Genomic DNA, 57671 nt, shown 5'->3' on the forward strand with positions numbered 1-57671 from the left:
GTAGCCGTACTGCATCGTGCTTTGCTGGGAGACGAACCGGGCCAGGACTTCGTCGTGGAAGACGAGATAGTAGGTGGCTCCGCCCGCCCACACCGTCGAGAGAGCCAGGACCGGTCCGAGCACCCGGACGTCGCAGACAGCCTTGACCAATCGCGTCCGGGTGAGCGCGCCACGGGCCTGGGAGGCAGCCTTTTCGCGTACCTGACGAGCGGTGAAGAGCATCGACGCAAACCTGATCCAATGCCGATCATCTGGCCCGATCAAGGTTAACGAAGCTTCACTGTGGCGGGGAATGCTTGTCCCCACCCCACGACGTGCGGATCAGGTCTGGGCCCGTGCCGCCGCCAGCACGTCCTCGGCGTGGCCCGGCACCTTCACCTTGGGCCAGATCCGGACGATCCGTCCGGTACGGTCGAGGAGCATCGTCGTGCGCTCGACGCCCATGTATTTGCGCCCGTACATGCTCTTCTCGACCCAGACCCCATAGGCCTCGAGCATCGTCTTGCTCTCATCCGACGCGAGGGGGAACGTCAGTTCGTATTTCGCCCTGAACTTGTCGTGGCTCTTCACGGAGTCAGGTGAGACCCCGATCACGATCGTGTCGGCGGCGGAAAAAGCCTCGGTCAGGGCGTTGAACCCCTGCGCTTCGAGGGTACATCCACTGGTGTCGTCCTTCGGGTAGAAATACAAAACGACCTTGCTGCCCACGAGATCCCCGAGGCGGACGGCGTCGCCGCCCGCGCCCGGCAGGTCAAAGTCGGGTGCCTGATCTCCGGTAACGAGGGGCATGATGCCTTCCTTTCGGCCGATTGATGGTGTGCCTGGAACCAACCCCAGGGTCCGGGTCGGATGCCCGCGAAGCCTTTCCTTCACGGACCGCCGCTCGATAGCCCGAGGGTGCGTTCCGATCCAGCGGCTCAAGGATTGATGGTTCAGCACACGGTCACGGATGCGCGGCCGGCCCGCGCGGTCGGACGGCGGCGGCGCTGGCTGATCTGGCCGGCGGCGATCCTCCTGCTCGGGGTCGTGGCGGGCCTCGGCGGATTCGTCTGGCGCCTGTCGAATGGCCCCTTGCACATCGACGGCATGTCGGAACGGGTGGCCTCGGCCATCGCGGGCAGCATCGGGAAGGGCTGGCGCGTGTCCCTGCGCGACAGCGCCCTCGAACTCGACGCCGAACACTCCCTGGCCCTGCGCGTCGCCGGCCTCGACATCTACAATTCGGAAGGCGCCCTCGTGGTGCGGGCGCCGCATGCCGTGGTGAGCCTCGACACTTGGAATCTCGCGCGCCTCTCGGTGCAGCCCCGGGCCATCGAGTTCCGCGACCTGCAGATGACCGCCCTCGTCCACCGGGACGGCAGCATCGCCTTCGCGGCCTCGGACTCGCAGCAATCCGGAGCCGTCCAGCCCCATACCCTTCCGAGCGTCGACGCGGCCCTCGGCAAGGTCTCGCCGATCTCTGCCACGGTGGCGTCGATCTTCGGGGTGGTGCTCGATCCCGCCGGCATCGTCGGGGCCCTCGACCGGGCTCGGATCACCAACGGCCGCCTCACCCTCATCGATGACGACGCCCGCCAGCGCGCCGTGTTCGAGCACGTCAACGGCCTGTTCCGGCGCGATGCCACCCGCAACGCCCGGGTGTTCGAATTGCGCATCGACGGCCCGCACGGTGAATGGCGCTTCGGCGGCGACCTGCAGGAGGCCGGCGGCACCCGTCGCACGGGCATCATTACCCTCGACGACCTGCCGATCACCGACCTCCTGCTCCTGACGGGCCAATCGAAGCTGCCCGTGGAGACAGACCTCAAGCTCTCGGCCAAGGCCGACGTCGCCCTCGATGCCGGGCGCATCGAGGCGATGACCGCCACCATCCGCACGAGCGACGGAAATTTCCTCATTGAGGAGAAGGACTTCAACCCCGTCACCATCGAGAGCGTCGCGGCCCGGGTGAGCTGGGACGAGACGGCCCGCGCCATGAAGCTCGACGCCCTCGATTATCGCGGCGCCGGCAACGTGGCCCACCTGACCGGAGCGTGGATCGCGGGCGCGCCCGATTCCGACGTCAGTTGGACCATGAGTCTCGAAGGGCACGACGCCACCCTGCGGGGAGCGAACGCCCACGACAAGCCCGTGGCCATCGACGCCCTGTCCGCCCATCTCACCGGACGGGCCGGCGGCATCGCCATCGACGATTTCACCCTCCGGGCCGGCCCGGCGAGCGGACGGATCACCGGCACCCTCGGCACCACGGCCGACGATGACGGGCTGACCCTGCATATCACCGCCGCCAACACGGAAGGGCGCATGGCCCTGCGCCTCTGGCCCGAGCACGTGGCCCCGCCGGCCCGCAACTACCTCGTGGACAACCTGCGCGGCGGCCGGGTCGACACCGTCGATATCACCGTGGACATGAGCGGGAGCGAACTGGCCGCCGCGACGCGGGGCGAGCCCATGCCCGACAACGCCGTCCGCATCGCCTTCGCAGTCTCGGATGCGACGCTCGCCGTCTCCGACGATGCGCCGCCCCTGAGCCGTGGCCGTGTCAACGGCGTCATCACCGGCCAGACCACCAGCATCCGGAACGTTACCGCCGATCTGCGCATGGCGGACAACCGCGTTCTGTCGATCAGCGACGGATCGTTCGTAATCCCGAAGATCGCCCCGGACGCCGTGGTGGCGCAGATCGGCCTGCGCCTCGGCGGCGGCGCCGACGCCCTCGTCTCCCTGATGCAGACGAAGATGTTCAAGGGACTCACCGGGGTCGACGTCGATCCGGCGAGCGTCAAGGGGACGACCGACCTGCGGATCGATTTCCCGCTCAACCTCAAGCACATCCCCGATCTGGCCGACCTGCCGGTGACCATTGCGGGAACGCTGACCGACATCGCCGTCGACAAAGCCTTCGGTAAGGAGCGCCTCGAGGCCGGGCGCTTCACGGTGCAGTACGATCGCGGTGCCTTCGCCCTCAAGGGCGACGCCAAGGTGATGGGCTCGCCCCTCACCGTCGATCTGCGCCAGCCCAAGCCCGGCGCGCCCGGCGAGGTCACCGTCAACCTCAGCCTCGACGAAGCCCTGCGGGCCAGGAAGGGGATGCCCGTCGCGCCCCAGCTCAGCGGCTCGATTCCCGTGAAGATCGCCCTGCCCATCGGCCGACCGGGCGGGGGCAAGCCGCCGATCCGGATCGAGGCGGATCTCGCCCGGGCCGGGATCGACGGCCTCGTTCCGGGTTTCGCCAAGACACCCGGCAAACCCGGACGCCTCGCCTTCACCCTGACGGAGAGCGCGGCCGGCGGAGCTTACGACCTGCGCGACATCGCCCTCGATGCCGCCCCCGCCCTGGCGCGGGGCTCGGCGAGCCTCGGGTCCGACGGCCAGGTGGAACGCGTCGACCTATCGAGCCTCAAGCTCTCGCCCGGCGACGACATGCGCCTGCAGCTCGAGCGCGCCGGCAACGGCTACCGCGTCGCCGTCAAGGGCGCCGTGGCCGATGCCCGCCCGATCCTGCGCGGACTCACGGGCCCGGACGGCAAGGGCAAAGCCGAGTCCGCCCCGAAGGACATCGACGCCGACCTGTCGCTGGCCATCCTCACGGGCTTCAACGGCGAGGCCCTGACCAACGCCACCGTCAAGCTCGCCCTGAAGGGCAAGGACGTGCGCTCGGGTCGGATTCAGGGCCGCTTCGGCGGCGCCCCGTTCAACGCGCAGATCGCCCGCGCGGAGGGAGGGCCGACCCTGACGGTGGAGAGCCAGGATGCCGGCGCGACCCTGCGGTTCGCCGACATCTACAAGCGCATGTACGGCGGCAAGCTCATCATGAGCACCGGTCTCAACGACGGGCCGCAGCAGGGCGTCGTGCAGATCCGCAACTTCGTCCTGCGCAACGAGCCGGCCCTGTCGAGCATCATGGCGCAGGGACCGGCGAACACCGAGGTGGTGGATGCCCGTGGCCGCAAGCACATCGTGCAGAACACCGGCAACGACGTGACCTTCGACCGCCTGCGCGCCAATTTCGTCCGCACCGGCGCCCGCGTCGATTTCACCGACGCGGCGATCTCCAACGCCGCCATGGGCTTCACCCTGAACGGCTACCTCGACACGGCCAAGGAGCGGACCGACATCAACGGCACCTTCGTTCCGCTCTACGGCCTGAACAATGTCGTCTCGCAGCTGCCCCTCCTCGGGCAGCTCCTCGGCGGCGGCCACAACGAGGGGCTGTTCGCCCTCAACTTCCGCGTCGCCGGGCGCCTGTCGAAGCCCGATGTCAGCGTCAATCCGCTCTCGGCCCTCGCCCCCGGAATCCTGCGCAAGCTCTTCAGCGCGGGTGGGGGCAACGACGGCCTCGCGGGGGCCTCGCCCCTGGGCGAGACCGAGCGGTAGGGGCGGCCCCGGCGAACCGGTCTGCCTCAGCCGACCTTGAGCAGCACGTGCTTCTTGCGTCCGAACGAGAGCTTGATCACCCCGTCGGCCGTCATGTCGCTGCTACGCAGCACGGCGCGCTCGTCGGTGAGCGCCACGTCGTTGACCTTGAGGCCGCCGCCCTTGATCTGTCGGCGAGCCTCGCTCGTGGAGGGAACGAGCTTGGCGTATTCGGGGCCGAAGGCCGAGAGCACGCCCAACCCCGCATCGAGCAATGCGGCCGACACCAGGACGGTGGGCAGATCCTGCGCGACGCTGCCCTCGACGAAGGTCTTTCGCGCCGTCTCGGCGGCGTTGTCCGCCGCCTCGCGTCCATGCATCAGGGCCGTGGCCTCGTTGGCGAGCACCTTCTTGGCCTCATTGATTTCGGCGCCCTGGAGCGCCGACAGCCGGGCGATCTCGTCCATGGGCAGCAGGGTGAACAGCTTGAGGAAGCGGCCGATATCGGCGTCCTCCGTGTTGCGCCAGAACTGCCAGTAATCGTACGGCGACAGCATGCCGGCATCGAGCCAGACGGCGCCGGCCGCCGTCTTGCCCATCTTGGCGCCCGACGCCGTGGTCAAGAGCGGGCAGGTGAGGCCGTAGAGCTGGGGCGTACCCATGCGCCGGCCGAGATCGATGCCGTTGACGATGTTACCCCACTGATCCGAGCCGCCCATCTGCATGGTGCAGCCGTAGCGCCTGTTCAGCTCCACGAAGTCGTAGGATTGCAGGATCATGTAGTTGAATTCGAGGAACGACAGTTCCTGGTCGCGCTCCAACCGCATCCGGACACTGTCCATGGACATCATGCGGTTGACCGAAAAGTGCCGACCGATGTCGCGCAACATCTCGATGTAATTGAGCTTGGTGAGCCACTCGGCGTTGTCGACCATGGTGGCGGCGTTGCCGACACCCTCGAACTTGAGGAACCGCGCGAAGGTCTTCTGGATGCCGAGCTTGTTCTCCTCGATCTGCTCCAGGGTGAGGATCTTGCGGGATTCGTCGCGGCCCGAGGGGTCGCCGACACGGGTGGTGCCGCCGCCCATGAGGGTGATGGGCGTGCCCCCCGTGGCCTGGAGCCAGTGCAGCATCATGATCGACAAGAGGTGGCCGACATGCAGCGAGGCCGCCGTGCAATCGTAGCCGACATAGGTCGTGAGCCGCCCCTCCAGCGCCGCCGCATCGATGCCGGCGAGATCCGAGCCCTGGTGGATGAAGCCGCGCTCGGTCAGGACCCGGAGGAAATCGGATTTCGGGATGAAGGCGTCGGACGCGGTGGACATGGTCGGTTCCGGTATCAGAGGGGCGCGGAGGCGGGACACGGTGCGGAGTGGCGTGATAGCACCGCGCATCATTGCGCCGGCTCTTAGCAGGGCTGACCGAGGAAGGCACGACCATGACGATGATGCGGGCGATCGGGCTCATGAGCGGCACCTCCCTCGACGGCGTCGATGTCGCCCTCATCGAGACGGACGGGGAGGAGGTTCGGGTGGTGCGCAGCCCGAACGGCTATCTCGAACCCCTCGGGCCCACGGGCTATCGCGGCTATACCGACGAGGACCGCGATCTGCTCCGCCGGGCGCTGGTGGATTCCGAGGGCGTCACCGCACGCGAGGACAGGCCGGGCTGCCTGCCGGAGGCGGAAGCCTTCGTCACGGCGGCCCATGCCGAGGCGGTCGAAGGCTTCCTGTCCGACAACGGTCTCACGCCCGCCGACATCGACGTCATCGGCTTCCACGGCCAGACCGTGGTGCACCGGCCCGATCAGCGCATGAGCGTCCAGATCGGTGATGGCGCGGCCCTGAGCCGCCGCCTCGGGATTCCCGTGGTCTCGGATCTGCGCCACGCCGACGTCCTGGCGGGCGGGCAGGGCGCCCCCCTGGTGCCGGTCTTCCATCAGGCCCTGGCGCGCGCCTCGGGCTTCGAGGGGGCGCTGGGCATCCTCAACATCGGAGGGGTCGCCAACGCCACCCTCATCGCGGCGAACGGCGAGGTCATCGCCTTCGACACGGGACCGGGCAACGCCCTCATCGACGACTGGATGCGCGAGCGCACGGGCCGGCCCCTCGACGATGGCGGCCGCACCGCCGCGCGGGGACGCCCGGACGAACCCCTGCTCGCCTGGCTCCTCATCCACCCGTTCTTCGCGCGCCGGCCGCCGAAATCCCTCGACCGCAATTGGTTCTCGCATAAGCTCGCCGGCCAGCTCTCCACGGAGGACGGCGCGGCGACGCTCACGGCCTTCACGGCGCGGGCCGTGGCGCGGGCCCTCGACCACGCCCCCGAGATCCCGACCCGCTGGATCGTGGCGGGCGGCGGCGCGCGCAACGGCGAACTCGTGCGCCTGCTGAACTACCACCTGCGCGCCGAGATCACGACGGCCGACGCCATCGGGTGGTCTTCGGCCTACCTGGAAGCCCAGGCTTTCGCGCACCTCGCCGTGCGGTCCCTGAAGGGCCTGCCCATCACCTTCCCGTCGACCACGGGCGTGCGCGAGGCGATGACCGGCGGCGTGCTGGCCCGGCCGGACGATTGACCGGCCCCATCGGGCCATCGGCATTTGTGACTCGCGAAAACCCGCGCTAGAGCGAAGGCACCATGTCCCACAACACCTTCGGTCATCTCTTCCGCGTCACCACCTTCGGCGAAAGCCACGGGGTCGCCCTCGGCTGCGTCGTCGATGGCTGCCCTCCCGGCATTCCCGTCACGGCGGCCGACATCCAGGCGGAACTGGACAGAAGGAAGCCCGGCCAGTCGCGCTTCACCACCCAGCGGCGCGAACCGGATCAGGTCCGCATCCTTTCGGGCGTGTTCTCGGACGACCGCACGGGCGACCGCCAACTCACCACCGGCACGCCCATCGCCCTCGAGATCGAGAATACCGACCAGCGCTCGAAGGATTATTCGGAGATCCGCGACAGCTACCGTCCGGGCCATGCCGACTACGCCTACGACGCCAAATACGGCATCCGGGATTATCGCGGCGGCGGGCGCTCCTCGGCGCGCGAGACCGCCGCCCGAGTGGCGGCCGGCGCCATCGCCCGCCGGGTCCTGCCGGAGGGCGTGACCATCCGGGCCGCCCTGGTGCAGATGGGGCCGCATGCCGTCGATCGGTCGCGTTGGGATTGGGATGAGGTCGCCAACAATCCGTTCTTCTGCCCCGACGCCACGATGGCTGCGTTCTACGAGACCTATCTCGACGGGATCCGAAAGGACGGTTCGTCCATCGGCGCGGTGATTGAAGTGGTGGCGGACGGCGTGCCGCCAGGGCTCGGCGCCCCCATCTACGGCAAGCTCGACGCGGATCTCGCCGCCGCGATGATGTCCATCAATGCCGTGAAGGGCGTCGAGATCGGCGACGGCTTCGCGTCGGCGGCGCTCCGCGGCGAGGACAATGCCGACGAGATGCGCTCGGGCAATGCCGGCGCCCCGACCTTCCTCGCCAACCACGCGGGCGGGGTGCTGGGCGGCATCTCCACGGGCCAGCCCATCGTCTGTCGCTTCGCCGTGAAGCCGACCTCGTCGATCCTGACGCCGCGCATGAGCGTGACCCGCGACAACCGCGACGTCAATCTCGTCACACGAGGCCGCCACGACCCCTGCGTCGGCATCCGCGCCGTGCCCGTCGCCGAGGCCATGATGGCGTGCGTCCTCGCCGATCACTATCTGCGCCACCGGGGGCAGGTGGGCGAACGAGGCTGAAGCATCGTCCCGAAAGGCGGTTTCCGACTTTCGGGCAAAGAGGGTGCGAAACAACAGACCGCCGCGTCGCCCGCCATCCGCTCCGCAAGGCTTGAGAGAATGCCCGTGCCCCATACCCACGTCGTCCAGGCCATCGAAGCCTATGCCCGCGGCGAGATCGTCGTCGTCACCGACGACGACGATCGCGAGAACGAAGGCGATCTCGTCGTCGCGGCCTCCCTGTGCACGCCGGAGAAGATGGCGTTCATCATCCGCAACACCTGCGGCATCGTCTGCGCGCCCGTGACCCGCGCCGACGCCCGGCGCCTGCGCCTCGACCCCATGGTGGCCGCCAACGACGCGCCCCTGGGCACCGCCTTCACGGTGACGGTGGACGTGAAACACGGCCTCACCACCGGCATCTCGGCGGAGCAGCGCTGCAACACCGTGCGGGCGCTCGCCAACGGCAACATGGGCGAAACGGATTTCGTCCGTCCCGGCCACGTGTTTCCGCTCATCGCCAAGGATGGCGGCGTGCTGATGCGCTCGGGTCATACGGAGGCCGCCGTCGATCTGTGCAAGCTCGCCGGCCTGCCGCCGGTCGGCGTCATCTGCGAACTCGCCAATGACGACGGCACCGTGATGAAGGGGCCGCAGATCACGGCGTTCGCCGAGCAGCACAACCTCAAGCGCGTCTCGGTGGCCGACCTCATCGCCTTCCGCCAATCCCGCGAGAAGCTCGTCGAGCGGGTCGGAACCTTCCCGGTCCAGGCCGAGACGGGGGCGATGACCGGCTACGCCTACACCACCCCGTTCGAGACCGTGCAGCAATTCGCCTTCGTGTACGGCGATATCGGCGACGGACAGAACGTGCTGGTGCGCCTGCACCGCTCCAACGTCGTCGCCGACGTCATCGAGGGTGGCAAGCAGATCGAAACGGTGATGCGCCGCTTCGCCCAGGAGGGCCGGGGCATCCTCGTCTACCTGCGCGACGGGACCGCGGGCGTCCCTCTCCAGTCCTATGTCGAGGAGGGCGCGGAGGCCCAGCGCGTTCAGGCTTGGCGCGAAGTCGGCCTCGGCGCCCAGATCCTGCGCGACCTCGGCGTCGTGTCGATCCGCAACCTCGCGACCCAGTCGCGGGCCTATGTCGGCCTCTCGGGCTTCGGAATCGAGTTTCTGGGCGACGAGCGGCTCGAAGGCTGACGGGAATGGGGCCGTACGCGGCCCCGTCCCTCACCGAATTCGCGGACTCACCGCCCCATCAACCCGTCCATATGGGCGGCGACGGACAGCCCAAGTCCCTTGAGGCTGTAGCCGCCCTCCAGCACCGATACGACGCGCCCGCCCGCGTGCTTGTCGGCCACCTCCATCACCCGCCGCGTGGCCCAGCCGAAATCCGCCTCGTCGAGCTGGAGATGCGCCAGGGGATCGAGGCGGTGGGCATCGAAGCCGGCCGAGATCACGATGAGGTCGGGCGCGAAGGCGTCGAGCCGGCGCAGGATGCCGGCCTCGAACACCTCGCGGAACCGCTCGCCGCCGTCGCCGGCCCGCAAGGGGACGTTGACGATGGTGTCGTGGTTGCCGCGCTCCGACGCCGACCCGGTGCCGGGATAGAGCGGCATCTCGTGAGTCGAGGCGTAGAGCACGTTCGCATCGTCCCAGAAGATGTCCTGCGAGCCGTTGCCGTGATGGACGTCCCAATCGATCAGGGCGACGCGGGTGGCGCCGTGGGCTTGCCGGGCATGGCGGGCCGCGATGGCGGCGTGGTTGAACACACAGAACCCCATGGCCTGCATCCGCTCGGCGTGGTGACCCGGCGGCCGCATGGCCACGAAGGCGTTGCGGCACTCCCCCTTCATCACCGCATCGACGGCGTGGACGGCACCGCCGACGCCGCGCAGGGCCGCCTCGATGGTCCCGGGCGACAGGAGCGTGTCCCCATCGATCTGGACGAAGCCCTCGCGGGGCGCCGCCTCGATGAGGCCTTGCACGTAGGGCACGGGATGGACCAGGGTCGGAACCGTGGGGTCGGCGAGGGGCGCGAGCCCGCGCACGAGCCCGGCGAACCGCTCGTCCTCGAGAACCCGCTCGACGGCCCGGATGCGGTCCGGACATTCGGGGTGACCCGTCGGCATGGCGTGGTCGAGGGCGGACGAATGGCTCACGTACAGCGTCGTCATCGCAATCCTCCCAAATCGCTGCTCGCCGTGATCGTTGCGTCGAGGCAACAAGCGATGCAAATGCGCCACGCCACGGCGCGATACCCTACGCCGGGATGCGCGCTCGGGTTAGGTTACGCAAGACCTCGACGAACAACTTTGTATTCAGACCGCGCGTCGGCTTCGCTGCGGTGATCCCATAGGCCCATCCCATGCGTGTCCTGCTCGTCGTCGCCCTCGTGGCTGCGCTGCCCCTCGCTGCCTGCAACACGCAGACGGCCAGCGTCGCCCCCCCGGCGGTGACGCAGACGGCGCTCGCCGCCACGCCCGCCGCCCTCACGGGGGAGGCGCGCGACAAGGAATGGATGAAGCTCGCGCCGAATGCCGTCGTCGATCCGAAGATCGCCCGGACGATCATTGATTACCCGACCCGTGAAGCCCCCGGCACCGTCATCGTGGTGACCAAGGAACGGCGCCTCTACTTCGTGCTGCCGGACGGCAAGGCCATCCGCTATCCCGTCGCCGTCGGCCATGCGGGCATGGCCTGGGCCGGCACGGCGGAAGTGGATCGCAAGGGCGAATGGCCCGATTGGAATCCCCCGCCCGAGATGCTGGCACGGCGCCCCGACCTGCCCAAGCGACTCGAAGGCGGCCCGACGAGCCCCATCGGCGCGCGCGCCCTCTACCTCGCCGAGGGCAAGAAGGACACGCTATTCCGTATCCACGGCACCAACGAGCCGGAGAAGATCGGCCAGGCCGTGTCCTCGGGCTGCATCCGGATGCTCAACGCCGACGTGATCGATCTCTACGACCGCGTTCCCATCGGCTCCAAGGTCGTGGTGCGCTGACGGGCCGCGCGAACGCGGGATGCCTATCGGCGCTCGAACGGCGCGCTCATTCGGCGAAAGTCCAGATCAGGCGGCGAGCCGCAACCGTCCGCTCTCGATCAGCGGAACGATGGCCTCCGCCGGGAGGGGCGGATCGAACAGGAACCCCTGAACATCGGTACAGCCGGCCGTGCGCACGAAGGCGAGGTGCTCCTCGGTCTCGACGCCCTCCGCGATGACGCGGGCGCCGAAACTCGTACCGAGGGCCACGATGGCGCGGGTGATGGCCACGGTCTTCGGGTTTTCCGATCCGGCGACAAAGGAGCGGTCGATCTTGATGGTGTCGAAACTGAATTGGTGGAGATAGCTCAGGCTCGAATAGCCGGTTCCGAAATCGTCCAGGGCGATGCGGACGCCGAGGCTCCGCAGACGCTCCATGGTGCGGCACACCGTATCGGACTTCTGCATCAGCATCGTCTCGGTGATCTCGAGTTCGAGGCGATGCGGGGCCAATCCCGAGGTCGCCAAGGCGTGACGAACCGTTTCCTCCATGCTGATCTGTTGAAATTGGATCGCCGAGACGTTGACGGCGATCCTGAGAGGCTCGGGCCAGGCGGCGGCCTCGCGGCAGGCCTCCTTCAACACCCAGGCGCCCAGGGGAACGATAAGCCCGCTCTCCTCCGCCAGGGGGATGAATGCGCTCGGTGAGAGTTCCCCCTTGCACGGATGCCGCCACCGCACGAGGGCCTCGAACCCGGCGATGCCGCCCGTCGCCAGATCGATGATCGGCTGATAGTTGAGCAGAAAATCGCCCCGCTTCATCGCGCCCTTCATCTCCGCCACCAGGAGACCGCTCGACTCCGCCGCCGCGTCGGCCTCCGAATCGCCGAGCCGATAAGTGTTCCGCCCGGCGGCCTTGGCCCGGTAGAGGGCGGCATCGGACCGCTTGACGAGGGCGAGGGCATCCAGGGCACCGCCGCCCGCGATGGCGATGCCGATGCTCGCCCCGACCTTCATGGGATGCCCACCGAAGGCGATGGGCCGGTTGATCGCCTCGATCATCCGCCGGGCAAGGCAGGCGGCGTCCTCCGCGTTGTCGATGCGCCCGAGAATGACGGCGAATTCGTCGCCACCGAGGCGCGCCACCGTGTCGGTCTCGCGCACCACGGCGAGCAGGCGGGCCGCGACGACCTGGAGCAGGTGATCGCCCGCCGGGTGGCCGAGACTGTCGTTGATCTGTTTGAAGCGGTCGAGGTCGCAGGTGAGCACCGCGACGCCGGTGTCGGTCTCGCCCGCGACGCGGATTTCCGCCGCGAGGCGCTCCCAAAACAGCGTCCGGTTGGGCAGGTCGGTGAGGGGATCGTGGAGGGCGAGGTGCGCGATGCGACGCTCGTCGGCTTTGCGGGCGGTGATGTCCCGAAGCGACGTGACGTATCCGGCCGGCTCTCCCGTCGCCGGATCGCGCGCGAGGCTCTGGCACACGTCCATGAAGACCCAGCTTCCATCCTTGCGGCGGTAGCGCTGGCAGGTGGAAGCCTGTTCGATTCGCCCGTCCGTGAGATCGTCGAGGACGCGGGCGAACACCTCGACATCGTCGGGGTGCACGAAATCGAGGGGTTTGGTGCCGACGAGTTCGTCGGGCCCGAAGCCGAGCACGGTCTGGATGGATGGCGAGACGTACAGGCGGGTCGTATCCAGGCCGGACCAGATGATCACGTCGGTGGTGGTCTCGGCGAGGAGGCGGAAGCGCTGCTCGCTTTCCCGCAGCGCTTCTTCCGTCACCCGGCGCCGGGTCGCATCCGTCTCGATGGCGATCCGGGCCTCATGGAGGCGCAGATGGGCCTGGACGATGAGGCCGAGATCCCCGAGCTGTCGCCTTTGCGCGTCCGTGAAGTCGGGCCGGGGCGCCCGATCCATGATGCAGAAGGTGCCGAGGTTGAGGCCGGATTCGAGGGCGAGGGGAATGCCGGCGTAGAAGCGCGCATGCGGCGGGCCGAGGACCAGGGGGCTCGTCGCCGAACGCGGATCGACCGCGAGGTCGAGAATCACCAGAGGGGTGTCGACCGCGCCCTGGATCGTGAGATCGCAGAACGTGCCCTTCCGGTCGATGCCGACCTCCTCGACCCCGCAGCGAGCCTTGAACCAGACGCGGGCCTCGTCGACGAGGAGCACGAGGGCCATGGGGATTTCGAACAGGTCAGCGGCGAGCCGGCAGACGGCATCGAGATGCGGTTCGGGCGAGGATTCGAGGATGCACAGGCGCCGGAGGGCCGCCAGCCTGTCCTGTTCACGGGCGAGGGGGTCACCGATGGTCTGAACCATGGGAAGCAGGTCCTGTCCTGTCGAGCCCGCGGCGGATACACGGCCTGGATGCGAGCCAGCGTTACAAGTGAGTCCGTCAGAGAACCACTGATAAACCCGCAAGAATATACGTCTCAGAATTAATTTTTCGAGATTACTGCCCATCTATGACCGAATATCAGCCAATTTCAAACACGACAAAGATTGAACATACCTCGCGCGACAGACCATCACATGCTGCAATCAGCAGTCGAAAAAAGCACTCTCCGCCCGTCCAATCGGGGAAAAAGCGGCTCTCGAATACGAGTTTGATGCGTGATCGCCCGCGTTCCTGTAGGAATGGATTCGGCTTCGACGGATGTTCGGTGCGGGCGTGACATCCGGGCGTGCTCAGCGTTCACGCCAAGCCTTGGCGATCTGATCGGCGAGGGGTTTGACGAGGTACGAGAGCACCGAACGCTCACCCGTTTGAAGATAGGCTTCCACCGGCATGCCCGGCACCAGCCGCCCCCTGCCGGAGGGAGACTGCCCCTGCCCCCCCCGAGTCAGACGATCCCGCTGTTCCTCGGACACATGAATTCGCGCCACGTAATAGCTCAGGCCGGTCTTGACGTCCTGACTCACATCCGCCGCGATCCGCGTGACGCGGCCCTCGATCTCGGGGGTCGTCCGCTGGTTGAAGGCGGGGAATCGTAGCACCGCCTTCTGATCGATGTGAACGTTGTCGATCTCCTGCGGCTGGATCCGCACTTCGACCGCGAGGGTGTCGGCATCGGGCACGATGAGCATGGCGGGCTCGCTCGGAACCACGAGGCCGCCGATGGTGTGCACGGTCATCTGGTGCACCACGCCGTCCTGCGGCGCCCGCAGATCCGTGCGCTTGAGCTGGTCCAGGGCGGCGACGCGCTTCTCGCCAAGTTCCGACCAGCGACCCCGGATATCGGCGAGTTCCTTGCCGACCTCGCCGCGCATATCCTGATCGATCTGCAGGATCTGCAACTCCGTTTCGGTGATCTTGCCGCGCGCCTGAGCCTGCGCGGCGACGAGTTGCCCGCGCTCGCCCCGCAGCCGGGCGGCGTCGCGTTCGAGGGCCGTGACCCGCGAGACCGAGACGAGGTTCTTGGCCCATAGCTCGCGGACGCCCGTCAGTTCCTCGCCGATGAGGGCGATCTCCCGCGCCTTGGCCGCCGCCTGCTCCGTGAGCCCGGCGATCTCCTCGCGGATCTGCAGGATGCGCTGGGCGAGTTGCGCCTTCTGGCCCTCCCGCCCGGATCGGCGCGTCGCGAATAGGCGCGTCTCCCCGTCGAGGAGATGCGCGACCACGGGATCGGCCTTGGCCCGGCCGGCAAGCTCGGCGGGAAACGCGATGACGGCGGCGCCGTCGCGCTCGGATTCGTTCCGGGCGCGACGGGCGCTCAACTCGTCCATGGCCTTCAGGACGATGTCGAGGTTGGCGCGGATCTGGGTCTCGTCGAGGGTGATGAGGATGTCGCCGGCGGCGACGCGCGATCCCTCGCGGACCCGGATGGCGCCGACGACGCCGCCCGTGGGGTGCTGCACCTTCTTCACATCGCTCTCGACGACGAGTTGGCCCGACGCCATCACGGCCCCGTGGATCGGCGTGAAGGTGGCCCAGCCGCCGATGCCGAAAACGAGGACGGCGATGATGGCGGAGACCCCGAACAGGTGGACGCCGATGGAACGATCCGGATCGAACGGCCGGGCGGGGGCGGAGATGGGGACGGTGTTCATGCGCGAACCTTCAGGTTGGGGGTCTTCTGCTTCGGCTTCTGCGGGGTCCGTGCGTCCGCCACCTCGGCGCGCGGCGCCGGCACGGCGGTGGGGCGCATCATCTGCTTCATGATCTCGTCCTTCGGCCCGAAGGCCCGGGCCCGCCCCTCCTCGAGCACGAGGAGGAGATCGACGGCGGCCAGGGCGCTCGGGCGATGGGCGACGCAGACGACGATGCCGCCGCGCGCCCGGACGCTGAGCATGGCCCGGGTGAGGGCGAGTTCGCCCGGTTCGTCGAGATTCGCGTTGGGCTCGTCGAGGACGACGAGGAACGGATTGCCGTAGAGGGCCCGCGCCAGGCCGATGCGTTGGCGCTGCCCCGCCGACAGGCTGGCGCCCCCGGGTCCGATGAGGGTCTCGTACCCGTCCGGCATCCGCAGGATGAGGTCGTGCACGTCGGCCGTGCGGGCGGCGGCGATCACCGCCTCGGCGTCGGGGGCGGGGGACAGCCGGGCGATGTTCGACGCGATGGTGCCGGCGAACAGATCGGCCTCCTGGGGCAGATAGCCGATGTGCCGGCCGAGGGTCTCCGCCGACCATTGGTCGAGGGTGGCGCCGTCGAGGCGGACCGATCCACGCGCCGGGGCCCAGACGCCGACCAGGGCGCGGGCGAGGCTCGACTTGCCCGACGCGCTCGGCCCGATGATGCCGACGCCTTGTCCGGCCTTGAGCCCGAAGGTCATGTCGGACACCACCACCCGCTGGGTTCCGGGCGGCACCAGGCAGGCTTGCTCGACGGTGAGGGCCACGCGGGGCGGGGGCAACGCGAGGGTGTCCGTCTCGGCCGGAAAGCGCGCCAGGATCTCGTTGAGCCGAGCCCAGCCCTGCTGGGCCGCGACGAACCCTCGCCAATGGGCGATGGCGAGTTCGGCCGGGGCGAGGGCCCGCGAGACGAGGATCGACGAGGCGATGATGATGCCGCCCGTGGCCTGCCCCTGGATCACCAGATAAGCGCCCAGCGCCAGGACGCCCGATTGCAGGATCATGCGAAATACCTTCGAGACGGCGCCGAACCCTCCGGCGATGTCGGCGACCCGGCGCTGGCGCGCGAGGTAGGCTCGGCTCTCTTCGCCCCAGACGCGGGCGAGATTCGCCTGCATGCCCATGGCGTGCAGCACCTCGGCATTGTGGCGCCCGGCATCCGACAGCTCGTTGCGGCGCGCGCCGTGCCGCGTCGCCTCGCCCTGGGGCCGCCGGGTGAGGCGGTCCGTCAGGAGGGCCAGGACCGCGAGGACGATGGCGCCCAAGAGGGCCGAGACACCGATGAGCGGGTGGAACAGGAAGCAAACGCCCAAATAGACGGGTAGCCACGGCAAGTCGAAAAATGCCGTAGGTCCGAGACCGGAAAGGAAGTTTCGGATCTGATCGAGGTCCCGCAGGGGGAGAAGCCCGTCGCCCCCGGCCGGCGATTTCAGGGGGTAGCGTACGACGGCGTCGAAGACCCGCGGCGCGACTCGTTCGTCGAGGGAACAGCCGATGCGGGCGAGCACCCGCGACCGGATGATCTCGATGACGCCCTGGAAGAGGAAGAGCGCCAGGGCGAGGCCCCCGAGGCCGATGAGGGTCGGGATGGAGCGCGCCGGGATCACCCGGTCGTAGACTTCCAACATGAAGAACGAGCCCGTGAGGGTGAGGACGTTCACGACGCCGCTCATGACGGCGACCCCGAGGAACGCCCGTTGGCACCGCGCGAGGGCCGCCTTCAGTTCCGACTTCCGATCCACTCGCATAAAGACTCGCCTCCAGACGGGACAACCGAGACTCAAAGGCGATAATTTTCGCCTAAAGTTTGCGGCGTCGATGCGAATAATGTGCGATATTTTGCCCACCGCGATGTCCACCGAGACCATGACGCCGGATCGATCGTTAAAAAGACGCCAACATTTCGCTGAAACCAATCATAAATCTAGCCACCTCAGGTCATCGCTTGGCACAATTTACGATTTGCTTACGATACCTGCCGAAATCGGCCACAGAACGACCGGACATTCGGAAAAATAACGCCTGAGGCGTGGATCCGGCTTGAGGTCAGGCGGCTCTTCTGTAGGTTGATATATACAACTGGGATCAGAGCCGATCTGGCCCGACGACAGCCCTTCGAGTTCATCCTGGCAGGCCGACCGGCGCGCGCAGACACCGTCCGCGTCGAACGCGGAGGCTTGGCCGCAGAGACGGGAAACGCAGATGGCCGGTACCCTCGCTCCCCTCGTGCTCACGCTCTCGCCGTCGAGCGATACGGGCCTGCCCCTGGACGGGCTGACCCGGCGCAACGGCGTCGACATCGACATCGTCGGATTGAACGTCCTCGGCGGACCGGTGACGATCTTCGACGACCGGGACGGCAACGGTGTGCCGGGACCGGGTGAGATCCTCGCCACGGTTCCGAATTCCCTCCTCGGCTCGGTTCGCATCAACCTGCCGGACGGGACGCACAGCATTCGGGCAACGCAGACCACGCCCCTCCTCGGAACCGCCACCTCCCTGCCGCTCACCGTCCGGGTCGACAATACCGGCCCGACCATCGTGGCGGTGAACCAGCTCGACCTGCCCGGGCCCCTCGCGCTCCTCGATGTCCTCGGCGTTCTGCGCTACGAGGTCACGTTCTCGGAATCGGTGCTCGGCCTCACGGCCGACCTGTTCCAGGCCACCGGCACCCTGCCGGGCATCCACCTCGTCACCCTGCTGCCGTCCCTGACGAAGCCCAACACCTACATCGTCAGCATCGGGCTCGGCCTCGACGGCGTCAGCGTCGATCAGCGCGCCGGCACCCTCGGCCTCGCCCTCAATCCCGCCAACCTCTCGGGCGTCACCGATCTCGCGGGCAACGGCCTGCGCGGCGCCGATTTCGCCCAGCTCGCCCCCGTCAGCATCGGCCCGGCCCGCGAGACCGCCGCGGCCGACTTCAATGCCGACGGCCTCGGGGACGCCGCCTTCTTGGTGAACGACACCGTCGTGGTGACGCGCGGCACCGGCACCGGCACCCTCGGGGTGACCCAGACCGTGACTGTGGCCACCGGGCAGACCACCATCGCGACGGGCGACGTCACCGGCGACGGCCTCCTCGACATCGTCACCGCCGGCAACGGCCGGGTCCAGATCCTGAAGCAGGGGGCGGACGGCACGTTCTCGGTCACCACCCGCACCACCACGGGGGCGGACGGCGCCCTCGTGGCCGACGTGAACGGCGATGGCTATGCCGATATCGTCGTCAAGAACCTCACGGCCGGCACCGCCACCGTGCTCACCAACAACGGCAGCGGCACCTTCTCGGCCGGCAGCGCCCAGAGCTTCGGCGTGCGTCCCGACGCCTTCGTGTCCGGTGACTTCAACGGCGACGGCCGCATCGACCTCGCGGCGCTGGCCAATGGCGGCACGTCGCTCGCGGTCCTGACCCAGGCCGCCAACGGCACCTTCGTGCGCTCGGCACTCACGGTCGGCGCCAGCGCCGGCGGCCTCGCGGCGGGTGACCTCAACGGCGACGGCCGCGCCGAGATCGTCTCGTCCGGGACCGGCGGCACCCTGGAGATCCGGGGCACCACGGCCGGGGGCGCCGCCACGCAATCGACGCTTCAGGCGGGGGCCGCCGCCACGGATATCCGCATCGGCGACACCAACGGCGACGGCAACGCCGACATACTCTATGCCGGCACCGACGGCGCCGTGCGGGTGGTCTACGGCGACGGCGCCGGCGGCTTCTCGGCTCCCGTCATTCTCGAAACCCAGGCCGGGCTCGCGGCGCTGGCCCTCCTCGACGTCAACGGCGACGGGCGCCAGGACCTGGCGCTGGCCAGCGGGACCACCGGGACGCTTCAGGTCGGCACCGGCATTCCCGTGGCCGGGCTGCTGGGCACCGCCTACACCCTCGTGGCGCCCGGGCCGGTCCAGACGGTCACGTCCGTGCAGGTGGCGGGCGACAACGTCGTGAATGTCGCGGAGGCCGCCTTCGGCACCCTGCCGGTCACCGGCACCCTCGCGGGTCCCCTCGGCGCGGGCGAGACCCTCGCGATCCGGATCGGCGGCGTGGTCACGCCCCTCACCGGCGCGGCCGTCGTCACCGCCGACGGCGTCACCACCTTCTCGGGCACAATGCCGGTCCTCCAGGCGTCGGGCGACGTCGCGGTTCTGGTCCAGCGCACGGACGGCGCCACCTCGGCGGCGGTGACCCAGGCCGTCACCGTCGATCTCGTGGCGCCGACCCTTGTCGCCATCACCACCCCGGACGCGGCGGTAACCAAGGACACGGTCATCGACTTCACCCTGGCGTTCTCCGAACCGGTGTCCGGCCTGACGGCCGCGAACCTCACCCTCACGGGTACGGCTTCGGCCGGCCTCGTTCCCACCCTCGTGACCACGGATGGCGGGCGCACCTATGCGGTCACGGTGCCGGCCGGAACGGCCGAGGGCACCCTCGGCCTCACCCTCAACCCCGCCGGCATCACGGATGCAGCCGGCAACGCTCTCGCAAACCTCGGCGTCACCGTCGGCCCGACCCTGACCCTCGACCGCACGGCCCCGGTCCTCACCCTGCAGCCGCTTGCCGGGGACGGCGTGCTGTCACAGGCCGAACTCGTCGCCGGATTGGTGGTCACCGGCACCGCCACCGGCCTCGAACCCGGCGCCAGCGTCACCGTGATCGTCACGGACGCTTCGGGCACGCCGGTTCTCACGCAGGCGCCCCCCGTCACCAACGGCACCTTCGCCCTGCCGCTGGGGGGCGCGGCGCTGCCGGAGGGCACCTATGCCGTGACGGTGACCGCAGCGGATGCCGCCGGCAACGTCGCCACCCCGGCCGTCGCCGGCCTCACCGTCGACCTCACCGCCGATGCCGGTCTGCCCTTCACCCTCACGGCGGGCGGCGGCCAGCCCATCGGCCTTGCCGGCGTGGCGGCCGTCCCCCTGGTCGCCGCCGGCCTCGACGCCGGCACCACCGCCCTCGTCACCTTCACGGATGGCGGCGGCGCCACCGCCACCGCCACCATCGCGGCGAACGGCGCCACCACCCTCGACCTCAGCGGCCTCGACGGCGCGGTGACCTCGACGATCCAGCTCTCGGACGGGGCCGGAAACCTCCTGACCCGCCCCGGCCCGGCCCTGACCATCGACCTCGTCGCGCCCATCGGCCTCGTGACCCCCGTGGCCGCGCCGGCCCCTGCGACCCTCGCGTTCGACGTCGCCTTCCCGGAGGCCGTGACCGGCCTCGACCTCGGCGATTTCCGTGTCGTCGGTACCGGCTCGGCCGTCGGCACCGTCGTGTCGGCCACGGCGAACGCCAGCGGCGGCACCACCGTGGTGATCGGCAATCTGTCGGGCGCCGGCACCGTCGGCCTCGCGCTCGCGGCCACCTCCGACATCGCCGACGCCGCCGGAAACCTCGCGACCCTCGGTCCGGTCGCGCCCATCTCCCTCGATCTCGTCGCGCCGCTGCGGCCGGTCATCACCGGCCTCGTCAGCGATGCCGGCGTCCCGGGCGGCTTCCTCACGGACGACACCACCCCGACCCTCACGGGCACGACGGAGGTGGGCAGCACCGTCACGTTGACCTACCAGGGCCCAGGCGCCACGACCGGCACCCTCGCGGCCGTCGTGGATGCTTCCGGCACCTGGACCGCGACGGTGCCGGCGGCCCTGGCGAACGGCGCCTATAGCTTCACGGCGACGGCGGAGGATCTCGCCGGCAACGTCAGCCTGCCCGCCGCCCCGAAGGTGGTGACCATCGAGACCGCGACGGGACTTCCCTTCACCCTCACGGTCGATTTCGGCGACGGCCTCGTCAACCAAACGGAGGCGGGCGCCGTCACCTACGGCCTCACGGGCCTGCCGGCGGGCGCCATCCTGTCGGTGACCTTCACGGATGCCGACGGCACCACCGTCTCGGAGCTTCTCAGCGGGACCGGCGGAAGCCTCGACCTCTCGGCCCTCGACGGCGCCGTGACCTCTTCCCTCACCTACGTTCCGCCGGTCGGCGCGACGGTGACCCTCGGCGGGCCGGGGGCGACCTTCGATACCCTGCCCCCCGCCAATCCGGCGATCCTCGGCTTTGCCGGCTCCGGCGTGGTCCCGGTGACGACCACGAACGACACCACACCGGTTCTCGTCGGCACGGGTGAGATCGGCTCCACCGTCACGGTGACGGTGGGCGGGCAATTGCTCACCGCCGAAGTCGACGCGACGGGAACCTGGCACATCCCGGTGACGACACCGCTGACGGACGGCACCGTGACTCTCACGGCCACGGCGCAGGATGCCGCCGGCAACGTCAGCGGCCCCTCTCAGGGCCTCGCCGTGACCGTCGATCTCGTGGTCGATCGCGGCGCGCCCATCGCGGTCGCCTTCGACCTGCCGGCCGGCCGTGCCCTCAACGCCGCGGAGGTGGCCGCCGTCACCGGCACCGTCTCGGGCATCGACGCCGACGCCACCGCGACCATCACCTTCACGGGTTCGGGCGGTAGCGTGACGGCGCCCCTCGCCAACGGCCCCCTGGCGCCCACCAACCTGTCCGCCCTCGGCGACACCGTGACGGCGACGGTCTCTGTGGTCGATCTCGCCGGCAACAGCGCGACCCTCGCGGTCGGCAGCTTCGCCGTCGATGCCGTGGCGCCGGCCGCCACCATCGTGGCCGATCCGGCGGCGCTGCCGGGGGCCACGAGCGTGACCTTCACGGTCACCTTTCCGGAGGCGGTGACGAACCTCACCGCCGACGACTTCGCCCTCACCACGGGCGGCACCGCCACCGGCACCATCCTGTCGGCTCTGCCCGTCGCCGGGGGCTACAGCGTCACGGTCACGAACGTCTCCGGCACGGGCTCCCTCGGCCTCGTCCTCTCGGGCGGGTCCGACATCACCGACGCCGTCGGAAACCTCGCCGTCCTGGCCCAGGCCGGGCTGCACCTCGTCAACGTACCGCCGGTGCTCCAGCCCACCGACCTTCCGGTCATCACGGGCATCACCGAGGATACGAACGTCGTGGGCGACTTCGTCACCGGCGACGCCAATCCCCTCGTCAGCGGCACGGCCCTGCCGGGCGGCACCATCACAGTCACGGCGACCGCCTCCGGCGGCGTCCCCGTGAGCGTCACCACGCAGGTCGCCGGGAACGGCACCTGGTCGGTGCAGCTTCCGACCCTCGCGGACGACACCTACGGCCTCACCGCGACCCTCACGGATGCGTCGAACACCATGCTCGGGATGACGCCGAGCCGTCCCCTCGTTATCGACACCGTCGCGGATTCGGGCGTGACCGTCAGCCTCGCGGTGGCGGGAACGGCCAACGGCATCGTCGATGCCGCCGAGGCCACCATGGTCTCCTACACGGTGGCTGGGCTCGACGCGGACAGCACCGCCATCGCCCGCTTCGCGGTCGCGGGCGTCGTGAAGGACGTGCCGGTCGCCGCCGACGGCACCTTCGTGGTCGATCTGTCGGGCTTCGACGGCGTGGTCGCCACCAGCCTCGTCGTCACGGATCTCGTCGGCAACACCGCCACGGTGCCGGGCAACGCCGTCCGCTTGGCCACCGCCGTCACAGCGCTCCCGAGCATCGGCGCCATCACGGACGACACCGGGATCGACGGCGACGGCATCACCCGCGACACCACCCCGACCCTCTCGGGCACGGCGGAGGCCGACGCCTCGATCTCCGTCGTGTTGAATGGCCCGGCAGGCCCCCAGACCTTCCAGACGGTGGCCGACGGCGTCGGGGCCTGGACCCTGGCGGTGCCCGCCCTCGCGGACGGGGTCTACACGGTCACGGCCTCGGCCACGGGCTTGAGCGGCCTGCCGAGCCCGGCCTCGGCCCGGTTCAACCTCACCATCGACACCACCGCCGACGCGGTGCCGCTGGTGGCGGTGCAGCTCGCCGCCGCCGACACGAACCTCAGCGCGGCCGAGGCCGGGGCGGTGAGCTTCGAACTCACGGGCCTCGACACCGGCTCGTCGGGCACCATCGTGTTCACGGACGGCACCACCACGGTTCCCGTCGCGGTCGGGGCCAACGGGATCTACACCGCCGACCTGTCGTCCCTCAGCGGCGCCGTGACCGCCCAAGTGGTCCTGTCGGACATCGCCGCCAACACCGTCACGGCGAACCTCGCCCTGCCGGCGGGGCTGAACGTGGACAGCGTGGCCCCGACCGGCACGGCCGTGGCCGACCTCGCGGGCGGGGCCGCCGTCGCCAGCTTCACCTTCGCGGTCGACTTCTCGGAGGCCGTCGCCAACGTCTCGGTGGACGATTTCACCCTGACGGCATCACCCGGAATCACCGGCCAGATCACGGCGGTGACGGGAAGCGGCGGGGCCTACGTGGTGACGATGGCGGGTCTCCAGGGAAGCGGCACCCTCGGCCTCGGCCTCGCCGCCGGGTCCGACATCACCGATCTCGCCGGCAACCGCGCGACGCTGGCGTCGGACACCCGCGTGGTCGTCGGCGCAACGCCGGTCCAGCCCGTCATTACCGGCTACACCACGGATACCGGGGTGCAGGGGGATGGCATCACCGCCGACGCCGCACCGATCCTGTCGGGCGTCGGCCTGCCCGGCGGGACCATTACGATCCTCGACACCCTGGACCCGGGGGCGCAGCCCGTGACCACCACGGTGCTGGCGAACGGAACTTGGAGCGTCGCGGCACCGAACCTCACGGACGGTCCCCACGCCCTCGTGGCCCAGCTCGCGGATACGAACGGGACCCCCGTGGGTGTCTCGGCGCCGCTCAATCTCGTCGTCGATACCATCGCGGATGGGGGCGTGCCCGCCACGCTCACGGTCGACCCCGCCGGAGACGGTCAGATCAACGCCGCCGAGGCCGGTGCCGTGACCTTCGTGGTGGCCGACCTCGACGCCGTCGCCATCGGCACGGTGACCTTCCGCGACGCGACCCATGGCCTCACCGTCATGGACGTCCGCAACGGCCCCAACACCGTCGATCTCTCGGGCTTCTCCGGCCCGGTGACCGCGACCCTGATCATCCGCGACCCGGCCGGCAACACCGTCACCCGCGACGGTACGGCGATCACCGTCGATACCGTCGCGCCGGCGGGCACGGCCTTGCCCTCGACCCCGGCCGAGCCCGGTGCCGCGAGCTTCATCTACGCGGTGAGCTTTCCCGAGGCGGTCCTCAACGTGACGGCGGAGGATTTCCTCCTATCGGCAACGGGAACCGCCACGGGACGGATCACGGCGGTGACGGGCAGCGGTGGCAGCTACACCGTCACGGTGGCGGACATCGCCGGAACCGGAACCCTGTCGCTCGGTCTCTCGGCGCTCTCCGACATCGCGGACACGGCCGGCAACGCCGCGACCCTGCTCTCGACACCGAGGCCGGTCTCCATCGGCGCGGGGCCGCAACCGGCGCCCACGCTGATCACCGGATACGGCGACGACACCGGCATCCTCGGCGACGGCATCACCGCCGACCGGACCCCGACCCTGACCGGCACGGCCGAGGCGAACGGCACCGTCACGGTGACGTATGTCGAGGCGGGCATGCCGAAATTCGTCACGGCTGCCATCGACGCCAACGGGCAATGGAGCGTCGCCATCCCCGCCCTGGCGGACGGCGATTACAGCTTCCGGGCCTCGGCGGTCACGGCCCTCGGCGTCCCCGCCGGGACCTCCGCCGCCCTGCCGCTCACCATCGACACCGTCGCGGACGCCGTGCCGCTGGTCTCCGTCACGGTGGCGAACCCGGCCGGCACGGTGTTCACCCCGGCGCAGGCCGCGGCCGTGACCTTCACGGTGGCGGGCCTCGATCCCGGCTCCACCGCCCTGGTGACCTTCACGGACGGGTCCCGCACGGTCCAGGCCACCGCCGGAGCGGACGGCGCCTACCAAGCCGACCTCTCGGGCCTGACCGGCTCCGTGACCTCGTCCTTCACGATCTCGGACGTCGCCGGCAACACCGCCGGGGGCAACGGCACCGGCCTCACCATCGGGCAGGCCGGCCCCACGTACCCCGATCCGACGACCCCAGATCCGAACACGCCCTCCGATCCCGGAACGTCGCCGAACCCTCAGGCGCCTCCCTCCGTGGTCGCGCCCATGGTCACCGGTCTTCAGCCCGACACCGGCGTTCCGGGTGACGGCATCACCAGCGACGCGTCGCCGACGGTGACGGGCACCGGCACCCCCGGCGCCACCGTGACGGTGACCGTCACCGACGCCACCGGCCCCCGCGACGTGGCGGCGGCGGTGGGCGGCGACGGCACTTGGACGGCGAACCTGCCGACCCTCGCCGATGGCAGCTACGACGTGATCGTGTCGGGTCGCGACGCGGCGGGCAACGTCCTGCAGGCCGGACAGCCGTTCCGGATGACCCTCGACACCGTCGCCCCCGGGGCTCCCGTGGTGGCGGGCTTCACCGAGGATACCGGTCAGGTCGGCAACGGCGCCACGGCCGACACAACGCCGACCCTGTTCGGAACGGCGGAGGCGGGCAGCACCGTCGCCATCGCGTACGAGACGGCGAGCGGACCCCGGACGGCCACGGCCCTCACCGACGCGGACGGACGCTGGAGCCTCGACCTGCCCACCCTCGCCGAGGGGACCTACGCGTTCGTCGCCAGCGCGACGGATGCGGCGGGCAATCGCGGCCCGGCCTCCGCCGCCTTCGCCCTCTCCATCGATGCCCGGGACGACGGCTCCCCGGGAACCGGCGGCGGCAACGCGACCGACGGCAACCGCGCGCCGATCGCCGTCGCCGACACCATCGCGGCGGTGAACCACGCCCCGGCGGTGAGGGGCAACGTGCTCGCCAACGACAGCGACCCCAATGCGGGCGACACCCTGCACGTCACGGCCGTGCGCTTCGCGAGCGGGGGCACGGTGGCGGTGGCGGCGACGGGCACCACTACGATCCTGGGCGAACACGGCACCCTGCATCTCGCCGCCGACGGCAGCTACAGCTATCAGGCCATCGGCTCGAGCAACTTCGGCTCGGGCGACGAGTATCCCGAAGTCTTCACCTACACGGTGGCGGACGGGAAGGGTCTCACCGCCGCGGGATTGCTGACGGTGTCGCTCGCCGGCGCGGCCCCAGTCGCGGAGAAATCCTTCGGCTTCGCTTTCACCGAGGCCCGGGTGGAGGTCCTGGGCGAGACCCTGGTGCTGACGGGTCCGGACGGCCAGCATCACGACCTCAACGGGATCGGGACGCTCCGCTTCACCGACGGCACGATCCAGCAGAACGACGGGCACGGCGTGGTCGACGATGCCTGGTACCTCTCGCACAACCTCGACGTCTGGCGGGCCGGGGTCGACGCCGATACCCACTACGCCACCTACGGCTGGCACGAGGGACGCGACCCGAACGCCTACTTCTCCACCGGATCCTATCTCGGTGTGAATTCGGACGTGGCGGCGGCGGGCATCAATCCCCTGGAGCACTACGTGCAATACGGCGAACACGAGGGACGCAACACGAGCGCGAACTTCTCGGGCGATGCCTACCTCGCCCTGAACCCGGAGGTGGCGGCGGCGGGTGGCAATGCCCTCGAACACTACCTCGCGTTCGGGCGCGGCGAGGGTCGGACCGTGCAGGACGGGGAGGGCGCACGCGGCCATATCGGCGCCTTCGATCCGGGCTTCTATCTCGCTCAGAACCCCGATGTCGCGGCGGCGGCCCAAGGGCCGGAGGTGAAGATCCTCGTCTCCGACTTCGCCTTCCGCCACTACCTCGATTACGGCGCGAGCGAGGGCCGGGCTCCGAATGCCCTGTTCGATCCGGGCTTCTACCTCACCCACAATCCCGACGTGGCGGCGGCGGGCCTCAACCCGCTCCTCCACTACGAGGAATACGGCTGGCGCGAGGGGCGCGACCCCGGTCCGGGCTTCGACACCGATGCGTATCTCACCCGGAACCCCGACGTCGCCGCCGCCGACATCGACCCGCTCCAGCATTTCCTCGATTACGGCCTGCAAGAAGGGCGCATGCCCGTCTGATCCCGCTCGATAGGCCCGGCGACGCCCCGTCGCCGGGCCTTCTCGCTACCGGGCAAAGGGTATGCGGGCCTCGCCGAAGCCCCATCACACAGATTTCCGGGTGATGCCGCACGCAAACGAAAGATTCGCCCGAGCCGAAATCACATGGATTTCTAAAATTAATACGTCGTTATCCAAACTATACGATCGCACGGCACGCATCGCGGTGGAATCCGTTTCTCTATAGGCACGCAGATACCGCAAGACGTCCAATGCATCGAGGCAGACGATCCGGAGTTCGCGAATGTCGTATTCGATCTTCGTCCGAAAAGTTGGCTTCTCGCGACGTGAAGCACCGCAGATCCTAGCCTGCGAGATCGAGAGCGAAGGCGAAGCCTGCCGGATCGTCCGGAACTTGGCGCGGTCCTTCGGAGATTTCGGTGTCGATCCCTGCCGAAGCGTCTACTGGTTCCGCAGCCGGGGCAATCTGCACGAAATCTGGTCCGCGCCAGTCGATTAGGATTTGGACTGAACACCTCGACAGATCCCGCCTGGCGCGATGCGCCCAACCCCAACGCCCGGCCACAGAGCAAGGATAGACTACTTACTCGCACGACGAAACCACAGACAGCTATTCAGCCACACCTACACAAAGGTCGATGAGCTGCGCTTCCATGTTCGTCGCCCCCCCTTGGAAGATGATTCTTCACTCGATCGCATCCGAGAATGCGCTCGCTCACGCCATGGCGCGGGTGTGCGCGGCACCGGCGCCGAGATAGAACGCCTTGATGTCATCGCGCGCCCGGAGGTCCGCGGCAGCACCGGTGAGGACGCTGCGCCCATTCTCCAGCACCACCGCCCGATCCGCATGGCGCAGGGCGACGGTGACGTTCTGCTCGGCCACCAGGATCGTCAGCCCCTCATCGCGGTTGAGGCGCTCGAGGGTGCGGAAGATCTCCGCGACCACCTGCGGAGCAAGGCCCATGGACGGTTCGTCGAGGACGAGGAGACGCGGGCGACCCATCAGGGCGCGCCCGATCGCCACCATCTGCTGTTCGCCGCCCGAGATCAGCCCGGCCGCCGCCCGACGCTTCTGCAGCAGGCGCGGGAAGATCCCGTAAATCCGCGCGAGATCGGACCGGATGGCGGCGCGGTTCGAGCCGCGCCCGAGCCCGCCCGTGACGAGGTTTTCCTCCACGCTGAGCGCCCGGAAGCAGTGACGGCCTTCGAGCACTCCGACGAGACCGCCCCGGACGAGGGCGTCGGTGGACGTCCGAAACACATCCCGCCCGTCATAGACGATGCGGCCCGCCGTGACATGGCCGCGTTCGGCGGGCAGGAGGTTGGAAACCGCCTTCAGCACCGTGGTCTTGCCGGCGCCGTTGGAGCCGACGAGGGCGACGATCTCGCCCTCGGAGACGGACAGATCGACAGCCGAGAGGGCGCGCACACCGCCGTAGCGCGCCTCCAGGGACTCGACCCGCAGCAGGGCCGTTCCGCTCACGGGGTCGCCGCCACATGGGTGGGATTTTCTTCGGCGGCGCAGTTTCGCGGCGTGATGCCGTGCTCCTTGGCGTAGGTCGCCGACGACGCCTCGATGATCGGGCGCAGGGTCGCCCAGTCGGGTGCGATCCAATCGGACACGACGGTCCATTTGGCCCCGTCCCATTGCTGGAAGGTGACGCGGCCGTCGCCCTCGTGATTGGCGCAGGTGACGTTGATGGAGTGGAACAGGCCCTTGGCGCCCAGGGCTGCGACGCGGGCCTCGTCGAGGCGAAGGTGCTCGAAGCCCCAGCGGACCTCGTCGCCGGTGAGGGTCCGCCGACCGAACTTCGCTTGCGCCGCCCGCACCGCCTCGACGTTGAGGATGCCGTTCACGATGCCGAGGTTGTGGTAGACGCTGCCGATGCGCTTCTTGTCGGCGAGATTGCCGGCGTTGCCGTCGTAGACGGTCTTGATGATGTCCTTCAGCACCGGATATTCGGCGCCCGAGGCCTGCGTGGTGATGGCGACGTAGCCCTTGGCGGCGTCGCCGGCGGGGATCACGTCCTCCTCCGAATTCGACCAGACGTTGCCGACGATGCGGCTGGCCGGAAAGCCCGTCTTCTGCGCCGTCTTCAACGCCACCGGGTTCATCACGCCCCAACCGCGCAAAACCACGTAATCGGGTTTGAGACGGCGGATGGTCAGCCACTGCGATTGCTGCTCGTTGCCGGGATGCGGCACCTCGATCTGCTCGACCTTGAACCCGTATCGCTTGGCCAGGAGTTCGTAGATCGGGATCGTCTCCTTGCCGTAGGGCGAGCCGTGATAGAGCACCGCGATGGTCTTGCCCTTGAGCTTGTCGAGCCCGCCCTCGCGGCCGCCGAGATATTCGACGATGCCGGAGGTCTCGCTGTAGGGGTTGAGGAGCAGCGGAAAGACGTAGGGAAAGACACGCCCATCGGTGGAATCGGTCCGGCCGTGGTTGATGGTGACCAGCGGCACCTTGTCCTTGGTGATCCGGTCGATCATCGCGTAGGCGATGCCCACCGAGAGCGGGTTCCAGGCGGCGATGCCGGGACGGGACTTCAGCCGCTCGTAGACCTCGACGCCGCGTTCGACCTCGTACTGGGTCTCGCCCTCGCTCCAGGTCAGCCGGACCCCGTTCACGCCGCCGTCCCGGGTGTTGATGAGGGTCAGGTAATCGATGAAGCCGCCGAAGAAGCCGGTGCCGCCGGCCGCATAGGGTCCGACCCGGTAGCTCTGGAGCGGGAAATACTGTTCGTCGGCAATTGCCGAGCCGGCGAGGGCGGCGAGAGCGGTTCCGGCGGCGAGGGCGGCGCGCAGGCGCGTGTCGAGACGAGACATGGAACGTCCTTCGGTTCGTCGATGGGGAATGAGGGAGTCAGGCCAGGCGACGGAGGCGGCGCACGGCGCGATCGAGGATGGCGCTGAGACCGGCGGGCTCGCGGATCAGGAAGGCGACGATCAGACCGCCGAGGGCGATGCGCTGACACATCTCGAGCGTCCCGGAGTCGAACCCGTCGCCGAGGATCGCCGCGCCGAACCGCGACAGCAGCAGCGGCAGGACGACGATGAGCCCCGCACCCAGGAAGGCGCCGCGCAAGGTGCCGAGGCCGCCGATGATGACGATGAACAGGATCTGGAACGAGCGGTCGAGGTTGAACCCCGTCGGTTCCACCGTGCGCAGGTAGGCGAAGGCCCAGAGGACGCCCGCGACGCCCACCACGAAGGAGGACAGGGCGAAGGCCAGCAGTTTGGTGCGCGCCACCCCGACGCCGATGACCCGGGCGGCGGTCTCATGATCGCGGACGGCGACGAAGTTGCGGCCCGTGGGCGAGGTGACGAGGCGCCAGGCCAGGACCGTCAGCAGCGTGACCACGGTCAGCGAGAACAGGTAGCGGCCGCGGGCATCCTCGAAGGACAGGCCGGCCATGACGAGGGGCGGCGCGGTGATGATGCCCGACGGGCTGTCGTTGGAAAGCCAGCCGAAGCGGTTGAGCACCCAGGCGACGAAGAACTGCACGGCCAGGGTCGAGACCGCGAGGTAGAAGCCGCGCAGCCGCAGGGCTGGCAGGCCCGCCACCAGCCCGGCGAGGGCCGCGACGAGACCGGCCAGCACGATGGTCACCGGCAAGGGCAGGAAGGGCAGGCGCAGCGACAGATTGAAGGCCGCGTAGGCGCCCAAAGCCATGAAGGCGGAGGATCCGAGGGAGAGCTGGCCGGCATAGCCGGTCAGAAGGTTGAGCCCGAGGCCCGCCAGCGACAGGGCCAGGAACGGCGTCAGGATCGCTTCGTAGAGGTAGCTGGTACCGACGAGGGGCACGATTCCGTAGGCGAGCACGAGGAGGAGGGCGACGCCGATGCCGGTGGCGGACGGGCGCGGCAGGACCTTGGCCCGGGGAGCGACGGTTGTGGTCATGGCGCTCAGACCCGCTCGACGCCGCGCACGCCGAAGAGCCCCGAGGGCTTCAGCAACAGGAAGCCCAGGGCCGCCACATAGGCGATCCAGCCCTCGATCCCGCTGCCGATGACGGGTCCGAGATAGACCTCCGACAGCTTCTCCACGGCGCCGACGATGAGCCCGGCGACGATGGCGCCGAGGATCGAATCGAAGCCGCCGAGCACCAGCACCGGCAGGGCCTTCAGCACCACCAGGGAGAGCGAGAACTGTACCCCGAGGCGCGCGCCCCAGAGCAACCCGGCCACGAGGGCGACGATACCCGACGCGATCCAGACCGCGGCCCAGACCCGAGGCAGGCGCAGGCCCGTGTTCAGCGCCGCCAGCGGATCGTCCGCCACCGCCCGGAAGGCGAGCCCGGTGCGGGTGTAGCGAAAGAACAGGGTCAGGACCGTCACCATGAGCCCGGCGACCGCCGCCGCGAACAGGTCGAAGCGGCTCACGAACACGCCGGCGATGTCGAGGGGCGTATCGTCGATGCCGAGATCGAGCCCGTGCACCTGCGTGCCCCAGGCGAGCTGGGCGCTCCCCTCGATGACGTAGGCGACGCCGAGGGTCGCCATGAACAGGGTGATCGGAGGCTGGTTGACCAGGGGACGCAGGACGGCGCGTTCGACGGCGAGGCCGAGGAGGGCCATGACCGCCAGGGTCGCCACGAGGGCTCCGACGAAGGGGATGCCCCGTTCCGTGAGGCTGACGAAGGTCAGCGCCGCGAACAGCAGCATCGCGCCTTGCGCGAAGTTGAGGACGCCGGAGGTCTTGTAGATCAGCACGAAGCCGATCGCCACGAGGGCATACATGACGCCGGACAGAAGCCCGCCGACCAGCACCTCGACGAGGAAGGCGAGATCGGGTGTCATGCCGCGACCTCATCGGCCGTGGCGCCGAGATAGGCGGCGATGACGGCGGGATTGGCCTGGATTTCACGGGGTGCCCCGAAGGCGATGCGCTGCCCATGGTCGAGGACGGTGACGCTGTCCGACAGGCTCATCACCACGCCGACATCGTGCTCGATCAGGACGATGGTGGCACCCGTCGCGTCGCGTACCGCGCGGATGTCGTCGCTCATCCGCTGCTTTTCCGTGGCGGTCATCCCGGCCATGGGCTCGTCGAGCAGCAGGAGGCGGGGCATCGGCGCCAAGGCTCGGGCGAGCTCGACCCGCTTCTGCACGCCGTAGGGCAGCGTACCGGCGAGCCTGTTGCGATATTCGTCGAGGTCGAGCAGGGCGATGACGGCCTCCGCCCGCTCCCGCAGAGCGCGTGCTTCGCAACGGGCTTGGGGAAGCCCGAGGATCTGCGCGCCGAGCCCGGCGGAGATGCGGTCGACCAAACCGGTGGTCACCGTCTCGAAGACCGTGAGCCCCCGGAACAGGGCCAGATTCTGGAAGGTGCGCGCCACCCCGAGGCGCGCCAGACGGCGCGTCGGCACACGGGCGAACCGATCCTCGCCGATCCGGATGCTGCCGGAATCCGGCCTGTAGAGGCCGCTGATCACGTTGATCAGGGACGACTTGCCGGCCCCGTTCGGCCCGATCACCGCATGGATCTCCCCCGCCCGGACCGACAGATCCACGGCATCGAGCGCCACGGTCCCGCCGAACCAGAGCGATACGGCTTCGACGGCCAGCAGCGGGACGTCCCTCGCGGCGATACGCGGCTGAAATCCCGGATGCACTGAACCGACGGGGAAGGATCGTGACCGATCGACGAGATGCGGCCGAAGAACGAAGTTCATGATGATCGAGGCTCTTCCCAGGCCGAAAGTCTGTATCGACGTCAGGGGCGAAAGCTATGACGCCTAGAAACCCAAATGCCTGAGCGGCCATGGATTCATAAGGCCGCTCACTTGAAAAATTTGCTCGACAAATACGCTCCCGTCAAAAGAATAAGTAGCTTTATTTAGGGGAACGATGCGGCAATCATTCCACCCAAAGCGTGATCGACAGACACATTCTACTGAAGGCCGCTCCAGGCAGCCCCCAACGGATGGGACGACGGCGGAACGGATCGTCGACGCCGCGCCTCACCGGTTCCGCGAACCCACGTCTCCAACGAGCGGCGGAGGCCGGCCGACCGGCTCTGGACATCTTTCGATAAGTCTCATTCGTGAGCAGGCTTTAACCTGAACGTCGATTCAGATTTGGCCGTTAACCGCTTGAAGCCTCCTCGCCCGCATAGTCCAACCATAGACACGAACACAGGCCGGCCAAGATGAAGCCGGGGAGGTATCAAGCCATGATCAACCATTCGCTTCAGCTCTTCTGTAACCGTATTGTCGCCGCCGCTCGCCTCACCGCCGAGGACGTCCGGACTCTCGCCCGGGATATCCTGCCCGACGGCCTGACCAGCCGGGACGACGCCGACATGCTCATCGCCCTCGATCGGGCCGTGCGGGCGATCGATCCGAGCTTCGGCCACTTCCTGAGCGCCGCCGTGGTCGATTTCACCGTCTGGGGCGAGCGGCCCACGGGCACCATCGACGCCGCCACGGCCCGGTGGCTCGCCGCATCCCTCGGCAACGGCATCGGTCCGACGCAACTCGCCGGCCAGATCGCCCAGGCGGTGGTGCGCGAGGCCCAGATCTGCGACGAGGCCCTCATCGCCTTCGCCTTGTTCGCCAACCGCCGCCGCGCGGTCGAATCCGACGCCGTGGAATACCTCGCCGCGGCCTGAGCCCGGACCCGCCCGAAGAGGCTGCCCCGGCTCCGGATCGCGACCGGGGGAGGGGGGCCAAGGGGAAGAAACCCCGTCACGCACAGCCGGTCAGCTTTCCGAAGCCGGAGAACTGCTTTAACGGGAATGAGCTTGGGCGTTCCGTGCGCCTCCGACCCTTCCTGACCGACCAGAGTGCCGGACCGATGTTCGAGAAGATCCTGATCGCGAACCGTGGCGAGATCGCCTGTCGCATCATCAAGACCGCCCGCCGCATGGGCATCAAGACCGTGGCGGTCTACTCGGATGCCGACCGTGATGCCGTTCACGTCGCCATGGCGGACGAGGCCGTGCATATCGGCCCGGCGCCCGCCGCGCAGTCCTACCTGCTCATCGACAAGATCATCGACGCCTGCAAGCAGACCGGCGCCCAGGCCGTGCATCCCGGCTACGGCTTCCTCTCCGAGCGCGAGGCGTTCCCGCGCGCCCTGGAGGCCGCCGGCATCGTGTTCATCGGCCCCAACCCCGGCGCCATCGCGGCCATGGGCGACAAGATCGAATCGAAGAAGGCCGCCTCCGCCGCCAAGGTCTCGACGGTGCCGGGCTTCCTCGGCGTCATCGAGTCGCCCGAGCACGCCGTCACCATCGCGGACGAGATCGGCTACCCGGTGATGATCAAGGCTTCCGCCGGCGGCGGCGGCAAGGGCATGCGCATCGCCTATTCCTCCGACGAGGTCGCCGAGGGCTTCGCCCGCGCCAAGTCCGAGGCCGCCTCGTCCTTCGGTGACGACCGGGTGTTCGTGGAGAAGTTCATCACCGATCCGCGCCACATCGAGATCCAGGTGATCGGCGACAAGCACGGCAACGTGATCTACCTCGGCGAGCGTGAGTGCTCGATCCAGCGCCGCAACCAGAAGGTCATCGAGGAAGCCCCGTCGCCGCTCCTCGACGAGGAGACCCGCCGCAAGATGGGCGAGCAGGCCGTGGCCCTGGCCAAAGCGGTGAACTACGACTCCGCCGGCACGGTGGAGTTCGTGGCCGGCCAGGACAAGTCGTTCTACTTCCTGGAGATGAACACCCGCCTGCAGGTCGAGCATCCCGTTACCGAGATGATCACCGGCCTCGACCTCGTCGAGCTGATGATCCGCTCGGCCTACGGTGAGGCGCTGCCCCTGACGCAGTCGGACGTGAAACTCAACGGCTGGGCCGTCGAGAGCCGGGTCTACGCCGAGGATCCCACCCGCAACTTCCTGCCCTCCATCGGCCGCCTCACCACCTACCAGCCGCCCGTCGAGGGCGAGTTCGGCGGGGCGATCGTCCGCAACGACACCGGCGTGGAGGAGGGCGGCGAGATCGCGATCCACTACGATCCGATGATCGCCAAGCTCGTCACCTGGGCGCCGACCCGCGCGCAGGCCATCGAGTCCCAGGGCGAGGCCCTCGACGCCTTCGCCATCGACGGCATCCGCCACAACATTCCGTTCCTCGCGGCCCTGATGGCGCATCCGCGCTGGCGCTCTGGCAACCTCTCCACGGGCTTCATCGCCGAGGAATTTCCCGAGGGCTTCTCCGCGCCCGAGCCGAAGGGCGAGGTCGCCCAGGTCATGGCGGCGGCGGCGGCGGCCATCGATCACAAGCTCAACCAGCGCAAGCGCGGCATCTCCGGCCAGATGCGCGACCCGGCCCTGCTTCACTTCGAGCGCGACCGCGTGGTCGTCCTCGCCGGCGAGTCCTATCCCGTCACCGTTGATTCCGTGGGCGGCACCCTCGTGGTCACGGATTCGGACGGCAAGACTTGGCCGGTGCAGAGCGATTGGCGGCCGGGCGAGCCCGTGTGGCAGGGCGAGGTCGCCGGCAAGCGCGTGGCGATGCAGGTGCGCGGCGTCCTCAATGGCGTCGCCCTCCAGCATGCGGGTGCCGCGGCGGAAGCTCGCGTCTACACCCGCCGAGAGGCCGAACTCGCCGCCCTGATGCCCGTGAAGGTCGATGCCGGCGCGGGCAAGCAGGTGCTCTGCCCGATGCCGGGCCTCGTCAAGGCGATCCTGGTGAAGGAAGGCCAGGAGGTGAAGAGCGGCGAGGCCCTGGCCATCGTCGAAGCGATGAAGATGGAGAACGTGCTCCGCGCCGAGCGCGACGCCACCGTCTCCAAGATCGCCGCCAAGGAAGGCGACAGCCTCGCCGTCGATGCAGTGATCCTCGAATTCGCCTGAGGTCGAGCGGCCCGTGCCGCTCTACTTCGCCTACGGGGCCAACATGGACGCGGCCGCCATGGCCGCGCGCTGCCCCGGCTCGCGCCTGATCGGGCAGGGACGGCTCAACCGCCACCGCTTCATCGTCATGCGCGAGGGCTACGCCTCGGTGGTGCGCGATCCGCGCGCCACCGTGTGGGGCGTGGTGTGGGATCTGGCGCTCGCAGACGTGCCCGCCCTCGACCGCTACGAAGGCGTGGCGGGCGGCCTCTACACCAAAGCCTACCAGCCCATCACCCTCCAGGGCGGCGCCAAGCGCGCCCTGATCTATCTCGGCGGCAGCAGCGCCCCCGGGACGCCCCGGCCCGGCTATCTCGAAGCGGTCCTGGCGGCGGCCAATGCCGCACAGCTTCCTTCGGTCTACATCGCCGAACTGCGCGGCTGGTTACGGGGGCGGGTGGCCTGACGACCGCCCAGGGACGGATCGTGCGCGCGACGAAACGACAGGTTTTGGGGGGTTCGACGTGAGCCGAATTCGAACCGTCGAGGTCAACATCCATGGACGCGTCCAGGGTGTCGGTTACCGCGCCTGGACCAAGTCGCAGGCCGAGCGCCTCGGCCTGTCGGGCCACGTCCGCAACCGCGCCGACGGCACCGTGGCGGCGATCTTTTCGGGAGAGACCGAGGCCGTCGCCGTCATGCTGGACGCCTGCCGGAAGGGTCCGCCGGGCGCGCGGGTCACCGACATCGTCGAGCGCGAGGGCACGAGACCGGAGGCGGGCTTTCAGATCCTGCGGGACTGATACTGCGGGCCGGGACCGCCCCTGGACAGGCACCGCCCGTCCGCGTTAGCGCCGGATCGGTCACGATCGGCCGGCATCATGGCGCACCCGATGATCACGGCGGACTTCTCCTTCCTCGATTTCGCGGCCCTGTGCTTCTTCGTGGCGGCCTGGGCCGGCTACGGCATGGCGGTCCAGCGGATGCGGGGCCGGCGCACGAGCCTCAGCCAGATCATGAACCGGCAACGGGAAATCTGGGCGCAGCAGCTCATCCACCGCGACAACCGGGTGGTGGACACCACCATCAACGCCTCCCTGCAGAACGGCACGGCGTTCTTCGCCTCGACCTCCCTCATCGCGCTCGGCGGCGTGCTCACCCTGTCGCGGTCGGGCGACGATGTCCTCACCCTGTTCGGCGCCCTGCCGTTCGGCGCCATCGCGACGCGCACCACCTGGGAGATCAAGGTCGCGGGCCTCGCCATCGTGTTCGTCTATGCGTTCTTCAAGTTCTCGTGGGCCTACCGGTTGTTCAATTACGGCTCGATCCTCATCGGCACGGTCCCGCCCAAGGGCTCCGAGGCCAGTCTGGCGGACATGGAACGGGCGGCGCGGCGCGCCGCCGCCATGAACATCGCGGCCGGCTCCCACTTCGCGCGGGGGCAGCGGGCGTTCTTCTTCGCGCTCGCCTATCTCGGCTGGTTCGTGAGCCCGGTCCTGCTGTTCGTCACCACCACGGCGGTGGTCTGCGTGATGTGGCGACGTCAGTTCAGTTCGAAAATCCGCGCCGCCCTCCTGGCGCAGGACGACGGGACAGGGCAGGGGTTCGAACCATGACCAATCCGAAGAAGCCCCCCGCCAAGACCTCCGCCGCCCGGGCCGCCGCCCAGGCGCCAAAGGGCAAGAAAACCGGCGACAAGAAAACCGGCGACAAGCAGCCGGCCGGGAAGCCGGAGGCGAAGACCCCTCCGCCTCCGAAGGCAACGCCGCAAGCTGCGGCGCGGAAGGGGCCGAGTGAAGACCTCATCGCCGAGACCATCCTGCGCCTTCTCGAGCAACGCGGCCCCGGCAAGACGGTCTGTCCCTCGGAAGTCGCCCGCGACATCGGCGGCTCCCAGCCCGAGGTGTGGAGCCCGATGATGCAGCCCGTGCGCCGCATCGCCGTGCGCATGACCAAGGCGGGTCAGATCGCCATCCTGCGCAAGGGCAAGCCCGTAGAGGACGTCGACGATTTTCGCGGCATCTACCGGTTGGCGCTTCCGTCCGCGGCCGCCGACGAGGGCACGGAGTCCGACGAGGTCTGAGGACTGGGCAGCCACGCCTCGGTGTAGCCGGCCAAGCGATAGGCCAGGAGGCCGACCCACTCCTTCGTCGTCAGGTCGAGGAGCGTGAGCCCATCTGACGCGAAGCCGTTTAACCGGACTGCGTCGGCCGGGCCGGCGGTCCGGTAATCCACGGGATAGGCCTGCACGGTGAAGCCGGCGGCGCGAAAGCACCCGACGGCGCGGGGCATGTGCCAGGCCGAGGTCACGAGGAGCCAGCGTTCGCCCGGCTTCGGTTTCACCATGTCGGCCGTGAAGGCCGCGTTCTCGTGGGTGTTGCGCGAGCGGTCCTCCAGGATGAGGCGGGTGCGCGGGAGGCCGAGGGTCTCGGCGGTGCGCCCGACGATCTCGGCTTCCGAGACGTTGCCCTGCTTCAGACTGCCGCTGCCGCCGGTGAAGACGAGGCGGGCCTGCGGATAGCGCCGGGCGAGGTCGGCTAGGGCGATCTGGCGCTCGCCGGCATCGTTCACGACGAGTTGGTCCCGCGCCGCCGACAGGCGCGTCTCGATGGCGCCCCCGAGGACGATGATACCGGCGACGGGGGTTCCGTCGTCGACGAATTGAGGAAACCTCTCTTCGAGGGGAAGGGCGACCCAGAGGGCGAGGGGGGAGAGACCGCCCGCCAGAAGCCCCAAGCCCGCCGCAAGGACCAGCCCGCCCCCGGCCCGCCGCCAGCGCCCGAGCACGAGGAGCGCGCCCAGGACCGCGGCGAGGATCATCGCGTTCGAGGGGGTGATGCAGAAGAAGATCAGCTTCGAGAGCGGGAAGAACATGACGTCGCGGGGACCTTCGGGCGGGGGACGCGAGCGGCGTCAGACCGGTTTCGGTGGATCGATCGGCGCGGGCGGATAAGCATGAAGCTTGCCGTGCGGGTCCTCGACTTGCCAGCCTTGCGCCGTGGCGCGCAGGTAATCCGGCCCCACCGGGACCTTCCCGTGACCGCCGGGAATATCGAGGACGTAGAGGGGCTGGGCGAGACCGGAAAGCCGCCCGCGCAACTGGGTCATCAGGGCACGCCCCTCGGCGAGATCCGTGCGCAGATGACCGGTGCCGGGAGCGAGGTCGCCGTGATGGAGGTAGTACGGCTTGATCCGGTGCTCCACGAAGGTTCGCATCAGGAGCCCGAGGGTCTCGGCCTCGTCGTTGACCCCGGCGAGCAGGACCGTCTGGCTCACGATCGGGATCCCGGCATCGACGAGACGGGCGATGGCGCGGGCCGCCGCCGGGGTGAACTCCCGCGGGTGGTTGGCGTGCAACGCCACGAACACGGCGCCCTCGAACGCCTTCAGGGCGGCCACGAGGCCGTCGGTGACGGCAGCGGGATCGACCACGGGCACACGGGTGTGAAACCGCAGCACCCGTACGTGTGGAATCGCCTGGAGAGCGGCGGCGATCCGGGCGAGGCGCCGGGGCGAGAGCGCGAACGGATCGCCGCCCGTGACCACCACTTCCCAGATCTCCGGCCGCCCGGCGATGTAGGCGAAGGCCGCGTCGAGTTCGGCCTCGGTCAGGGTCCCGAGGCCCTCGGGGCCGACGCGCTCACGACGGAAGCAGAACCGGCAATAAACCGGGCAGACATGGAGGGGCTTCAAGAGCACCCGGTCGGGGTAGCGGTGGACGAGGCCGGGCAGGGGGCTGTGAGCGTCGTCGCCGATGGGGTCGGCCGCCTCCTCCGGCACCGTAGTCAACTCCTCCGCCCGGGGCACGAACTGCCGAGCGATGGGATCGTGCGGGTCCGCGATGTCGATGAGGTCCACGAGATCGGGCGTCACCGACACGGCGTAGCGGGCGGCCACCGCCTCCAGGGCGGGGAGGGCGGCCGATCCGACGAGGCCGGCCCGCACGAGATCGGCGGGGCTCTTCAAGGGCCGGTTCAAGACCGTTCCCCGGCCACGGGCGTCCATAGGACATCCTCGATATGGCGCGCCCCGACACAGAGCATCACCAACCGGTCGAGGCCCAGCGCGATGCCGCTGGCCTCGGGCATGATGGCCAGGGCGTCGAGGAATGCGTCGTCGATGGGATAGCGCTCGCCGTAGACCCGCTCCTTCTCGTCCATTTCGAGGACGAAGCGGCGACGCTGCTCGGCCGGGTCCGTGAGCTCGCCGAAGGCATTGGCGAGTTCGACGCCGCAGGCATAGAGCTCGAACCGCTCGGCCACGCGGGGGTCGCGGGCGCTCGGACGGGCGAGGGCGGCTTCGCTCACCGGGTACTCGCACAGGATGGTGGGGCGACCGAAACCGAGGCCGGGCTCGATGCGGGCGACGAGGACGCGGCTGAACAGGTCGGCCCAGGTGTCGTCGGGTGCCACCCGCAGGCCAATCTCGGCGACGGCCGCCGCCAGCCCGTCGCGATCCGTCGTCCCGTCCGGCGCCACGGTGGCGAGGAGATCGATTCCGATCCGCCCGAATGCTTCGGCCAGGGTCAGCCGTTCGAACGGCGCGAACGGATCGGATTCGCGGTCGCGATAAACCAAGCGGCGCATACCGGCGGTCTCTGCGGCGAGCGCCAGGATGTCGGCGCAATCCTGCATGAGCCGGTCGTAAGCCTCGCCCGCCCGGTACCATTCGAGCAGGGTGAACTCCGGATGATGCAGGGGGCCGCGCTCGCGGTTTCGGAACACCCGGGCGAAGCTCACGATCCGGCGCTCGCCCGCCGCCAGCAGGGTCTTGCAGGCGAATTCCGGCGAGGTGTGGAGGTAGAGCGGGCGGGCGGCGCCGTCCTCACCGAGGATCTGCGTCGCGAAGGCCGACAGATGCGCCTCGTTACCAGGCGACACCTGAAGGCAGGCCGCCTCGACCTCGATGAAATCCCGCGTCGCGAAGTGCCCGCGCAGGGCGGCGGTGATGCGGTTGCGCGCCATCAGGGCCGGGCGCCGGTCGGCGTGGCGGTCCGGATGCCACCAGGGGGAGGGAGCGATCATCGGCCGGGGCATATCACGGGGCGCCCGAGGCCTCCACGCCCCGCGCGGTTCTCAAAGTCCCGCCCCGCGAGGATTCTCGAAAGTCCCGCGCGGCGCCTCGAAAGTCCTGTGGCTGGCAACGGAGCCACGGATAGGGTAGTGGCGAACCCACGATGTCGTCCCCGCGGCTCCGAACCGCGCCGGGGCGACCGACCCGTTTCTCGAGATACGAACAGGACCTGACCCCGTGAAGGTGATCGCCTCTACGCTCCGCAAGGGCAACGTCGTCGACAAGGATGGCAAGCTCTACGTCATCCTGACCGTCGAGAACATCCACCCGGGCAAGGGCACCCCGGTGACCCAGCTCGACATGCGCCGCATCACCGATGGCGTGAAGGTGTCGGAGCGCTACCGGACCACCGAGTCGGTCGAGCGCGCCTTCGTCGAGGACCGGGAGCACACCTTCCTGTATGAGGACGGCGAGGGCTTCCATTTCATGAACCCCGAGAGCTACGAGCAGGTGCTGGTGCCGAAGGACGTCGTCGGCAGCGCCGCCCCCTACCTGCAGGAGGGCATGGCCGTGATGCTGTCGATCCACAACGACGTTCCGCTCACCGTCGAGCTACCGCAGCGCGTCATCCTCGAAATCACCGAGACGGAGCCGGCCATGAAGGGCCAGACTGCGTCCTCGTCCTACAAGCCCGCCATCCTGTCGAACGGCGTGCGCACCGCCGTGCCGCCGCACATCGCCGTCGGCACCCGCGTGGTGATCATGACGGAAGACGGTTCCTACGTGGAACGCGCCAAGGACTAATCCGCCTCAAGGGGCGGGGGCGGTCCCCTCGGCGGCCTCGTAGCAGCCCTGCGACAGGGCTTGCGCTTGGGCTCGCTCCGCCACCGTGAACGTCCGCTGGGACTGCGCCCACAGGCCATCCCGGCGGAAGGCCCCGACGACGCAGCGCGCGGCCACGCGGCAGGCTCCGACCTCGCCCCCGGTCCCAACGCAAGTGCGGGCATAGAGGGCCCGGAACTCCGCTTCACCGGCGCGCGGATGCGGCCCCGTGAGGGCGACGATTCCCGAGAACACGGCGAGCAGCACGGGCTGGTGAATCAGGTAGACGGCGAGGCTGTGCCGACCGGCCGCGGCGACCATTCTGCCCGGCCGCGACGTCGCCCGCCAGCATCCGAGGCCCGAGGCCGCCAGACGTGGCAGGCCGAGGCGCCCAACGCCGATTCCCAGCAGGACCAAGCCGAACCACGGAAACAGCGGCACGTAGTCGTTCGTCTGGGGCACCATCCTGCCGAGTCCGAGGAAGAACAGGCCGGGCGCGTCGAGGAGACCACCGCCGGTCGGAGCGGGCGCAGCCATGAGCAAAGGCGGCGCCGCGATGATCGAAGCCGCGCCCATCGCCACGAGGGCGACGGGGACGAACAGGAAAGGCAGGGCCAGCACGCTCGATACGGCGATGCAATGCAGGATGCCGAAGAACACGTAGCTGTCCGGAAACAGCGCATAGGTGGCCGCCGTCACCGCGAGGGCGGCCCCGCCGATGCGAGCGAACCGAACCACCACGGCCTGGCGCCGGATGCCACCACCATGGACGAGGACCAATCCGATGCCGACGAGCACCAGAAAGCTCCCAGCGATCCCATGCGCGGCGCCCTTGCCCAGGGGTGAGAGGGCATAATTCTCAGGCGTGAGACGCAGGAAGCCGAGATCCCACGTGGCGTGGTAGAGGGCCATCGCCCCCAGGGCGACGCCCCGCGCGACATCGAGGGCATCGATCCGGCCGGTGGCGCGGACCGGTCCGGAAGCGGTCGCGGAGAGATCTGGATCGGGGGACGCCATGGGCCGGACCTAGCATCGATCCGACGCCCCCGCGATCCCCTGTGGCCTCCGCACCCATGTGCCGAACAATACGGCACGGATCGATCCCCGCACCCATCAATTGGGCTTCCTCAGAGTCACCACTTCGTTAATCTCTGTTGGGAATCGCACCGCGTGATTCGGAGTGGGTTGCTTACATGTCGGACGATTTCGGGCCAGGGTCGAGCGGGATGCGTTCGACCGGGGATCATTGGGACACGCGCACGGGCGAGGAACCGAGCGGAGAGACCCAGCGTCCGCTCGACCTCGTCGAGGTCGCCGGCCGCATCAAATGGTTCGATGTCGCCAAGGGCTTCGGCTTCATCGTCCCCGACGATGGATCGGCGGACGTCCTTCTCCACATCACTTGCCTGCGCCGCGACGGTCATCACTCCGCCAGCGAGGGCGCACGCATCGTCGTCGAGGCCACGGAACGGCCGCGTGGCTGGCAGGCGTTCCGGGTGATCTCCCTGGATCAATCCACCGCCCTGCATCCCTCCGAACTGCCGATGCCGCGGACACATGTGAGCGTCACGCCGACGAGCGGCCTGGAAACGGCGGTTGTGAAGTGGTTCAACCGCCTGCGCGGGTTCGGCTTCCTCAGCCGGGGCGACGGCACGCCCGACATCTTCGTGCATATGGAGACGCTTCGTCGCTACGGTATCGCCGAACTCAAGCCCGGCGAAACCGTTCTCGTGCGCTACGGCGATGGCTCGAAGGGGACGATGGCGGCGGAAGTGCGCTTTCCCGACGGCGCGTTGCCCGCCTCGCACTGACCCCCAGCCTCTCCCGAGGCCCATGAACAACGAGTTCCGCGTTGACCTATTTGACCACCGGCCTGCGCGCGCTCTGCGCCCTCCTGTTGCTCGGCCTTTCCGCCCTCGCGGAGGACGCGGCCTCGGGGCCGACGGAGCCTCTCACCATCGTCGCCCGCACCGGACGCCATACCTTCGCCGTTGAGGTGATGCGCACCGATGCCGAGCGTTCGCGCGGCCTGATGTACCGGCGGAGCATGGCACCCCAGCACGGCATGCTGTTCGACTTCCAAGCCGTCGCCCCCGTGGCCATGTGGATGAAGAACACTTACCTGCCCCTCGACATGGTGTTCATCCGCGCGGACGGGACCATCGCGCGGGTGGCGACGGGGACCGAACCCCTGTCGACGAAAGTCATCCTTTCAGGCGAGCCGGTGCTGTCCGTGCTCGAACTGAATGCCGGCACGGCGGTCCGTCTCGGTATCCATAAAGGAGATCGCGTGGAGCACGCACTGTTCCGGAAGCCATAGGGCGAACCACCGAACGCAACGAGAACATCGCTTGACGCGCGCCATCAATCGGCACAATGTTCCCTCAATGTTCTAGACGACTCGCGGGTCCCGAATCGGTGTGACCCGTTCGACGCCGATGAGGGGCATCATGATCGAGCTGCATCCGGACGACATCCGCGCGACGGTAGTGCCGTTGTTCCAGAACGCCGAATGGACCGTCCTTCCCGACGGCCTGGAACACCGCGCGAGCGGGTACTTTATCGACCGGGACGTCATCGGGATGCGCCGGGGCGACCTGTGGGAATGGCCCCTTCAACTCGCCGAGAAGAGTTGGTGCCGTCCGCTTCCCCTGCGTGAGGCGTTCGTTGCCGCCTTGAACGCCTTCGCGATCCCCCGCGATGCGAACCTGGCGGCTTCATTCGCCACCGGCTTCGGTCTGAAGGCCGGTCCGGGCTCCGTAAAGGCGGCGGACGACTTCGTGATCCTTGGCGATGTGCTTCGTCCGAAAAGGCAGACGTCGAATGCCGTGCGCAAGCGGGCTTCCGCCTCAGAGGGGCGGGTTTCAGGTCGCGGCGGCAGGCTGTCGGCGCCCCAACGCGCCGCGGACGTGAGCGGTCAACGCGCGGCCCTCTAAAAGCGCCTCATAGAACGCCCGCTCCTGGACGGTTCTCACCCTGAAAGCGACGGTGCAGCGGGCGTTTTGTGAGAGACACGAAGACCAGCGTCGCTGGCGAAGATTTGCCCTCCGATCTCCTGGCCCTAGATCAGCCCGGCATCGGAGGGCACCATGGAACATCGAGACGACGGAACCCGTCCCCTGGGCGGCCTCGACGGTCTTCAAACCGCTCCGCTTTCGCGACGCGGCTTCGTCATGACGAGCTTGATGACCGGGCTCACCCTCGCCACACCCTCCGTCTCCGCTCAGGCGATTCAGACGGATGGGGCCGGACTCGTGGCGGGCGAAGTCCATATTCCGGCACGCGACGGTCCGATGCCGGGATACCGCGCCATGCCGGAGGGGGCGGGTCCCTTCCCGGTGATCCTCGTCATCGAAGAGATCTTCGGCGTCCACGACTACATCAAGGATGTCTGCCGACGCCTCGCCAAGGCAGGCTACTGCGCCGTGGCGCCCGAACTCTACGCCCGCGAGGGCGATCTCTCGTCCATGACGGACGTCAAGACGATTCTCCGCGACGTCATCGCGAAGACACCCGACGCCCAGTGGATCGCCGACCTCGACGCCGCCGCCACCTGGGCGGTCGCGGCTTCGAACGGCGACGGGGCGCGCCTCGCGACCATGGGCTGGTGCCGGGGCGGGCGCGGCGTCTGGCTCTACGCCGCCCATCGCCGCGACCTGAAGGCGGGCATCGCATGGTACGGCCCCCTCGGCGGCGAGCGTACCGACATTCAGCCGCGCACGGCCGGCGATGTCGCCGGGGAGATCAATGCCCCGATCCTCGCCCTCTACGGTGGCGCCGATACCGGAATCCCCGTGGCCTCCGTGGAAGCGGCGCGCGATAGGGCAAGGGCCGCCGGCAAATCCGTCGATCTCGTGGTCTATCCCGACGCACCGCACGGCTTCCACGCCGATTACCGCCCGAGCTATCGCGCCGCTGCGGCGGAAGACGGTTGGGCGCGAGCCCTGGCTTTCCTCAAGGCGAAGGCGATGTGAAACGAAGTTTTGGCGGCGGCAGGACGGGACAGAGTGCGGCATGTTTGCTGCATTGTCCAAAAAAGCGCGAAGATCCGTATCCGTAGGAACGACACATTCCCCGGCTAGTTCAACGATCTGGCAATACGAGGATCGGCCCGCCATCCCGGCTTGAAGAGCGTTCCGTACCCATGAGTGCTGCACCTTCGTTGGACGCACGCCCCGTCATCCTCGTCGTCGAGGACGAGCCGGATGAGCGCTATCTCGCCGCGGAATTGCTGGAAGAAACCGGCTTCCAAGTCATCGAAGCCGAAACCGCCGAACGGGCCCTGGCGATTCTTCAGGATCGCGCGGACGAAGTGAGCGTCGTGTTCTCGGATGTGCGTACGCCCGGCCCCATCGGCGGTTTCGAACTGGCGCGGATCATCGGCGTGACCTGGCCACGGGTGCGTGTCCTGCTGACATCGGGCGATGCGGGCGATCAGCCGAGCGATCTAAGGATGTCCGCCACCTTCATCCCCAAGCCCTGGCGGGCCGCCGATATCCTCGCCTGGGTCCAGGAGGCGGCAGGGCGTTCGGGGGGAGCGGATGGCGGCCCCGACGTGATCGTCTCGACCATGCCCGGCGCAAAAATTATTGTCGGCGGCGTGGAAACTTGAGCGGGCCGACCCGTTGAAAAGACTCTAGCGTACGGAACCGCTCCCCGGAGCGGGTGAGACAACTATGCCGGATGACCACCGACCCTCAGCCTCAAGGAGTTTTCCCTACACGTCCTTCGACGAGACGGCGATGCTCACACGCATCGGCAGCGATCTCAGGGACCTCTATGGCAATGTCGAGGATGCGGCCCTTCCCGGCAACCTCATGCGCTTGGCGAGCCTGATCGACGAGCGACGCAACCCCGGCGGGAAAAAGCGAGATCGGAATTCCGGCGCTGCGTGACCGATGCAGGGCGGGGGAGCGTCTTCCCCGGCATCGCGCGCGCGCAGCGATCTGCTATGTGTGGCCATCGGTCCGCTGCCGTTCCGAAACCGCCCGCCGAGCACATCATGCACCTGAACTTCCGCCCCGGCTTCATCGCCGCCTGCCTATGCACCTTGGGGGTCCTGCAGGCCCCCGCGCTGGCGGCGGCGCCGCCGGTTCAGCCCATGGAGGGACCAGGCGGGCTGGGCGATCGGACAGTGACCATCGTCAAGCGCGGCATCGGGCGTGCCGCCGCATCGAGTTTCGTCTTCTACAGATCCGATGACGCGCCAGCGGAGGGCCGCCCCGTGGCGGTCTTCATCCATGCCTGGGGCGCCCCCAATCCCCAAGCCTACGGTGCCTGGATCGATCACCTCGCCCGGACCGGCTACCTCGTGATCTTCCCGCGCTTTCAGGAGCTCAACCGGACCCGACCGAGCGACGCCACGGCCAACGCCGAACGCCTGCTCAAGGCGGCGTTCGCGGAACTGGCGAGCGACACGGAGGCGAGGCCGGACCCGAAACGCGTCGCCCTCATCGGCCACCTCGCCGGCGCGCCCATCGCCGCCAACATCGCGGCGGATGCGGCCGCGGAGGGGCTCCCCGTGCCGCGCCTCGTCTTCGCGATCATGCCGGGCGGCATCGCGAGCGATGCCAAGGCGCGCGGTATCGTTCTGCGTGACCTCTCGAAGATCGCCCCCGAAACCCTCGTCGTGACGATGATCGGAGACCGGGATGCCCGCGCGGCGGATCTCGCCGCCCGACGTCTCCTGCGCGAATCCAGCGCCGTGACGCCGGAGCGCAAGCTGTTCCTGCGCGCCCTGTCCGACGATCACGGTTTCCCGTCGCTCACGGCGACCCTGGCTTCGCCGGCCGGCGCCGATCCGGCCTATGACGGCGGCGCCCTGAAGCTTCCGCCCGAACCGCCGAGGGACCCGAAGCAGCCGGCGCCCGCCTTCAAATGGACGCCCGACATGGCCCTGACGGGGGAGCAAACCACCCTGGTGGCACAGATCAACAACGCCCGGACCGACAGCCTGGATTATCTCGCCTATTGGAAGAGTTTCGACCTCGCGGCCTCGGCGGCCTTCGCCGGGGCCGATGCGCAATCGCTGAAGGCCAATCCGCGCCTCGGCGACATGGAGCGCTGGGGCGATGGCTGGCCGGTCAAGCGCCTCGTCGTCGAGACGCCGCGCCTGACACCGCCCCCGGTCCCCGTGGCCACTCAGCCGACGCCCGCGGCGGCGCGGCCCAAGCCTCAGCGTCGGCCCTAAGTCGCTCTACGGTCCCTCAGAGACGGTCGCCCGCCCGATGAAGCTATTCCATTCCCCCTTCTCGCCGTTCGTCAGGAAGGTCACGGTCGTCGCCGACGAACTGGGCCTCGCCGAACGCATCGAACTTCTGCCGAGCGCGGCTCATCCAACCCAACGCGACGCCACCATCCGCGCCCTGCATCCCCTGGCGCAGGTCCCGACTCTGATCACCGATGAAGGGATCGCCCTCGCCGATAGCCGCGTCATCTGCGAGTACCTCGATGCCCTGGGCGGCGGTGGGGTGTTCCCGCCGTCGGGGTCTGCCCGCTGGATCGCCCTCGGCGACCAGTCCACGGCCGACGGCCTCCTCGATGCCGCGCTGTTGCTTCGCTACGAACTCACCGTGCGGACGGAGGGCGAACGCTCGGCCGCCTGGATCGCCGGGCAGACGGCCAAGATCGAGGGCGTTCTCGACAGTTTCGAGGCTGGCGTGGGCACGCTGGCGAACCGGGTCGACATCGGCACGATCACGGTCGCCTGCGCGCTGGGCTACCTCGACGTGCGCTTTCCCGATCTCGCCTGGCGGCGACGCGCACCGGCTCTCGGCGCCTGGGCGGACGGCTTCGCCGAGCGCCCGTCCCTGCGAGCGACGAAGCCCCCGGCGGCCTGACAGAACGGCAACGATCGGCCAACGCACCAAAGAAAAGGCTCGGCGCGCCGATCGCACGCCGAGCCTTTTCTATACAGCCTCCCGAAGGCCGGAAGACCGGCATTCGGAACCATGTCTGGGAGATCCTAGAAGTAGGATTTCAGCGTCCCACGGCGGCGCACGTCGAGGGTGGCGCAGTGGAACGAGCCGCCGAACGGACCGTAGGACAAGAACGGCGCCGGGATCGGATCGAAGCCCCAATCCTTCAGGGCCTTGATCAGGGTCGGCTGGCTCTGGTCGACGACGATCTTCTTCTCGTCGATGGCGAGCACGTTGATCGAGGTCCAGGGCGAGCACATGGAGATCTTGCTCATGAAGCCCTCGACGGGGTCGGGACGCGGGGCGATGAGCACGTCCCACTTCTTGAGCACGGCCGGCAGCTTCTCGACGTCGATGTAATCCGGGTTCACCAGCACCTTCCCGGGGGCGAGCGGCATGAACGACGAATCGATGTGCATCGGCTGCGGGCAGCGGCTCTCGATCTCGTGGATGCGGAAGCCCGGGCCGAGGTGGCGGCGCAGCCACTCGATGCCCATGAGGTTCGTGACGTTGGAGCGGGTCACGAAGATGTCGCGGCCGCAGCGCACGAAATCGGCGGCGTCGAACACCGGCTCGAACTCGTTGACGGTGAACTGCATCGGCTCGCCGGCCTTCAGGTTCGGCACCCGGTAATCGTAGTTGTAGAGGTCGTCGGTGAGCTGCGGACGCGGCGCGGACGTCCACCGCGCGCCATTGCGGAAATATTCCTTGAACAGCGAGCGGTAGGCATCGCCCTCGAAGTAGCGCGAGCGCCAGCACATGGGGCTCTCGATGATCTCGTCACCGATGACGAGATACGGGTCGCGCGGGCAGGCGACGCAGAAGCCGCGCGAGGACCAGCGGGGAGCCCGGAACTTCTTCGAGAAATCGACGCTGTCCGGGCGGCGGATCTTCACACCTTCGCCGGCCAGAATCGCGATGAAGTTGTCCAGCTCCTTCTGAGCGAGCTTCTTCATAAACTTCGGGTAGCGGAAGCCCGAGGCGAACCGATAGAACGGCTGGGCCGCGCGCGGCAGGTTGAAGATCACCGTGAGGTGGTGTGTCGGAATGGTCGCACCGTCAAGACTTCCGACGATGACCTCCTCCAGGGGATCCCATTCGTTCCAGGCCATGACCGGGGATTGCGGCTTGGGCGTTCCCGGCGCGCCGAAGGCGGACGCCGCGTAGCGATCGCCACGCCCATCCTGATCGACGGCCTCACCCGCCGTGATGTGTGATTCGCGGTCCATGATCCCGGTCCCCTGTCGCGCGTCCTGCGGCTTGATTTCGAGGCGTTTGCCCCCGTGCCGCTTTGAGCCGCACTGTGTCTCTCGGGTGATAGACAACGGTTCCCAAAGCTGCAACTTCCGACGACGTTCTTCGCTTCCGGCGGTCTTCTGCTCCGGAATCACGGCGGGATTTCAGCAGAGATCGGCCGAACCCACGTCCGAAAGGGGACCATGAAGCGTTTGACGACATTGGCCCTGATCGTCGGTCTCTGCACGGTCATCGGCCTGTTCCTGTCCTCGGGCCTCGAAGACGTTGCAAGCGCCGTCGTCAGCGCCGGGTGGGGTGCCCTCGTCGTCGTGGTCGCGCGCGCCGTGGCGGTGGCCTGGGCGGGTCTCGGCTGGTTCGTCGTCTTCCCGCGCCTCGAGCGCCCGTCCTTTCGCGATTGCGTCACCCTGCGGTTCGTCCGCGAGGGCATCAACACCCTGTTGCCCGTGGCGCAGGTCGGTGGCGATTTCGTCGCCGCCCGGCTCCTGACCAAGCGCGGCGTCTCGGGCGGCGTCGCCGGCGCCAGCATGTTCGTGGATCTGATGACCCAGGCGGTCACCCAGTTCCTGTTCACCGTCGCGGGCGTGGCGCTTCTGGCGTGGCTCGCCGGGGACGGTCCCATCGTCCGCACCGTGGCGGGCGGCCTCGTGGTAGCGGCTCCGGCACTGGCGGCCTTCTACCTCATCCAGCGCCGCAGCGGTCACAAGATCATTCAGGCCATGATCAGCCGCTTCGCCGGATCGCGCGAGTGGCGGGCGCTCGGCGCCATCGACGTGCTCTACGACGCCTTGAAGCGTCTTTACGGCAACCACGGCCGGGTGGCCGGCGGCATCGGCATCCACCTCGTGGGCTGGCTCATCGGCACCATCGAAGTCTACGTCTGCCTGCATTTCATGGGCTATCCCGTGAGCTTCGTCGAAGCCGTGGTGATCGAGAGCCTGGCGCAGGCGGTGCGCGGCGCGGCCTTCGCGGTTCCGGGCGCCCTCGGCGCGCAGGAAGGCGGCCTCATTGCCCTCTGCGCCATCTTCGGCATCCCGGCGGAGGCGGCCCTGGCCCTCTCCCTCGTGAAACGCCTCGCCGATCTCCTCGTCGGCGTTCCCGGCCTGCTGGCTTGGCACGCCCTCGAAGGCAGAACCGGTCCGACCCCCGGGAAGGGAGAGGCGGTGTCCCCCCTCCACGGCGCCCCCCTGCAAGGCGCGCCCGTCGTGGTTCCCTACGTCAGCGATCGCGGCGGCTCCCTCCTGCGGACCGCCGAGGGCGATCTCGGGGAGCTGAAGCAATGCGCCTGATACCCGTCCTCCGTGCCGGCCTCGTCGCCGGTCTGCTCTCGGCGGGCCTCGCCGCGCGCGCCGCCGACGACCCGGCGGTGCGCACGGTCCGCACCCTGTATGGCAGCTTCACGGCCGCCCTGAAGGCCAGTCCTGGCGACGTGGGGGCCAGAGCCGCCGCCATCGGTCCGACTCTGGCCGAGACCATGGACTTTCCCGCCATGGCGCGAATCGCCGTGGGGCCGAAATGGCAAGGTTTCACCCCGGAGCAGCAGGCGGCCCTTACGGAGACCTTCGGCCAATACTTCACCGCCACCTACGCGACCCGCCTCGCCCAGGCTGCCGGCGGCACCTTCACGGTGAAGCCGGGGGTGGAAACGCGCGGAGAGAACCGTTTGGTCCAGAGCGAGGCCACCAACGCCGAGGGCGATTCCTCGCAGGTGGACTACCTCGTCGGACAAACCGGGCGCATCCGAGACGTCTATCTCAACGGCGACGTCAGCGAGATCGCGGTCCTGCGCGGCACCTTCGCCGACCCCCTCAAGGCCGGCGGCGCCGACGAATTGTTGAAATTCCTGCGGGAACGTACGGCCGGGATGCTTGCCGCCAAACCAACGCCTTAGAGTCCGGTCACATCGCGCCAGACCACCGACGTAACGACCTTCGCGCCGCTCCCCTCGCGGCACTCTCACGAGCCCCGTGACCGAGCGACGCCCCCCATGGACCTGATCTGGCTCTCGCACCTGCTGTTGCTGCTCGCGCTGGCGGGCTGCGCCTACGGCCTCGTCGCGGCGACCCTGGCCGGCCGCTTCGCCCGGAGCCCGGCGCCGATCCTCGCGGGTACGGCACCGTCGGTGACGATCCTCAAGCCGCTCTGCGGCATGGAGCCGAACCTTTACGAGAACCTCGAGACATTCTGCCAGCAGACCTATTCCGGTCCCGTGCAGATCGTGTTCGGTGTTCAGAACGCCGCCGATCCGGCGATCGCCGTCGTGCATCGTCTCGCGAAAGCTTATCCGGCCCTGCGCCTCGACCTCGTGGTCGATGCCCGCCAGCACGGCTCCAACCGCAAGGTCTCGAACCTTATCAACATGTCGGCCGCCATCGCCCACGACGTCGTGGTCCTGGCCGATAGCGATATGGTGGTGAAGCCGGATTACCTCGCCCGCGTCGTCGCCGAGTTGAGCCAGCCCGGCGTCAACGGCGTCACCTGCCTGTACCACGGCGTGCCGGCCCATCGCGGCATCTGGGCCCACCTCTCGGCGCTGGCCATCGACGTGCAATTCTTGCCCAACGTCGTGATGGGAACCGCCCTGGGGCTCGCCAAGCCCTGCTTCGGCTCGACCATCGCCTTCACGGCGCAGGCCCTGACCGAGATCGGAGGCTTCGAAGCCTTCCGGGACGATCTCGCCGACGACTACGCCATCGGTGAAGCCCTCCGGGCCAAGGGCGGACTCGTGGCGATCCCGACCTTCACCATCGGGCACACCTGCGTGGATACGGACCTGTCAGGCCTGTGGAGCCACGAACTGCGCTGGAACCGCACCATCCGCAACGTCGATCCGGCGGGTTATGCCGGCTCCCTGGTGACCCACGCCTTCCCGCTCGCCCTCATCGGCGCCCTGATCCCCGGTGCCGGCGAGACCGGCCTCGCGGTGGCGGCCTTCGCCCTGGCCTGCCGCATCATCCTGTGCCTGCGCCTGGAGCGGGCCTTCGGCCTCGCGCCGCACCCGTATTGGCTGTTGCCGATTCGCGACATCCTCTCGTTCATGAACTTCTCCTGGAGCTTCGTCTCCGGTGCGGTGACATGGAAGGGCCACGATTATCGGGTGGTTGCGGATGGCACATTGATCCCCGAGCGAAGCCTCGGCCACGATGCTGGCGCATCCTCGCTCTGATCTTCGCTTTTAGCGTCTCGCCCGCCCCCTTCTCTTCTCGCTGAGGCCTTGAACCCCATGCGCACCCTCTTCCTGCAGGCCCCTACCTTCGACGGCTTCGACGGCGGCGCCGGCTCCCGCTACCAGGCCAAGCGCGAGATCAAGTCGTTCTGGTACCCGACCTGGCTCGCCCAGCCGGCCGCCCTGGTGCCGAACTCGAAGCTCATCGACGCTCCGCCCCACAACATCAAGCTCGAAGAGATCGTGGCCCAGGCGAACGATTTCGACCTCGTGGTGCTCCACACCTCGGTGCCGTCGTTCAAATCCGACGTGAAGACCGTCGAGGCGCTGAAGGCCGCCAACCCGAAGCTCATCGCGGGCCTCATCGGCGCCAAGGTCGCCGTCGACGCGGAAGGTTCCATGGCGCAGGCGCCCTGCATCGACTTCTGCGCCCGGAATGAATTCGACTTCACCGTCAAGGACGTCGCCGACGGCGTTCCCATGTCCGAGATCAAGGGCCTGTCCTACCGGGATTCCAACGGTGTCGTGATCCACAATCCGGATCGCGAGATCATGACCGATATGGATCAGCTTCCCTTCGTCACGAGCGTGTATAAGCGCGACCTCGAAATGGAGAAGTACTTCATCGGCTACCTCAAGCACCCGTACATCTCGTTCTATTCGGGGCGGGGCTGCAAGAGCCGCTGCACCTTCTGCCTGTGGCCGCAGACCGTGGGTGGCCACACCTATCGCACCCGCTCGGTCGCGCACGTGATTGAGGAGATCAAGTACTGCCTGAAAGAATTTCCGCAGACGAAAGAGTTCTTCTTCGACGACGACACCTTCACGGACAACCTGCCGCGCGCCGAGGAGATCGCCCGCGAACTCGGCAAGCTCGGCGTGACCTGGTCGTGCAACGCCAAGGCCAACGTGCCGCGTGAGACCCTGAAGGTCTTGAAGGAGAACGGCCTGCGCCTGCTCCTCGTCGGTTACGAATCAGGCAACCAGCAGATCCTGAACAACATCAAGAAGGGTATGCGCGTCGAGGTGGCCGAGCGGTTCACCAAGGATTGCCACGACCTCGGCATCGCCATCCACGGCACCTTCATCGTCGGCCTGCCGGGCGAGACCAAGGAGACGATCCAGGAGACCATCGCCTTCGCCAAGCGGATCAACCCCCACACCATCCAGGTGTCGCTGGCGGCGCCCTATCCGGGCACGTTCCTGTACAAGCAGGCGGTCGAGAACGGCTGGCTCGACGTCGAGAATGCCGAACTCGTCGACGAGAACGGCGTGCAGATCGCCCCGCTGCATTATCCGCACCTGTCGCATTCGGAAATCTTCAGCGCGGTCGAGGAGTTCTACAAGAAGTTCTACTTCCGGGCTCCGAAGATCGCTTCCATCGTCTCCGAAATGGTGCGCTCGCCCGACATGATGAAGCGGCGCCTGCGCGAGGGCGTGGAGTTCTACCGCTTCCTCAAGGAGCGTCAGGGCACCGCCAAGGCCGCCTGAGGCCCTTTCATCTCATCATAAGTGCGGCCGGGCCCGAACGCCCGGCCGTTTTGCGTTCTGCCGGGCTCCTTCCGGCATCAGACGACGGAGGACGCGCGTGAAACGGCTGGTGGTGACGGCGGACGATTTCGGTCTCAGCCTCGCGGTCAACGAGGCCGTCGAAGCGGCGCACCGGGAGGGGATTCTCACGGCCGCGAGCCTGATGGTCTCCGCTCCCGCCGCCGCCGATGCCGTGGCACGGGCCAAGCGCCTGCCATCCCTGCGGGTCGGCCTCCACCTCGTCATGGTCGAAGCGTGGCCGACGCTGCCGGCCGCCGAGCTACCCGACCTCGTCGGTGCGGACGGCCTGATCCGCAGCGACATGGGCCGGCTCGGCCTGGACCTCGCGATGAAGCCGACGGCGCGGCACCAGCTCGCCGCCGAGATCATCGCGCAGTTCGAAGCCTACCGGGCGACGGGCCTCGCCCTCGACCACGTCAACGCCCATAAGCATTTTCACGTGCATCCGCTCATCGCCGGTGCCGTCCTGTCCATCGGCCGTCGCTACGGGATGCGAGCCTTGCGTGTCCCGCGCGAGCCCCGCGCCGTCCTGCGCGCCGCCGAGGCGGGAGCCGCGCCGAAGCCGGCCCTCGACAGTGCCCCCTGGGCCGCCCTGCTGGCCGTGCGGGCCCGACGGGCCGGGCTGCTGATCCCCGACCGGACCCTCGGACTCGCCTGGTCCGGGGCAATGACGCCGGCCCGTGTCGCGGGCCTGGTGAAGCACCTGCCGAAGGGTCTGACGGAACTCTACACCCATCCGGCCACGGGCGGCGGGTTCCCCGGTGAAGCACCCGGTTACGCCTATGCGGCCGAACGCGACGCCTTGATCGCCCCCGCCACCCTCGCCGCCTTCAAGGCATCGGGGGCGATTCGTGGGGGCTTTTCGGATTTCGCGGACTGAACACTCTTCGGGTCCCTGTCCCGCAGAGCTGAAAAACGGATGCTCCGATAGGGCTTGATCTGACCGGTCCCCGATCCTCTCCCTTCGCGCAAGCCGAACGCAGAACGGGCGCGGATGTCTCCGCGCCCGTTCTGCGTTCGGCGGGAGCGATCCAGCCTATTTCACCGCGATCGCTTCAGGCGATCGCTTGGCCGCGAGGTCCGGCGGTACGGCACCGTCCCCTTCGGGGCGCTTCGGATCGGGCTGCTTCGGCGGCGGACCGAGGAAGGCCGGCACCACGAAGAACGCCGCCACCAGGGTGAAGAACAGCGACAGGGCGAGGAGCTTGCCCATGCTGGCGGTGCCGGGATGACTCGACAGTACGAGGGAGCCGAACGCGGTCCCGGTGGTGAGGGCGGAAAAGAAGATCGCCCGGGTCAGGCTGGAGGCCAGCATGTCGACCACGCCCGCCCGCCACGCAATCACGTAGTAGATGTGGAAGGCCACGCCCACGGCGAGCATCAACGGCATGGCGATGATGTTGGCGAAGTTGAGCGGCATACCGACGAGGTGAAGCGCCATCAGGGTCCAAAGGGTGGCGAGCACCAGGGGCCCGAGGGTCATCGCCACATCCCAGGGTTTGCGCAGGGCCACCGACAGGATGACGAAGATCAGCACCAGGGCGGTGAGGGCCGCCTGCACGAAGGCACCCAGGATGGTGTAGCTCGACGAGGTGGTGGCGATGGGCGCGCCCGTGGCATGCGGCGCCACGGTCTGCACCTCCTTGGCGAAGCTGCGCAGCACCGTGTTGTCGTTGGAATTGCCCTTCGGATGCACCTCGATGCGCGCCCGACCGTCGGCGGCGACCCATTCGGCCTTCAGCTTCGGCGGCAGGTTGGCCAGGGTGATCTTCTGCGGGCTCAGCAGATCGCGCAGGCGCGTCAGCAGGGTCTTGAGGTCCGTCGTCAAGGCAACGCTCGCGGCCTCGCGGATGGCGACGGGCGCCGTCGCGAGGGCATCGAGGGTGCCGGCCAGGGCGATGGCCGGCTTCGCGGCCGCGGCACCGTTCAGGGTCCGTAGGGCTGCGGCCGTGTCCTTGATCGCCTTCACGTTCTCCGCATCCGTGGGAGGCGGGGGCTTGCGGCTCGGATTGAGGATCGGGCCGAGGAGTTGGGCCGTGTCGGCGATGATCGCGAGCTTCTGATCCTGATCCGGCGGCACGAAGGTGTCGATGTCGATGATTTCGGCGACGGCGGACAGCTTCGTCAGCTTGTCGGCCAGCGCCGGCACCGCTTCGACGGAGGGCGCTAGGACTTCGATGACGTTCGGGCTCGTCTCCGGGTCCTTGGTCAGGTCGAGATAGGTCGCGATCGATTCCACCTTCGGGCTGCGCAGGTGCATCGGGTTGGAATCGAACGGCAGCTTGAACAGCAGGGGGATGCCCGCCACCGTGATGAGCGCGACGGCGATGAGCACGGGCTTGCGATGCTCGATGATCCACTCATCGACACCCGCCATCCAAGTGGTCTCGACGGCCTTCGCTTCCATCTTCGGCTTGAACACCGCGATGAGCGCCGGCAGCAGGGTGAGCGAGAACAGGTAGGCCACGATCATGCCGACGCCGGCGATGAGGCCGAGTTCGGACACGCCCCGGAACGCCGTGGGCAGGAAGGCGAAGAAACCGGCGATCAGCGAGATGGCGGCGAGGGTCAGGGACCAGCCGACCCCGCGCGCGGCGGCGCGCAGGGCGGACGGCAGATCCGGCTGCTCGAATCGATCGGCGCGGTATCGCACCGCGAACTGGATGCCGAAATCGATGCCGAGTCCCACGAACAGGGCCGCGAAGGCGACGGAAATGGGATTCAGTTCACCCACCATCAGGAGTCCGATGGCCGCCGTCACCGTCAGGCCCGCGAAGGTGGTCAGGAGCACAGCGCCGACCAGGGAGGCCGAGCGCACGGCGAGCCAGACGAACAGCACGATCGCGCCGGTGGTGATGCTGTAGTTCAGGCCCGCATCCTCCGCGAGGGTCGCGAACTCGTCGTCGGCCACGGCCACGGGACCGGTGAGGCGCATGCGCACGCCGCTGTCGCCCTTGTAGTCGCCGTTGGTGATCTTCAGGCCGTCGGCGACCTGGCGCACCACCGCCGTCGCCATGGCCCCGGGCTGGAGGGCGTTGTAGTCCAGCACCGGCTGAATCATCACGAACTTGCGAAG

44 protein-coding genes (2 of these 44 running past the window's edge) are annotated in these 57671 nt (G+C 68.5%); 26 read left to right on the plus strand and 18 right to left on the minus strand.

The annotated features are described in order from the left end of the window. Positions 1-222, minus strand: the 5' end (the start) of a protein-coding gene (locus tag BM249_RS04860; RefSeq protein WP_091969516.1) for a M23 family metallopeptidase. The gene continues 1047 nt to the left of window position 1, outside the view; 222 of the gene's 1269 nt are visible here — the first part of the coding sequence; the start codon lies at positions 220-222; the stop codon falls past the left edge of the window. 99 nt (positions 223-321) lie between these two features. Further along, positions 322-789, minus strand: coding sequence for a peroxiredoxin (locus tag BM249_RS04865; protein ID WP_091969518.1), 468 nt, complete (start codon positions 787-789; stop codon positions 322-324). A 138-nt stretch (positions 790-927) separates the two neighbouring features. Here BM249_RS04865 and BM249_RS04870 point away from each other — a divergent pair, with 138 nt between their 5' ends. Beyond that, positions 928-4377 (plus strand): YhdP family protein, encoded by a 3450-nt coding sequence (locus BM249_RS04870; RefSeq protein ID WP_091969520.1) that lies wholly within the window; start codon positions 928-930, stop codon positions 4375-4377. Positions 4378-4403: 26 nt separating this feature from the next. Here BM249_RS04870 and tyrS read toward each other — a convergent pair whose 3' ends face one another. Beyond that, positions 4404-5681: a tyrosine--tRNA ligase gene (tyrS, locus tag BM249_RS04875; RefSeq protein ID WP_091969522.1), complete on the minus strand. Its 1278-nt coding sequence runs from the start codon at positions 5679-5681 to the stop codon at positions 4404-4406. A gap of 113 nt (positions 5682-5794) precedes the next feature. On the opposite strand from tyrS, the gene BM249_RS04880 reads away from it, so the two are divergent. The 3 genes from BM249_RS04880 (at position 5795) to ribB (ending at position 9282) form a co-directional block, all read left to right on the plus strand. Then, on the plus strand, positions 5795-6934 hold the full coding sequence (locus BM249_RS04880; RefSeq protein WP_177232323.1) for an anhydro-N-acetylmuramic acid kinase: 1140 nt from the start codon (positions 5795-5797) through the stop codon (positions 6932-6934). 62 nt (positions 6935-6996) lie between these two features. Continuing rightward, positions 6997-8100, plus strand: a complete 1104-nt coding sequence (gene aroC / locus BM249_RS04885) for a chorismate synthase (protein WP_091969524.1) — start codon at positions 6997-6999, stop codon at positions 8098-8100. 105 nt (positions 8101-8205) lie between these two features. Then, entirely contained in the window at positions 8206-9282 is a 1077-nt protein-coding gene (gene ribB, locus BM249_RS04890; RefSeq protein WP_091969724.1) for a 3,4-dihydroxy-2-butanone-4-phosphate synthase, read from the plus strand. Between the two features lie 47 nt (positions 9283-9329). Here ribB and BM249_RS04895 read toward each other — a convergent pair whose 3' ends face one another. Then, positions 9330-10259 carry a histone deacetylase family protein gene (locus BM249_RS04895; protein ID WP_091969527.1) on the minus strand — a complete coding sequence of 310 codons (930 nt, stop codon included), beginning with the start codon at positions 10257-10259 and terminating at the stop codon, positions 9330-9332. Between the two features lie 191 nt (positions 10260-10450). On the opposite strand from BM249_RS04895, the gene BM249_RS04900 reads away from it, so the two are divergent. After that, positions 10451-11086 carry a L,D-transpeptidase gene (locus tag BM249_RS04900; RefSeq protein WP_091969528.1) on the plus strand — a complete coding sequence of 212 codons (636 nt, stop codon included), beginning with the start codon at positions 10451-10453 and terminating at the stop codon, positions 11084-11086. Positions 11087-11152: 66 nt separating this feature from the next. Here the strand turns inward: BM249_RS04900 and BM249_RS04905 are convergent, their stop codons facing one another. The 3 genes from BM249_RS04905 to BM249_RS04915 all read right to left on the minus strand — a co-directional run bounded on the left by BM249_RS04905 (position 11153) and on the right by BM249_RS04915 (position 16887). Then, positions 11153-13387: a putative bifunctional diguanylate cyclase/phosphodiesterase gene (locus tag BM249_RS04905; protein ID WP_177232324.1), complete on the minus strand. Its 2235-nt coding sequence runs from the start codon at positions 13385-13387 to the stop codon at positions 11153-11155. 369 nt (positions 13388-13756) lie between these two features. After that, positions 13757-15118: an HlyD family type I secretion periplasmic adaptor subunit gene (locus BM249_RS04910; protein WP_091969532.1), complete on the minus strand. Its 1362-nt coding sequence runs from the start codon at positions 15116-15118 to the stop codon at positions 13757-13759. Then, positions 15115-16887, minus strand: a complete 1773-nt coding sequence (locus tag BM249_RS04915) for a type I secretion system permease/ATPase (RefSeq protein ID WP_091969534.1) — start codon at positions 16885-16887, stop codon at positions 15115-15117. Before BM249_RS04915 ends, BM249_RS04910 begins: the two co-directional genes overlap by 4 nt. 454 nt (positions 16888-17341) lie before the next feature. Between BM249_RS04915 and BM249_RS04920 the strand changes: the two genes are divergently transcribed. Beyond that, entirely contained in the window at positions 17342-27088 is a 9747-nt protein-coding gene (locus BM249_RS04920) for an Ig-like domain-containing protein (RefSeq protein ID WP_091969536.1), read from the plus strand. A gap of 715 nt (positions 27089-27803) precedes the next feature. Here BM249_RS04920 and BM249_RS04930 read toward each other — a convergent pair. Genes BM249_RS04930 through BM249_RS04950 form a run of 5 tightly spaced genes read right to left on the minus strand, consistent with a single transcriptional unit; the run spans position 27804 to position 32766 of the window. Beyond that, positions 27804-28571: an ABC transporter ATP-binding protein gene (locus tag BM249_RS04930; protein WP_091969540.1), complete on the minus strand. Its 768-nt coding sequence runs from the start codon at positions 28569-28571 to the stop codon at positions 27804-27806. Next, positions 28568-29917, minus strand: coding sequence for an ABC transporter substrate-binding protein (locus BM249_RS04935; protein ID WP_091969542.1), 1350 nt, complete (start codon positions 29915-29917; stop codon positions 28568-28570). Before BM249_RS04935 ends, BM249_RS04930 begins: the two co-directional genes overlap by 4 nt. A gap of 37 nt (positions 29918-29954) precedes the next feature. Beyond that, positions 29955-30992, minus strand: coding sequence for a branched-chain amino acid ABC transporter permease (locus BM249_RS04940; protein ID WP_091969543.1), 1038 nt, complete (start codon positions 30990-30992; stop codon positions 29955-29957). Positions 30993-30997: 5 nt separating this feature from the next. After that, on the minus strand, positions 30998-31891 hold the full coding sequence (locus BM249_RS04945; RefSeq protein ID WP_091969545.1) for a branched-chain amino acid ABC transporter permease: 894 nt from the start codon (positions 31889-31891) through the stop codon (positions 30998-31000). Beyond that, positions 31888-32766, minus strand: coding sequence for an ABC transporter ATP-binding protein (locus BM249_RS04950; protein ID WP_091969547.1), 879 nt, complete (start codon positions 32764-32766; stop codon positions 31888-31890). Before BM249_RS04950 ends, BM249_RS04945 begins: the two co-directional genes overlap by 4 nt. Positions 32767-33266: 500 nt before the next feature. Between BM249_RS04950 and BM249_RS04955 the strand changes: the two genes are divergently transcribed. The 6 genes from BM249_RS04955 to BM249_RS21925 all read left to right on the plus strand — a co-directional run bounded on the left by BM249_RS04955 (position 33267) and on the right by BM249_RS21925 (position 37955). Beyond that, positions 33267-33704, plus strand: coding sequence for a hypothetical protein (locus tag BM249_RS04955; protein ID WP_091969549.1), 438 nt, complete (start codon positions 33267-33269; stop codon positions 33702-33704). Positions 33705-33889: 185 nt separating this feature from the next. Next, positions 33890-35893, plus strand: coding sequence for an acetyl-CoA carboxylase biotin carboxylase subunit (locus BM249_RS04960; protein ID WP_091969726.1), 2004 nt, complete (start codon positions 33890-33892; stop codon positions 35891-35893). Positions 35894-35906: 13 nt separating this feature from the next. Then, positions 35907-36338, plus strand: coding sequence for a gamma-glutamylcyclotransferase family protein (locus tag BM249_RS04965; protein WP_091969551.1), 432 nt, complete (start codon positions 35907-35909; stop codon positions 36336-36338). A 58-nt stretch (positions 36339-36396) separates the two neighbouring features. Continuing rightward, complete coding sequence (locus tag BM249_RS04970; RefSeq protein ID WP_091969553.1) at positions 36397-36675, plus strand: acylphosphatase; 279 nt, start codon at positions 36397-36399, stop codon at positions 36673-36675. A gap of 78 nt (positions 36676-36753) precedes the next feature. After that, positions 36754-37488 (plus strand): DUF599 domain-containing protein, encoded by a 735-nt coding sequence (locus BM249_RS04975; RefSeq protein WP_091969555.1) that lies wholly within the window; start codon positions 36754-36756, stop codon positions 37486-37488. A 188-nt stretch (positions 37489-37676) separates the two neighbouring features. Then, complete coding sequence (locus BM249_RS21925; protein ID WP_244528599.1) at positions 37677-37955, plus strand: DUF3253 domain-containing protein; 279 nt, start codon at positions 37677-37679, stop codon at positions 37953-37955. On the opposite strand, the gene BM249_RS04985 is transcribed toward BM249_RS21925, so the two are convergent. From BM249_RS04985 to epmA, 3 genes are read right to left on the minus strand one after another with little or no spacing between them, the layout of a single operon-like run. Then, positions 37895-38746, minus strand: a complete 852-nt coding sequence (locus BM249_RS04985; RefSeq protein ID WP_091969560.1) for a YdcF family protein — start codon at positions 38744-38746, stop codon at positions 37895-37897. The two genes, BM249_RS21925 and BM249_RS04985, sit on opposite strands and share 61 nt — an antisense overlap. A gap of 39 nt (positions 38747-38785) precedes the next feature. Continuing rightward, entirely contained in the window at positions 38786-39850 is a 1065-nt protein-coding gene (locus tag BM249_RS04990) for a lysine-2,3-aminomutase-like protein (protein WP_091969728.1), read from the minus strand. Then, positions 39847-40896, minus strand: a complete 1050-nt coding sequence (gene epmA, locus BM249_RS04995; protein WP_091969562.1) for an EF-P lysine aminoacylase EpmA — start codon at positions 40894-40896, stop codon at positions 39847-39849. The genes BM249_RS04990 and epmA overlap by 4 nt, the downstream gene beginning before the upstream one ends. A gap of 226 nt (positions 40897-41122) precedes the next feature. On the opposite strand from epmA, the gene efp reads away from it, so the two are divergent. Beyond that, entirely contained in the window at positions 41123-41689 is a 567-nt protein-coding gene (gene efp / locus BM249_RS05000; RefSeq protein ID WP_091969565.1) for an elongation factor P, read from the plus strand. A gap of 6 nt (positions 41690-41695) precedes the next feature. Here efp and BM249_RS05005 read toward each other — a convergent pair whose 3' ends face one another. Then, complete coding sequence (locus BM249_RS05005; RefSeq protein ID WP_091969567.1) at positions 41696-42724, minus strand: heparan-alpha-glucosaminide N-acetyltransferase; 1029 nt, start codon at positions 42722-42724, stop codon at positions 41696-41698. A 209-nt stretch (positions 42725-42933) separates the two neighbouring features. On the opposite strand from BM249_RS05005, the gene BM249_RS05010 reads away from it, so the two are divergent. The 8 genes from BM249_RS05010 (at position 42934) to BM249_RS05045 (ending at position 48546) form a co-directional block, all read left to right on the plus strand. Continuing rightward, complete coding sequence (locus BM249_RS05010) at positions 42934-43518, plus strand: cold-shock protein (RefSeq protein ID WP_244528592.1); 585 nt, start codon at positions 42934-42936, stop codon at positions 43516-43518. A 41-nt stretch (positions 43519-43559) separates the two neighbouring features. Then, the gene (locus tag BM249_RS05015; RefSeq protein WP_425284791.1) at positions 43560-44027 is read left to right on the plus strand and encodes a DUF192 domain-containing protein; all 468 of its coding nucleotides are present in this window, start codon (positions 43560-43562) and stop codon (positions 44025-44027) included. A gap of 130 nt (positions 44028-44157) precedes the next feature. After that, the gene (locus tag BM249_RS05020) at positions 44158-44643 is read left to right on the plus strand and encodes a hypothetical protein (RefSeq protein WP_177232326.1); all 486 of its coding nucleotides are present in this window, start codon (positions 44158-44160) and stop codon (positions 44641-44643) included. Positions 44644-44796: 153 nt separating this feature from the next. Continuing rightward, positions 44797-45681 (plus strand): dienelactone hydrolase family protein, encoded by an 885-nt coding sequence (locus BM249_RS05025; RefSeq protein WP_091969571.1) that lies wholly within the window; start codon positions 44797-44799, stop codon positions 45679-45681. Positions 45682-45851: 170 nt separating this feature from the next. Continuing rightward, entirely contained in the window at positions 45852-46319 is a 468-nt protein-coding gene (locus BM249_RS05030) for a response regulator (protein WP_091969573.1), read from the plus strand. A 130-nt stretch (positions 46320-46449) separates the two neighbouring features. Continuing rightward, entirely contained in the window at positions 46450-46602 is a 153-nt protein-coding gene (locus BM249_RS05035; protein ID WP_244528593.1) for a hypothetical protein, read from the plus strand. A gap of 107 nt (positions 46603-46709) precedes the next feature. After that, positions 46710-47897: a dienelactone hydrolase family protein gene (locus tag BM249_RS05040; protein ID WP_143103686.1), complete on the plus strand. Its 1188-nt coding sequence runs from the start codon at positions 46710-46712 to the stop codon at positions 47895-47897. A gap of 37 nt (positions 47898-47934) precedes the next feature. Then, a complete protein-coding gene (locus tag BM249_RS05045; RefSeq protein WP_091969577.1) occupies positions 47935-48546 on the plus strand; it encodes a glutathione S-transferase in 612 nt (203 codons plus the stop codon). Between the two features lie 125 nt (positions 48547-48671). Here the strand turns inward: BM249_RS05045 and BM249_RS05050 are convergent, their stop codons facing one another. Next, the gene (locus tag BM249_RS05050; protein ID WP_091969579.1) at positions 48672-49853 is read right to left on the minus strand and encodes an amidinotransferase; all 1182 of its coding nucleotides are present in this window, start codon (positions 49851-49853) and stop codon (positions 48672-48674) included. A gap of 210 nt (positions 49854-50063) precedes the next feature. Between BM249_RS05050 and BM249_RS05055 the strand changes: the two genes are divergently transcribed. The 5 genes from BM249_RS05055 (at position 50064) to hpnK (ending at position 55475) form a co-directional block, all read left to right on the plus strand. Further along, positions 50064-51167, plus strand: a complete 1104-nt coding sequence (locus tag BM249_RS05055; RefSeq protein ID WP_091969581.1) for a flippase-like domain-containing protein — start codon at positions 50064-50066, stop codon at positions 51165-51167. Then, complete coding sequence (locus BM249_RS05060) at positions 51158-51769, plus strand: MlaC/ttg2D family ABC transporter substrate-binding protein (RefSeq protein WP_091969583.1); 612 nt, start codon at positions 51158-51160, stop codon at positions 51767-51769. Before BM249_RS05055 ends, BM249_RS05060 begins: the two co-directional genes overlap by 10 nt. A gap of 96 nt (positions 51770-51865) precedes the next feature. After that, a complete protein-coding gene (gene hpnI / locus BM249_RS05065; protein ID WP_091969584.1) occupies positions 51866-53044 on the plus strand; it encodes a bacteriohopanetetrol glucosamine biosynthesis glycosyltransferase HpnI in 1179 nt (392 codons plus the stop codon). 57 nt (positions 53045-53101) lie between these two features. Next, the gene (hpnJ, locus tag BM249_RS05070; protein ID WP_091969586.1) at positions 53102-54535 is read left to right on the plus strand and encodes a hopanoid biosynthesis associated radical SAM protein HpnJ; all 1434 of its coding nucleotides are present in this window, start codon (positions 53102-53104) and stop codon (positions 54533-54535) included. Positions 54536-54632: 97 nt separating this feature from the next. After that, complete coding sequence (hpnK, locus tag BM249_RS05075) at positions 54633-55475, plus strand: hopanoid biosynthesis-associated protein HpnK (RefSeq protein ID WP_091969589.1); 843 nt, start codon at positions 54633-54635, stop codon at positions 55473-55475. Between the two features lie 156 nt (positions 55476-55631). Here the strand turns inward: hpnK and BM249_RS05080 are convergent, their stop codons facing one another. Beyond that, positions 55632-57671, minus strand: the 3' portion of a protein-coding gene (locus BM249_RS05080; protein ID WP_091969591.1) for an MMPL family transporter. 624 nt of this gene lie beyond the right edge of the window; the window shows 2040 of its 2664 coding nt (coding positions 625-2664); its start codon lies beyond the right edge, outside the window; the stop codon is at positions 55632-55634.

It is taken from the genome of Methylobacterium gossipiicola (assembly GCF_900113485.1).
Lineage (GTDB): Bacteria > Pseudomonadota > Alphaproteobacteria > Rhizobiales > Beijerinckiaceae > Methylobacterium > Methylobacterium gossipiicola.

What these genes read in the sequence shown, in the direction of transcription:
- BM249_RS04865 (WP_091969518.1), bottom strand. Translation starts at nt 789, where the DNA reads ATGCCCCTCGTTACCGGAGATCAGGCACCCGACTTTGACCTGCCGGGC.
- BM249_RS04870 (WP_091969520.1), top strand. Translation starts at nt 928, where the DNA reads ATGGTTCAGCACACGGTCACGGATGCGCGGCCGGCCCGCGCGGTCGGA.
- tyrS (WP_091969522.1), bottom strand. Translation starts at nt 5,681, where the DNA reads ATGTCCACCGCGTCCGACGCCTTCATCCCGAAATCCGATTTCCTCCGG.
- BM249_RS04880 (WP_177232323.1), top strand. Translation starts at nt 5,795, where the DNA reads ATGACGATGATGCGGGCGATCGGGCTCATGAGCGGCACCTCCCTCGAC.
- aroC (WP_091969524.1), top strand. Translation starts at nt 6,997, where the DNA reads ATGTCCCACAACACCTTCGGTCATCTCTTCCGCGTCACCACCTTCGGC.
- BM249_RS04895 (WP_091969527.1), bottom strand. Translation starts at nt 10,259, where the DNA reads ATGACGACGCTGTACGTGAGCCATTCGTCCGCCCTCGACCACGCCATG.
- BM249_RS04900 (WP_091969528.1), top strand. Translation starts at nt 10,451, where the DNA reads ATGCGTGTCCTGCTCGTCGTCGCCCTCGTGGCTGCGCTGCCCCTCGCT.
- BM249_RS04905 (WP_177232324.1), bottom strand. Translation starts at nt 13,387, where the DNA reads ATGGTTCAGACCATCGGTGACCCCCTCGCCCGTGAACAGGACAGGCTG.
- BM249_RS04910 (WP_091969532.1), bottom strand. Translation starts at nt 15,118, where the DNA reads ATGAACACCGTCCCCATCTCCGCCCCCGCCCGGCCGTTCGATCCGGAT.
- BM249_RS04915 (WP_091969534.1), bottom strand. Translation starts at nt 16,887, where the DNA reads ATGCGAGTGGATCGGAAGTCGGAACTGAAGGCGGCCCTCGCGCGGTGC.
- BM249_RS04920 (WP_091969536.1), top strand. Translation starts at nt 17,342, where the DNA reads ATGGCCGGTACCCTCGCTCCCCTCGTGCTCACGCTCTCGCCGTCGAGC.
- BM249_RS04935 (WP_091969542.1), bottom strand. Translation starts at nt 29,917, where the DNA reads ATGTCTCGTCTCGACACGCGCCTGCGCGCCGCCCTCGCCGCCGGAACC.
- BM249_RS04940 (WP_091969543.1), bottom strand. Translation starts at nt 30,992, where the DNA reads ATGACCACAACCGTCGCTCCCCGGGCCAAGGTCCTGCCGCGCCCGTCC.
- BM249_RS04945 (WP_091969545.1), bottom strand. Translation starts at nt 31,891, where the DNA reads ATGACACCCGATCTCGCCTTCCTCGTCGAGGTGCTGGTCGGCGGGCTT.
- BM249_RS04950 (WP_091969547.1), bottom strand. Translation starts at nt 32,766, where the DNA reads ATGAACTTCGTTCTTCGGCCGCATCTCGTCGATCGGTCACGATCCTTC.
- BM249_RS04955 (WP_091969549.1), top strand. Translation starts at nt 33,267, where the DNA reads ATGATCAACCATTCGCTTCAGCTCTTCTGTAACCGTATTGTCGCCGCC.
- BM249_RS04960 (WP_091969726.1), top strand. Translation starts at nt 33,890, where the DNA reads ATGTTCGAGAAGATCCTGATCGCGAACCGTGGCGAGATCGCCTGTCGC.
- BM249_RS04975 (WP_091969555.1), top strand. Translation starts at nt 36,754, where the DNA reads ATGGCGCACCCGATGATCACGGCGGACTTCTCCTTCCTCGATTTCGCG.
- BM249_RS04985 (WP_091969560.1), bottom strand. Translation starts at nt 38,746, where the DNA reads ATGTTCTTCCCGCTCTCGAAGCTGATCTTCTTCTGCATCACCCCCTCG.
- epmA (WP_091969562.1), bottom strand. Translation starts at nt 40,896, where the DNA reads ATGATCGCTCCCTCCCCCTGGTGGCATCCGGACCGCCACGCCGACCGG.
- BM249_RS05005 (WP_091969567.1), bottom strand. Translation starts at nt 42,724, where the DNA reads ATGGCGTCCCCCGATCCAGATCTCTCCGCGACCGCTTCCGGACCGGTC.
- BM249_RS05010 (WP_244528592.1), top strand. Translation starts at nt 42,934, where the DNA reads ATGCGTTCGACCGGGGATCATTGGGACACGCGCACGGGCGAGGAACCG.
- BM249_RS05020 (WP_177232326.1), top strand. Translation starts at nt 44,158, where the DNA reads ATGATCGAGCTGCATCCGGACGACATCCGCGCGACGGTAGTGCCGTTG.
- BM249_RS05025 (WP_091969571.1), top strand. Translation starts at nt 44,797, where the DNA reads ATGGAACATCGAGACGACGGAACCCGTCCCCTGGGCGGCCTCGACGGT.
- BM249_RS05030 (WP_091969573.1), top strand. Translation starts at nt 45,852, where the DNA reads ATGAGTGCTGCACCTTCGTTGGACGCACGCCCCGTCATCCTCGTCGTC.
- BM249_RS05035 (WP_244528593.1), top strand. Translation starts at nt 46,450, where the DNA reads ATGCTCACACGCATCGGCAGCGATCTCAGGGACCTCTATGGCAATGTC.
- BM249_RS05040 (WP_143103686.1), top strand. Translation starts at nt 46,710, where the DNA reads ATGCACCTGAACTTCCGCCCCGGCTTCATCGCCGCCTGCCTATGCACC.
- BM249_RS05045 (WP_091969577.1), top strand. Translation starts at nt 47,935, where the DNA reads ATGAAGCTATTCCATTCCCCCTTCTCGCCGTTCGTCAGGAAGGTCACG.
- BM249_RS05050 (WP_091969579.1), bottom strand. Translation starts at nt 49,853, where the DNA reads ATGGACCGCGAATCACACATCACGGCGGGTGAGGCCGTCGATCAGGAT.
- BM249_RS05055 (WP_091969581.1), top strand. Translation starts at nt 50,064, where the DNA reads ATGAAGCGTTTGACGACATTGGCCCTGATCGTCGGTCTCTGCACGGTC.
- BM249_RS05060 (WP_091969583.1), top strand. Translation starts at nt 51,158, where the DNA reads ATGCGCCTGATACCCGTCCTCCGTGCCGGCCTCGTCGCCGGTCTGCTC.
- hpnI (WP_091969584.1), top strand. Translation starts at nt 51,866, where the DNA reads ATGGACCTGATCTGGCTCTCGCACCTGCTGTTGCTGCTCGCGCTGGCG.
- hpnJ (WP_091969586.1), top strand. Translation starts at nt 53,102, where the DNA reads ATGCGCACCCTCTTCCTGCAGGCCCCTACCTTCGACGGCTTCGACGGC.